Consider the following 56,622-nt stretch of genomic DNA (forward strand, 5'->3'; position numbering starts at 1 on the left):
GAAATGGTGAGTTGGGTAACTGGCTCACCATTTTTATTTATGGGATAAGCTATGTCAAAAATTACCTTTGCTTCTTTAAATTTTAATCAATCAAATACCCCTGTTTCAGCACAGTTTGATGATATTTATTTTTCTACGCAAGATGGGCTGGCGGAGAGCCATTATGTCTTTCAAGAGGGTAATCAACTGTGGGAAAAATGGCAACGACACACCCGATCTTTCTTTGTGATTGCCGAAACAGGCTTTGGAACAGGACTGAATTTTTTTGCAGTGGCAGAAAAGTTTAAGGCATTTTTAGCGGAATATCCGACTTCACCACTTAAACGGCTCTATTTTATCTCTTTTGAAAAATTTCCGATAAAAGCCGAACAATTACAGCAAATTCACCAACATTATCCGCAATTTGCAGATTTTTCCACGAAACTTATCGCTTGTTGGCAACCTAGACAGGTTGGGTGTCAGCGTTACCATTTTGAACAAATTTACCTTGATATTTGGTTTGGCAACCTATTAGAGAATTTGCCACAACTGGGCGATTATTATAACAACCTGATCGATTGCTGGTTTTTAGATGGCTTTTCGCCCGACAAAAACCCTGAAATGTGGAACGAAAGCCTTTATCAGCAAATGTTCCGCCTAACACAAGCGGGCGGATCTTTTGCGACTTTTACCGCATCAAGCAATGTCCGCCGTGGATTGCAAGCGGTCGGTTTTGAAGTGAAAAAACACAAAGGCTTCGGCAAAAAACGAGAAATGCTGTGGGGCGAGAAGCCTGACAATCAAACAGAAAACCGCATTCGCTTTCCTTATTTTTATCAATCTAACCAAACAGAGAGCGATGATGTGGCGATTGTCGGTGGTGGTATTGCAAGCCTTGCCGTTGCCTTGTCTTTGCTAGAACGTGGCAAACAGGTCACACTTTATTGTAAAGATGAACAGTTAGCAAAAAATGCGTCTGGCAATTTACAGGGGGCGATTTACCCACAACTCAGCGACGATGATGAGCGAAATGTGCGTTTTTATGTGCATAGCTTCGATTATGCGTTGCAACGTTTTAAGCAGTTGGCTCAAGCGGTCACATTTGAACACGATTTTTCAGGGGTGGCATTGTATGCTTATAACGATAAAACCGCACACAAACTGCAAAAAATGGCGGAGCAAGGTTGGGATAGCGAACTTTATCAACTCTGTTCAGCTCAAGATTTGAGTGAAAAAATAGGCTTAACGGTACAAAATGGTGGTGCTTTTATTGCTCAGGGCGGTTGGCTTTCACCTGTGCAGTTTGTACAAAATGCTTTTACCTTATTGCAACAACGAGGTTTGAAAGTGGTGTTAAACCATCAGGTGGAAAACCCTGAGTGGTTTGCAGGAAAATGGCAATGGCAACATCAAGGGCGAACCTTCGCCCATCAAACCTTAGTGTTGGCAAACGGGCATTTATTAACTGACTTTACTCAAAGTCAAGGCATTCCCCTTTATCCTGTGCGCGGGCAGGTCAGCCAAATCCCAACGACAGAAGCCTTGTCGAAGTTAAAATGTGTGGTTTGTTATGATGGCTATTTAACGCCGAGCTCAGCTCAACAGACCCATTGTATCGGGGCAAGCCATTTAAGAGACAATGCCGATGAGCAGTTCAGTTTAGTTGAACACGAGCAAAATATTGCAAAACTTCAGCAGAATTTGACCGCTTGTGAATGGACGCAACAGATTGATTTTTCAGGAAATCTTGCCAAAGTCGGCATTCGAGCGGCATTTCGAGATCGTGTGCCGATGGTGGGGGCTGTGCCAGATTTTGAAGCACAAAAAACACAATATGCCAACTTGTATAATCAACTTCGCCGTCGAGAACCGATTGAAACTGCCAACTGCTATCCAAATCTCTATTTAGTGGCAGGGCTTGGCTCACGAGGTTTAACCACCGCCTTTTTATTGGGCGAGTTGTTAGCCAGCCAAATTTGCGGTGAACCGCTTCCCCTTAGCCAAGATATTTTGCAAGGGTTAAGTACAAATCGAACGTGGATACGGAATTTGTTGAGGGGAAGACAGATAACATAAAGGGCCAAATATATAGGCATAATAGACAAAATAGTTGCTATGCCCCCAATGAAAACAACTTTATTTGTTCAGGCCCCTATCAAAAGTGCTTTTGGGTTTCAAGAGAAAGTAACTTTATGGGGCTTATCAGGCGGGATTATCAATATCAATAAATTCGACCTCTAATCCATACTCTTTTGCCAGCCATTCACCTAAGGCTTTCACGCCATCTCTTTCGGTTGCGTGGTGTCCGCAAGCAAAATAGTAAATGCCTTGTTCTCGTGCCGAATGGGTCGTTTGCTCTGAAATCTCACCGCTAATAAAGGCATCGATCTGTTTATTTGCGGCTAAATCAATATAACCTTGTCCACCGCCGGTACAGATAGCAACAGTCTTAATTAATTTTTGTGGAAAATCTGCAATAAATTCGTCACATAAAATCGGTTTACGCTTAAGAGCTTTTTCTAGTCTGTTCGCTAACTCTTGTGCTGAAATCGCTTCATCTAATTCACCATAGACGGGAATAGAGAGAGCTTTATCTTCCAAACCTTGTAAGTTTTTTACCCCAATATGTTTTGCAAGTTGAGCGTTGTTGCCTAATTCCGCGTGCATATCAAGGGGAAGATGATAGCCAAACAGATTGATGTCGTTGACTAGCAGTTGTTTGATCCGCTTTCCTTTCATACCACGAATACAAGGGTTTTCGCTTTTCCAAAAATAGCCGTGATGAACAAGGATTGCATCGGCTCTTTTCGCAATAGCCTGTTCAATTAAGGGTAAACTAGCGGTGACACCTGTGATAATTTTGCGAATTTCACGACGACCTTCGACCTGTAAGCCATTTGGAGCATAATCTGCAATGGCTTTACTGTTGAGTTTTTCATCAAGAATTTGTTCAAGTTGTAGATTAATGAGCATTGTCACTCCTCTAGGGTGATCTTTTATCTAGGATATAGATGCATACGCCATACATTTAGCGAAATAATTTATTGCTTAAAAGTCAATACGTTATAAGTAATTATAAATTTAGATATGGAGGCGTGTACCGGAATCGAACCGATCTACATGGATTTGCAATCCAGTGCATAACCGCTTTGCTAACACGCCCTAAGAAAATATATTGGAGCGGGAAACGAGGCTCGAACTCGCGACCCCGACCTTGGCAAGGTCGTGCTCTACCAACTGAGCTATTCCCGCATTTGAATTGTTCTTGGAAACGGTGTGCATTCTACCTATTTCTAAATAAGTGTCAAATATTTATTTTATAAAACAAAATTAATTGATGAAAAAAAGGGCATTGATTGTGTTTATCTCAATAAATGGTTAAACGGTTGAATAGTCACTTGCTCACCTACGGCAACATTGCCACGTTCTTGCTCAAGCACAATAAAACAGTTGCTTTCATTAAACGCACTAAAAATATGCGAGCCTTGTGTTCCAACGGTTTTTACTTCAAGTTGCCCATTTTCATTCGCATAGAAAAAGCCCCGTTGGAAATCTTGGCGACCAACAGCTTTCTTAAGTGTAACAGCGGTACAAGCGGTCAGATTTGGTGAAAAGTTTGCAATATGTTCATCGGATCTACCCGCTAGTTTCAATAATGCAGGCTGAACAAGTTGATAGAAAGTGACTAAAGCAGACACAGGATTACCCGGTAAACCAAAGAACCACGCTTTTTCCAATTTACCAAATGCAAAAGGTTTACCCGGTTTCATCGCAATTTTCCAAAAACCGATTTCCCCGAGTTTTTCCAAGACATCTTTGGTGAAATCCGCTTCACCAACGGACACACCACCACTTGTGATTAATACATCGGCGTTTTGTTGTGCTTCGGTAAAGGTCTTTTCAAACAGACTAGGATCATCAGGCAAAATGCCGTAATCGACAATTTCACAATGCATTTTTTCCAGTAAAAGGCGGACGGTAAAACGGTTGGTGTCGTAAATCTGTCCTTCTTGTAACGGATTTCCAACAGACACTAATTCATCACCTGTTGAAAGAATAGCGACTTTCAAACGTGGATAAACAGCAACTTTATCAATCCCTAGCGAAGCCAATAGTGGTAGGCTTGCTACATTTAATAGGCTACCTTTAGCGAGAACCAATTCCCCTTGCTTCATATCTTCACCAATACGACGGATATTATCCCCCAATTTCTTCGGTAAGCGATTAATGGTGACAGTACCATCGGCATTCAGCGTCGTATCTTCCTGCATCACTACGGCATCAGCTTCCACTGGCACTTTTGCCCCCGTCATAATTCGTACACAGCTTCCTTGTGGCATTTCAGCCAGAAACGGATTACCTGCAAAGGCTTTACCTGCGATTTGTAGCGTAGTGGAATGTTCTAGATCTGCCATTCGTACCGCATAGCCGTCCATTGCAGAGTTATCAAAATTCGGCACGTTAATCGGTGAGAAAATGTCATCAGCACAAATTCGGTTTACCGCTTGATCAAGCGGAATAATCTCTTGTGATGTTGGACGTGGTAGTTGGTTTAGCATCGTGTCGAGTGCTTGAGAAAGTGGAAGTAAAGACATTGGGTGTTCCTTAATATAAGTAGTAGGGGCACACTGCGTGTGTCCGCCAAATTGTGAGGGGCAGTCTTTTTTAAATGGACACACGCAGTGTGTCCCTACATCTATTTATGACATAATTTTGTTGTAAGTAATACATCACCCCATCTGCGCCTGTGTAATAAAATCTTTCAACCCGAGCAAAATATTATTAATAGCAACCGCAGAAAGAATTAAACCCATTACACGACTAATAATCGCCGCCCCTGCGTGTCCGATAAAATGTTGAATACGGTTTGCCACTAAAAAGAGAATATAGGTAATTAACAGTACAGATAACATAATCCCCGTGGTAATCACCTGATCACCAAAACTGTAGCGATGGTTATCGGTCAATAACACCACCGCCATCATTGCCCCTGGTGATGCAATTGACGGCACTGCCAACGGATATACCGCTAATTCGTGTAGATTACTTTTCATTTTGATCTCTTGATCTGGCTTACTTTCACCAAAAATCATTGTTAATGCAAAAAGCAATAATACCAAGCCTCCAGCAATTTGGAATGCCGATAATGGAATTTGCATTGCATCAAGTAGCCATTGTCCCAACACCAAGAAAAAGAGTAAAATCCCTGCTGCAATTAAAATCGCATTACGGGCAATCTTACGGCGATCTTCTGGTGATAAACCAACGGTTTTTGCCAAATAAACTGGAATGGAGCCAATAGGGTCGATGACCGCCCAAAGAACAACGAATTGGACAACTAACGAATCAAACATTTACTTTTCCTCATAAAACAAAATCTTCGTTATTGTGCAATAAATTTACCCTAAAACCAAACAACTTATTTAATTTTCAATGATTTTTTTTACAGATTTAACCTTAAAACGTGGTCAAACCATCTTACTTGAACAAGCAAATGCAACTATTCATACAGGGCAGAAAGTCGGCTTAATCGGCAAAAATGGCTGTGGTAAATCGTCACTGTTTGCCTTATTAAAAAATGAACTACAAGCAGAAGGCGGTGATGCCAGCTATCCGAAAAACTGGTCGATTGCGTGGGTAAACCAAGAAACACCCGCATTAGATATCTCTGCGTTGGATTATGTAATCCAAGGTGATCGGGAATATACCCAACTCACTGCCCAACTTGAGCAAGCCAACCTTGAGAATAACGGCAATTTGATTGCCACCTTACACGCCCAACTGGATACCATTGACGCTTGGACAATTCAATCTAGAGCTTCAACTCTACTTAATGGCTTAGGTTTTAGTACCGAACAGCTTCAACTGCCAGTAAAATCCTTTTCAGGTGGTTGGCGAATGCGGTTAAATTTGGCTCAAGCTTTAATTTGTCGTTCCGATTTGTTGCTACTTGACGAGCCAACCAACCACTTAGATTTAGATGCTGTGATCTGGCTTGAACGCTGGTTAAGCAACTATCGTGGCACCTTATTGCTCATTTCCCACGACCGAGATTTTCTCGATCCGATTATCGACCGTGTCTTGCATATTGAACAGCAAAAACTGTTTGATTACACGGGCAATTACAGTTCGTTTGAAATCCAGCGAGCAACGAAACTCGCTCAACAAAATGCGGCTTACCAACAACAGCAGCAAAAAATCGCCCATTTGCAGAAATTTATCGACCGCTTTAAAGCCAAAGCCACCAAAGCAAAACAGGCTCAAAGCCGTGTCAAAGCCCTTGAAAAAATGGAACTGATTGCCCCAGCTTATGCGGATAGTCCATTTTCCTTTGAATTTAGAGAGCCACTTTCACTGCCTAACCCTTTATTAATGATGGAAAAAGTCAGTGCAGGCTATGGGGAAAGAACCGTGTTGCAATCAGTCAAACTCAACCTAGTACCTGGTTCTCGCATTGGTTTATTAGGGCGAAACGGTGCAGGGAAATCCACCTTGATTAAGCTACTGGCAGGGGAAATTCAAGCACAATCAGGGCATACGCAACTGGCAAAAGGCGTTCAACTTGGCTACTTCGCTCAACATCAATTAGACACCTTAAGAGCAGATGAAAGTGCCTTGTGGCATTTAGCTCGCCTTGCCCCTGAAAAAACCGAACAGGAACTACGCAACTATTTGGGCGGTTTTGCGTTTCACGGCGATAAAGTCAAACAAGCGGTCAATTCTTTCTCTGGCGGTGAAAAAGCTCGCCTTGTGCTTGCGCTTATCGTATGGCAACGCCCGAACTTACTGCTACTCGACGAACCGACCAACCACCTAGATCTCGATATGCGTCAAGCATTAACAGAGGCGCTGACACAATATGAAGGATCGTTGGTGATCGTATCCCACGACCGTCATTTATTACGCAGTACCGTCAATGAATTTTATTTAGTTCACGACGGCAAAGTGGAAGAATTTAACGGCGATTTAGAAGACTATCAAAAATGGCTAAATGAGCTAAATGCTCAGTTGGAATTTGCAAAAAAAGCAGACAATCCGACCGCTTGTAACAATGAAAACAGTGCGGTAAACCGCAAAGAGCAAAAACGCCAAGAAGCCGAATTACGCCAACAAGCCGCCCCACTTCGTAAAAAGCTAACGCAGTTGGAAAAAGAGTTAGAGAAACTTACCGCTAGTTTAACAACCCTGGAAGAAACCTTGGCTTCCCCCGAAATTTACGACGTGGAAAATAAAGCCAAATTGACAGACACTTTGGCAAAGCAAGTGGCAACCAAAAAACAGTTGGAAGAAGTTGAAATGGAATGGCTGGTAGTTCAAGAGCAGTTGGAAGTATTGATGAACGGATAATTTAAAATATTAGCATAGTAGACAAAAGTGCTGGTTTTAATTATTTCCTTTAATTATCACCAACATTTTGGTCTATTATGCCAAATGTTTTCGTAGCAACTGTGTTCACACACAAAAAAGTTATTCAACATCCAACTGGGTTTCGTGGCTTTGTTGCAAACGATTTAGCTCTGCTACTCGCATATCGACAAGCTGACGACGGCGAACCACAAGGGCTTTTTTAAAGGGCATAGTTTTTACTGAACCAGCAACGATTTTGTCTACTATGCCGAAAGATAATACAATTTGAGAATAATAAAGGCAGAAGATACCCTCTGCCTTTATTAGAAAACTACAGTTTGCCTTCTGCTTCTCGGCTTGCAACTGCATCGCCTAAATCCTGATTATCCACAGATTTTTCTTCAGGTTTATCATCTTGAACCGTTGATGCTTTATCTTCATCATCGTTCCCCGAATTGCTCCAGCCTGATGGTTCACCAACAGGTCTGCGGTTCATTAAATCATCAATTTGCTTGCGATCAAGCGTTTCATATTTTAATAACGCATCTTTCATTGCGTGTAAGATGTCGATATTATCCAACAATGTTTGTTTCGCTCGCTCATAATTACGATCAATGATTTTACGCATCTCTTGGTCAATCAATTTTTGCGACGCTTCGGAAACGCCCTTAATTGCCCCCATTCCATCTTCATTTTGATAGAACAATGGCCCTAGCTCTTTTGAAAAGCCCCATTGCGTTACCATTGCTCTTGCAATTTGTGTCGCACGGTGAATATCTGATGAAGCTCCTGTGGTAATTTTATCTTCACCAAAAATAATGCCCTCAGCGATACGCCCTGCAAATAAGGTAGAAAGTTGGCTTTCTAATTTAGTAAAGGTTTCACTAACACGATCTCCCTCAGGTAAAAACTGTGCAAAACCTAATGCTTGCCCACGAGGTACAATGGTCACTTTATTCAGTGGATCGTGTTCTGGCATTAAATAACCTACAATCACGTGTCCCGCTTCGTGATAAGCCGTATTGATAATCTCTTTTTCCGTCATTGTATTTGAACGACGTTCTGGCCCCATATTGATTTTATCTCGAGCTTTCTCAAAATCGTCCATTGTTACAACACGTTTATTTTGACGAGCTGCAAATAACGCAGCTTCATTCACAAGGTTAGCAAGCTGAGCACCTGAATAACCAGGGGTACCACGAGCAACAACCATCGGATCTACATCTGCTGCAAGCGGTACTTTTTTCATATGTACTTTCAAAATCTGCTCACGCCCTTTCACATTCGGTAGATCTACCGTCACTTGGCGGTCAAAACGACCTGGACGAGTTAAGGCGTTATCAAGCACATCTGCACGGTTAGTCGCAGCGATAATAATAATACCTTCACTACCCTCAAAACCGTCCATTTCTACAAGCATTTGGTTTAGGGTCTGTTCACGCTCATCGTGACCACCACTAAAACCAGCACCGCCACGCTTACGACCGACCGCATCAATCTCATCAATAAAGATAATACAAGGGGCATTTTTCTTCGCTTGATCGAAGAGATCACGCACACGAGAAGCACCTACACCAACAAACATTTCAACGAAATCTGAACCAGCCATTGTAAAGAACGGCACATTTGCTTCCCCTGCAATCGCTTTAGCTAACAAGGTTTTACCCGTACCAGGAGGACCTACCATCAAAATCCCTTTTGGAATACGTCCGCCTAATTTTTGGAATTTTGTTGGATCACGCAAGAAGTCCACAACCTCAGCGACTTCCTCTTTTGCTTCATCACAACCTGCCACATCAGTAAGACGTGTTTTGATTTGATCAGGGGCAATCATTTTTGCCTTGCTCTTACCAAAGCCCATCGCACCACGACCGCCACCGCCTTGCATCTGACGCATATAGAACACCCAGAAGCCAATGAGCATAATCATCGGAAACCAAGAAATCAAAATTTGCGATAACAATCCACGACGTTCTGCAGGTTCACCAATTACCTTGACGTTTTTATTTAAGAGATCATTTAACAAATCACGGTCATACATCGGCATTACCGTTTGATATTCTGAACCATCAACCTTTGCCACAGTAATCGTTTCATTGTTACTCTTAAAATTCACTTCTCTGAGGCGATTTTGTTTCAGATCGTCAATAAAAGTCGAATATTCCACCGTATTCGCACTATTAAAATTGCTTTCAAAGCCTTGGAAAGCCGTCATCAACGTAATACCAATTACCGCCCAAAGCAAAATATTTTTAAACATATCGTTCAAGGTTTGTACCCCTTTTTAATCAAAAACTTGTTAAGATTACTATAATTTTACAGGATAAGCTACATTATCCTTTATAACCAGTCGCCACAATATAAACTTCACGAGAACGATCACGAGAAGCCTCAGGTTTACGCACTTTTACTACGTTAAATAATGAACGAATTTCACGCAAATAATCATCAAACCCTTCCCCTTGAAACACTTTGACAACAAAACTGCCTTTTGGTGCTAACACTTGACGGCACATATCTAACGCTAATTCAACCAAATACATCGCACGAGGAATATCCACAGAAGGCATACCGCTAAAGTTTGGAGCCATATCTGACATCACCACATCAACTTTTCCTTCCCCTACTCGCTCTAACAACGCATTTAGAACGCTTTCCTCACGGAAATCGCCCTGCAAAAAATCGACCCCGACAATCGGGTTCATATCCAAAATATCACAAGCTATCACACGCCCTTTATCACCAATTTTCGTGACAACGTATTGAGACCATCCACCTGGCGCAGCCCCTAAATCCACTACTGTCATACCGTGTTTAAACAAGCGGTCAGTTTGTTGAATTTCATCTAATTTAAAATAGGCACGGGAACGAAGTTTTTGCTTGTGTGCCTTTTGAACGAATTGATCTTTGAAATGTTCTGCAAGCCAACGAGATGAACTTGCACTGCGTTTTCTACCCATTCTCTACTCTAATATTCAATTAAACAACAAAATGTAAATCTATAAAAAATTTCCCTCTATAATAAGGGTGAAATGGCTGATTTCAAGGGAAAAGTTAAAATTTTGTGGCGAAATGATGGAATTTGCAAAAAACAGCTCGGATCTGACCGCTTATATTTGCTCGCCCCCCTAATTTTTCGTTATAATCACCACAATTTTTGCCGTTTTGGCATCATATTTTTATTTAAACAGAGGACAGATTTATGGGCTTTTTAGCTGGAAAACGTATTTTAGTAACAGGTTTAGCAAGCAACCGTTCGATTGCTTACGGTATTGCAAAAGCAATGAAAGCACAAGGTGCAGAATTAGCCTTTACCTATTTAAACGACAAACTTCAACCACGCGTTGAAGAGTTTGCCAAAGAGTTTGGTTCAGACATCGTATTACCGTTAGATGTAGCAACCGATGAAAGTATCACAAACTGCTTTGCAGAATTAAGCAAAAAATGGGAAAAATTTGACGGTTTTGTTCACGCAATCGCCTTTGCACCAGGTGATCAATTAGATGGCGACTATGTAAATGCGGCAACCCGTGAAGGTTACCGCATTGCTCACGACATCAGTGCATATAGCTTTGTAGCGATGGCACAAGCCGCACGTCCATTCTTAAACAAAGATGCTGCATTATTAACCCTTTCTTACTTAGGTGCAGAACGTGCGATCCCTAACTACAACGTTATGTGTTTAGCCAAAGCATCACTTGAAGCCGCAACTCGCGTAATGGCAGCGGATTTAGGTAAAGAAGGTATCCGTGTTAATGCGATCTCTGCAGGTCCAATTCGTACGCTTGCTGCATCAGGCATCAAAAACTTCAAGAAAATGCTTGCAGCATTCGAACAAACCGCAGCATTACGTCGTACTGTAACAATTGAAGATGTAGGCAACTCAGCCGCATTCTTATGTTCTGATCTTGCTTCAGGCGTAACCGGTGAAGTGTTACACGTTGATGCAGGCTTTAGCATTACTGCAATGGGTGAGTTGGGCGAAGAGTAATAATTCATCAAAAGACTATTTTCATCTACGAATAAGGGCGGGGTTTTCCTGCCTTTTTACCTTTAAGAGACGATTTGGAATGACAAACGAACAAAAAAAAGCCTTATTCAGTTCAACAAGAATGCACTCTGAACTGGTTTATAATATGACTAAATTGGAGGGTAATCCTTATACTTATAGCGAAGTGAAAACATTGCTAGACGGTATCACCGTAGGCGGTCGTAAACTCTCCGATCAAGAACAAGTTCTACGAGTTTCTCATGCTTGGGAAGAGTTGCGTTCACAAATCGCTCAAAATACCTTTACACTGACCAAAGAAAATTTCATTCATTTCAATCAAATTGTGGCAGAAAATGAAGCCTTAATGGTCGGTAGTTTCCGAACAGGGCAAGTTTATATCGCAGGGGTTGAAAAATATACGCCACCGAAAGCGGAATATTTAGATGATATTTTTACTCAAATGTTCAATGATTTTCATCAGCTTGATTTAAACACTCACGACAAAGCCTTTTGGCTTTTCTTGCAATGTGCCAGACATCAATTTTTCTATGACGGAAATAAGCGTACTGCGCAATTGATGATGAACGGTTTCTTACTCACAAACGGCTTAGCTGTTGTAAGTATCCCAGCTCGTTTAAAGCGCAGCTATGATCGTAAAATGACTAGATTTTACGATACCAATAAAATGGAACCTATGATGAACTTCTTACGCAAACTGGCAGCGAGCGGACGATATGAATAAGATGTCGTTAGCAAACCACTTGCAAAAAAATCATCAAATCTCACCGCTTACAAAGTATTATAAATTCTGAAGTACAGGGACAAGATTAGGCTGTTGCTCAATAATCGCAAGCAATTTCCGTGCCGCACCATTTGGCGTTCGTCTGCCGATTTCCCACGACTGCACAAGGTTTTGGCTTACCCCTAAAAGGGAAGCAAATTCTGCTTGTTTCATCTGATGCAGGGTTCTAATCGCTTTAACATTCGGGATTTTATGGATATGAATACGATGTGGTGGTACTTCTATCTCGCCTTTTTCAATGGCGACCATTTCTTCTAAACCTTGAATAAGGCGATCAAATAATTTCTTTTCCATTATTTTCTCCTGTTAATTTAGCTACAACGGTACGCATTATCGCTTTTTCTTTTTCATTCAAATTATCTTTTTCACTTTTGCTATACATCGTAATAAGGTAAATTCTACCCTTAGTACTCCATACATAATAAATAACACGAACACCGCCACTCTTGCCCTTATTATTGCTTTCTAGTTTCCAGCGAATTTTTTTGCAACCACCCGTATTCTGAATAAAATCGCCTAATTCGTGAGATTCCAATAAATAAGCCTGAAATTTCTGATATTCATCATCAGACATCAATGCTTTTCGGTCTTCTTCAAAGATTTTGGTTTCAATAAAAGTAAGACATTCTTCTGTTTCCATTCAAACAACCTTAGTATAACGTACACAGTACAACTTTTCAGCTCTTTTATAGACTAAGGCATAAAAATATTTTGGCTAGCTTGCTTTGTTATTTTTTCGATAGCGATCCAGGGCAACCGCATATGTTGTCCATTTTTCAACCTACACGCCGAGCAACAGCTCATCTCGAAATTCATCTGACCAACCGGCAGCGGTCAATTTCCCTTTCATACTCTGCTTTTTCGGGTGTAATCGAGCCAAGTTCAACGCTAATCGACGCAAAATTGCCAGATTTTCCGCACCCCATTCATCGGTCACAGCACATTCGTCTTCTTTATAGACCACATCTAGCACCCAATGGGCTTTGTTTTCCACTTCCCAATGCCCTCGCACGCACTTCGCCAATATTTGAATATCAACATCCAAACTACTGATATAAAAGACTTTTTCTTGTGATTCTTTGCCATTATCTGACCGCTTGCGACACACCTCCAACACCGATTTTATCCCCTTCCATTCCTCCGCTTTGCTCAGCCAATCACTCACTTTCAGCTTACGGTAGTAACGCTCATCAATTCGACTACGTTCCGCATTTACCTCCTCATACGTCTCAAGCATTTCAGGGCAATCTCGGCTGATTTTGTGAAAATACACCTCCACTTCCGACTGAAATTGACGGTGATTTTTCTTCAACGGCATCACATAATCCCCTTTCTTTTCGATGATTTTCTCGGCAATTTTCTTCTGTGTATTCATCGCATCCACCGTTATAACGGCATTTTTTAAGCAAAAACTATCGATAATTTCCATCACTGCCTGCTGCTCATTTTGCTTACCCGAGGATTTTTTCTGCGATAAAATCAAACCACGAGACTGGCTCCACACCGTCACACTGTGCAAAGCACTTTGGGTTTCCGGATTGAAACTATGACGAAGTGTCTTGCCATCAATCGCAATCACCTCACGTCCTTGTTGTGTGCGTATCTCATTGATAAAATTAAGAAAAACCTCATTAAACGCTTGTGGCTCAATGCGTTTTATTACACGAGCGATAGTATCATCGACAGGAATGCCACACTCAAAAGGACGATATTTTCGCAACCAATCCAAATGTAATTCGCCAAAAAGTTTGATTTCAGTCCAGCTGTTTGCCCCCGAAATCACGGCACTGACGACGAGAAAAACGATGTCTAAAAAGTGGTGTTTTTGATTATAGGCTCGTGGGTCGGATAAATTTTCAAAAAAACGAAAAACGCTCATTTTACAACCTGATTTGATATGGATAATTAAGGTGTATTAGATCATAAATTTGAGAAAGATGCGATCTTGCCCTGGATAGCGATCGAAAAAATCATAAATTTCTCAGACAGCCTGCCTGAAATCCGCTATAATTTTCCAATTATATCGGTGCATTACGCACCGCTTTTTATTTTTATCAACACGAGAAACTATGTTCCAAAATAACCCCCTATTAGCTCAATTAAAACAACAGATTGAAGCAAGCAAAGAATATGTTGAAGGCGTTGTAAAAACGTCAGATAAAAGTTATGGCTTTTTAGAATGTGAGAAAAATAGCTATTTCATTCCTCCTGCAGAAATGAAAAAAGTGATGCACGGCGACAAAGTCAAAGCCGTTGTAAAGCGTGACAGAGATAAAGAGCAAGTTGAAATTGACTCGTTATTAGAGCCAATGTTAGAACGTTTTATCGCTCAAGTGCGTTTTAACAAAGACGGGAAATTGCAATTAGCCGTTGATCACCCAAGTATCAATAACTTTATTCCAGCCAATACGCAGAAAAAAGTCACAGAAACCCTTGAAAATGGCGACTGGGTGGTGGCACAGTTGAAAACACACCCTCTTCGTGATGATCGCTTTTTCTTTGCTCAAGTCACGCAATTTATCTGTAAAGCGGACGATAATTTCGCGCCGTGGTGGGTAACTTTAGCTCGCCACGAACAGCCTCGTGAACCTGTTGCGAATGAAAAAAGCTATGCGCTACACGATCAGATTGAGCGAGAAGATCTCACTCATCTCTATTTTACAACCATTGACAGTGCCAGCACTAAAGATATGGACGATGCGTTATATGTTGAGCCGATTAGCGAAAACGGTACGCAAACAGGCTGGCGTTTAGTCGTTGCAATTGCCGATCCGACCGCTTACATTCCTGAGCAATCCGCGATTGAAAAAGCGGCTCGCCAACGCTGTTTCACCAACTACCTCCCTGGTTTTAACATTCCGATGTTGCCACGGGAGCTGTCCGATGATCTTTGCTCTCTCGTGCCGAATGAAAAACGCCCTGCGTTAGTCGGCTATATTGAAACAGATTTAAGCGGTAATGTGGTAGGTGAAGCTCGCTTTGTGTCAGCTTGGGTTCAATCTAAAGCTCGTTTGGTCTATGACGAAGTGTCTGATTATCTCGAAAAAGTCGAAAATCACTGGACACCAGACTATGCAGAAACCGCACAGCAAATCGACTGGTTGTATCAATTTACCCTTGCTCGTATCGACTGGCGTAGCAAAAATGCATTGCTATTTAAAGAGCAAGGCGATTACAGCTTTGAGTTAGCTGAAGACGGCGCAGTCAAAGCAATTCACATTGAATATCGCCGTATCGCTAACCAAATGATCGAAGAGGCAATGATTATTGCCAACATCTGTGCCGCACAGTTTTTAGATAAATATGCACACACAGGCGTATTTAATACCCACTCAGGTTTTGATAGCAAAAACCTAGAGCCTGCTCGCAAATTCTTACTGGATACGCTTTCCAATGATGAAAATAGAGAGAGTTTATCTGAACGCTACTCCCCTGAGCGTTTAAGTACCCTTGAAGGCTATTGCGAAATGCGTCGTGATATTGAGCAATTCCCTGAAAATTTCTTAGAAATGCGGTTACGTCGCTATTTAACTTTTGCTGAATTTAAAGCAACATCAGCTCCGCATTTAGGTTTAGGTATCAGCCATTATGCAACTTGGACATCGCCAATTCGTAAATACGGCGATATGGTCAATCATCGTTTAATTAAACAAGTTCTTGCAAATCAAACAGCAAAACCTGTCGAAGAAACCGTTTTAACTCGCTTACAAGAAGCTCGTAAGCAAAATCGTATGGTTGAACGTGATATTGCCGACTGGCTCTATGCCCGTTATCTTGCGCCAATGGTAGAACAAAACGTAGAATTTGACGGCGAAATTCAAGATGTTTCTCGTGGTGGCTTGCGTGTTAAAGTCATTGAGAATGGAGCTTCGGTTTTTGTTCCATTCTCAACTCTGCATAATAACAAAGAAGAAATGTTATTTAGCCCAGAAGAGATTGCACTCTACATCAAAGGCGAGAAGGCTTACCAAATCGGGCAAGCGGTGAAAGTGAAACTTAAAGAAGTTCGTGTAGAAACAAGATCGGTTGTGGGTGACGTTTTAATCTAAATAAGATTCAAAACTATTTCCATGATTACTCTCCTCTGTCTTTTATGACACTTTTATGAACATCAGGTAAGAAAAAGTTTTACCTGATATATATTTTTAAGGGAACAAATATGTTTTATAAAACTTATTTAAAAATAATTTTACTTAGCACCCTAACATTATTTACTGCTTGTTCTACAAAAATATCCGAGCAGCCTAATACAGAAATAACAAAATTAGGAGCTAAATTTCACCAACGTAAATTTATTCCATCTAATGTACCATTAGTGAATATATCGGATATTCAGATAAATAATAACATTGTTAATCAAAAGGATTTTTTACAACAACTTGCTCATATTCAAAACCATTCAACTAACCTAATGAAGCATCATGTAAAAACATATAATAAGCTCTTTACTTGGTTATCCCATGGAGGAAAAATTAAAGATTTAAAACATTACGGAGTCCAAATTCAACAAATGCGAGGGCAGGATGGGTACCAAAATGTACTGATGACAGGCTATTATATCCCTGTAATCCCAGCAAGAATACGTCCAGAAGGTGAATTTCATCATCCTCTTTATGCAATTCCTAAAGGGAATAAGAAATACTCAAGGGCTCAAATTTACCGCGGTGCGCTGGCTGGCAAAGGTTTAGAATTGGCTTATACTAATTCAATGCTGGAAAACTTTTTGATGGAAGTACAAGGTAGTGGCTTTGTTGATATCGGTGGTGGTAGGCTACATCATTTAGCCTACGGTGATAAAAATGGCTATGCTTACACCAGTATCGGTCGTTTGTTAGTAGAAGATGGAGAAATAGCGAAAGAGAATATCTCTATTCAAGCAATTCGTAAATGGAGTAAAGAAAATCCTCACAGATTGCAGTCACTACTGGAAAGAAATAATTCTTTTGTGTACTTCCGCCGAGATCCAACACTAGAAGTAAAAGGATCAGCAAGAGTCCCATTAGTTCCTTTAGCATCAGTTGCATCAGATAAGCGCCTCATTCCAACAGGAAGTGTATTATTAATTGAGATGCCTATCCTTGATCACAATGGTAACTGGAATGGTCGCCATGAATTCCGCCTAATGGTAGCATTAGATGTTGGGGGCGCAGTGAAGGGACAACATTTCGACCTTTATCAAGGAATTGGACATCAAGCAGGACAAAAAGCAGGTCATATGAAACATTATGGCAGAGCTTGGCTACTAAATTAGGAACATAAAATTTGATTTTTATCATAAAAATAAAAAAATTATGTTTTTATGCAAATAAAATTTGGCATAGTAGACAAAAGTGTTGGTAAAAAGTGGGCTAAAGCCTTATAGTACAAGGCTTTAACTCACTTTTTGAAATATGAACAAAAAACTGTCCTTTTTGCCTTAAGAACAATATCCAAAAGTATGGAAAGAAAAATAATAGAGATACTTTTGTTCGTCCTGTCATAAAACTTTTTCTTTCACAAAGAAATTAAATCCAATAGATATTTGGACTGATTACACAATAGGAAAACAAACCTATAAAAAGTCGTTTATCATCGTGTCGTAAAAACAGAAAAAGACCTCTATTATAAGCTCGCATTGAACATACTTCGAGAAAAAGGCTATAGGATTCAATCCATTACAAATGATGGGCGTAGAGGGCTGTTAAAGGATTTATTCAATCCCCCAATTCAAATGTGCCACTTCCATATGGTCGCCATTGTGATGAGAAAATTAAGAAAAAAACATCAATCACAAGCGGGTAAAGAATTAAAGATTATTGTAAAAACGCTAAAAGAAAGCCACAAAAATGAATTTTATTTGAGATTACATCAATGGTATTTAAAACATAAAGCGTTTTTAAATGAACGGTCTGAATATCCCAATGAGAAAGGCTATTTTCCTTATAAACACCGTAATGTAAGAGGGGCTTATGCTAGTTTAAAATACTATATGAAATATTTATTCACCTTTGAAGAATATTCTCACTTAAATATAGAAAAAACAACAAATCGGTTGGAAGGGTTATTTAAAGAACTGAAGCAGAAATTATCGGTTCATAGCGGATTAACGAAAAAGCATAAGATTATGTTTATAAAGGATTTTTTAAATAAAAAGAGTTGGTGATAATTAGGGAAAATAATTAAAACCAACACTTTTGTCTACTATGCCAAACAATGCCATTGTTAAAATAACAATGGCATTGAGCATGAAATTCTAATTTATAGGTGCTAGATTACCACACAAAACCTACCCCTCCTCCAATCATAGTATCCCGCTGAGTATTACTGCTAACAGACGCTCGAATAAGCCATTTGCCATTATCAGAAATTCTGGAATAACCTATAGCATAGGCAGATTGCCCGCGATATTGTGCATTAGAAACAGAAATAGCACTTTTACCTGGTAAAGAAATTTGTGGCAAATTAGCCATCGCCCCAGCAGAAGCAATACCCGCTCTTGCATTAACATCAACACGACCAATATCTCTTGATAATTGATTAAATCCTGTATTCACAGAAGAAACCACTTTGTTGAGCTGACGCACATTCACAATATCGCCCTCAGCACTACCATCTCCAACGTTGGTAATTCTGGCACCATTCATATTTACAACTGGATTTCCTTGCTTATCTTTACCTAAAGATACTTTGGTATCGCCATTACTAATTGAAGTAATGTCGCTTAAATCTCCAGACACGCTCACATTGTAAATATTCTGACCATTTGCCCCCGTTTTTGAAGTCACTTTCACATTTTTACCCGCTTCAACCTCAGTTCTTGCGGCTGCTGCCTTAGTATTTAACTGGCTCACATTTACCGCATCAGTATCTGCTGTACCAGCCGCCACATTGGTAATTTTCGCATCATTAACATTAACTGTTTTATCTGTAGAACCTGCAGACAAGGTAATCTTAGCCCCATTCGCCTGGGTGGCGTCGTTACCATTGGCAATCGACGTAATGCCTTTTAATTCCGAATTTCCAGTTGGACCCGCAGGGTCTTGTGATCCCGTTGGACCCGTAGGTCCTTGTGGTCCCGTTGGACCCGCAGGGCCTTGTGGTCCTGCTGGACCCGTATCACCTTTGTCACCCTTAGGTCCCGTTGGACCCGCAGGTCCTGGAATACCTTGTTCACCTTTAGGACCCGGTTCACCCTTAGGTCCCGCTGGACCCGCAGGGCCAGTTTCACCTTTCTGACCTGTATCTCCTTTTGGACCCGCTTGTCCTGGATCGCCTTTTGGACCAGCAGGCCCCGTTGGACCTGTTGAACCAGCTTCGCCTTTTGGTCCTGGATCACCTTTCTCACCCTTAGGTCCAGCTGCTCCTGCCTCTCCTTTTGGTCCTGCAGGACCAGGTGTACCTCGTGGTCCAGTTGGACCTACTGGACCCGCAGGACCTACTGGACCTTGAGCACCTGCTGGACCCGCTGGACCCGCAGGGCCAGTTTCACCTTTCTGACCTGTATCTCCTTTTGGACCCGCTTGTCCTGGATCGCCTTTTGGACCAGCAGGCCCCGTTGGACCTGTTGAACCAGCTTCGCCTTTTGGTCCTGGATCACCTTTCTCACCCTTAGGTCCAGCTGCTCCTGCCTCTCCTTTTGGTCCTGCAGGACCAGGTGTACCTCGTGGTCCAGTTGGACCTACTGGACCCGCAGGACCTACTGGACCTTGAGCACCTGCTGGACCCGCTGGACCCGCAGAGCCAGTTTCTCCTCTATCGCCTTTTGGACCTTTTTCGCCACGATCTCCTTTTTCACCTTTCTTGATAATGTCATGCGAATTATCTGTATAAGTAATTTTCAAACCACCATCTGCTAGGCTTTCAGTCTTTGTAATTAACTTACCAATAATCGTAGAAATCGTAATATTTCCGTCCTTTTGTTCTAATTTAATATTATTTCCAGCGGTAAAGGTTACGGTCTTGTCCATTTTGATAAGATGTTCCGCAGGTGGATTTATTGCTTCACCCCCCATTCCCTGAGCAATTTTAAGTTTCCAACCTAAATCGTCAATCTTATCAATTTTTTTCTTCAACATATCATCTAATTTCAATGTGATGGTATCACCGCTTGCGGAAGTCTTAATCTCACCGCTTGTACCCACTACTTTCAGCGTACCACCCCAAATGCCTACCTTGCCACTACCGCCGTTATCGCTTCCTATTTGCATGGTGAGCGATTTAAGCTGTGCCACGTTTACCGCATCGGTTAATTCTTTACCAGCCGCCACATTGACGATTTGGCGTTTGATGTTGTCATTACCCACAGAAACCGCACCAATAGGAATAGGATTAGGATTGTTATCAACACTTTCTGTAGATTTAAAGCCGTTATTAGCAGTGTTTTCTCCCTTTGTCACAGAATAAGTTTGTTTTGCTCCTTCAATACCCCCTTGCGTTTCTGCTCTTGATCCATAACCCAATGCCACACCGCCACCCACGGTGACAACGGTATTATTACCAAGTGCGGTTGCTCTAGCAGCAGCATCATTTATCATGGCACTTTCACCCACAGCAACAGAGTGCGTACCACCGGCAGAGGCTTTATAACCCAAGGCAGTAGAATGACTTTTAGCACTTGCTTGGTATCCAATTGCCACTAATTGTCCATCTGTCACATTGATATTGGCACCCACAACAACAGAGTCTGCCCCTGTTGTTTTCGCAGAATTACCTATCGCAATGGAATCTGTCCCACCACCGTTCGACTCCCTACCAACAGCAACGGCGTTTTTTCCAGCAGTTGCACCACCACCAACCGCAATACCGTACTCATTGGTAGACTTACTTCTCGCACCGATAGCAATGCCTTCAACATCACTTGCAGATGCTAAAGGACCTAAAACAGTAGAACCGTCGCCCGTAGCCAAAGACAGACCCCCAATAGCAACAGAGGCTTTACCTTTCGCAGTTGTTGTGCGGCGGGAGCTTCCATTATTAGCATTATTAGCGTGATAATCCGTTTGATCTAAATCATCTCCACCGATTGATATGGAGCCATACCCCTCCGCTTTGGCATCTGCCCCAATAGCAATAGATTGTGACGCACTTGCTTTAGCAAGGTTACCTATTACAACTGTTTGAGTAGTTGTCCCTTCGGCTTGTCCGCCTAAGACAACAGATCTCCCTCCCGCTTTTGAGCTAGTCCCGATGACAACTACATTCTCCCCATTTCCTACAGTATTGTTGCCTATCGTAATAGAGTTGTTGTGTGTTCCTGTATTTGCATCATAACCTATCGCAATATTATGCCTACCTTCAGCTTTTGAATACTGACCGATAGCAATAGCACCATGCGAAGCCTTACTCCCTTGACCAATACCAATAGTACCATCGTCAGATCCATTAACCGATGCACTAGCACCACCTTGAAAATATGCAGCTGAACCTGCCGGTGGACTAAAAAATATACCTAGTAATACTAGACTTAAAAGACTTAATTTAAATTTATCTTGCTGTTTATCTAAAAAATAATCTGAGGTGCATACTTGAGCTCTTTTATCCGTGCAAGCGGATGTTTTGGTATGAGACTTTACTAACTCAGATACAACCACCCAAGCCTGTTGAGCATGACTCCAAATAACTCTAAATATTTTATTCATAATAATCTTCTCTACTGTTTTTCCTAATAAAACATCGTAAACCTTTATTTACATTTTCAGGATGCACAAATGTCCCCGCACGCTATTGTAAAAAAAAAAAAAAAAAAACAAGAGTTACACAAAACTAAGAATAAAATAACAAGAATTTTTCAACGTTTATCAATAAAAGTTAGAAATAATAGGCGGAAATCTAATGAAAGCGGTGATTTAGATAAGGTATCTATTAAAACTAATACACCAAATTCACGACCAAAGAAGGTCACGTCTGCAATAATATTGAGATAGGTTTGTTGTAAAGGAATTAATTTAGCTTTGGGGGATTTTTCAATATAACGTTGAATAGTTCTAATGGAACAGTGATATTTTTGGATATTGTTCTTAAGGCAAAAAGGACAGTTTTTTGTTCATATTTCAAAAAGTGAGCTTAAAGCCTTGTGCTATAAGGCTTTAGCCCACTTTTTACCAACACTTTTGTCTACTATGCCTAAAATTTGAAAAACTCAAAAAATTGATGTAATCTTACAGCAACAAAAATAAGTGTTATGTCCAATAACCCAAATCACAAATTTGCTTTCCGAGTAGCCCCTGTTATAGGGGCTTTTTTTATGTTTTTCAATTTACTTTATGAGACTTTTTCCATTTCCAAAATACAATGGCTACGCCAATCAATAACATAAGCCAAATTGCCATCTGTCCTTTTTGAATTTGTTGATGTAGCCAGTCTAGGTTCTTTGCACCGAAGTCCCCTAAATAGACCCAAATTGGTACAGAAATAATGGCAGCAAAGAAATCCACTAACACAAAGCGAGTAAAGGTTACTCGGCGTGTGATACCCGAAACCAGATACACCACAGCACGAAGACCAGGTAAAAAACGTGCTACAAAAAGCAATTTCCAGCCCTGTTTTTCAAAGCGTTCCTGTACTGTTGCGAAGCGTTCTGGGGTTGCAATACGGCGAATAAGAGGAAATTGCAAAATCTTCTCGCCGTAAATACGACCCAACCAGTACATGGTACTGTCGCCCACTAATACGCCCAGCATACTGACAAACAACATCCAATGAACATTGGTGTATCCTAAACCAGAAATCACCCCACCAGACACTAATGTGATATCTTCAGGAATAGGCAAACCAAAGCCACAGGCGAGTAAGACTAGAAATACTGCCCAATAACCATAGCTACTGAAAAACTCAATTAATAGTTCCATTTTAACGTCCTTATTGATTTAGGTTGCGAACCGAACTACGCACCACTAATTCTGGATAAAATTCCAATACTTTAGGAGTAACAGGCTCAGACGGTTGCTCATTATGCTGTTGAATACGCTCTAATAAGGTATCAATTGCCATTTGCCCTAAGCGTGTTTTAGATTGATGAATGGTTGTCAAAGGCGGTGCATAGAAACGTGAACTATGGATATTGTCATAGCCAATCACGGAAATATCCTGCGGAACAGAAAGCCCTTTTTCTGTAATGGCTGAAATCACACCTAACGCCATTGCGTCACAACCACAGATCACAGCGGTGGGTAACTTATCCTGATTGAGCAAATTATTCATACTTTCGTAACCGCCTTCAGGCTGAAAGTCATTTTCAAAAATCCACTCTTTGCGGATCAATAGACCTGCTTCCGTCATTGCTTTGACAAAACCATCATAACGGGCTTTGGCGGTTGTTTTATAAAGATAACCCGCAATAATCGCAATATCACGATGTCCGTTGTCAATTAAATGTTTGGTTGCCATATAACCACCATCAAGGCAGTGGTCTATAATACGGTCACTCTTACCATCATTCGGGCCCCAATCCATAACCACCATCGGCACATTCGTACCATTAAATAACGCCAAGGAATTTTCCGTATATTCGGAACACATTACCAAAATGCCATCAACCCGTTTTTTAATTAACATATCTAAATGGTTTTGCACTTTTTCCGCATCATTTTGAGTATTACATAAAAAGAGTGAATAACCTTGACGATAGCAGTATTCCTCAACGGCAAGCACAATTTCCGCAAAGTACGGGGCTTCGCTCGTTGTAATAATCATACCGATTGATTTTGTTGTATTCACTTTTAAGCTTCGAGCAACGGCACTAGGCGAGTAATTTAGGCTGGCAATCGCTTCCCACACAGCTTTTGTTGTATCTTCTGCAACAAAGCGAGTTTTATTAATAACGTGAGAAACAGTAGTAGTTGAAACCCCAACCAATTTAGCAACATCTTTGATGGTAGCCATGGATATTCCTCCTAATAAAAATTGGGTTCTATTATAACGAAAATTTTCTAAAAATTACTGAATTTAATCTTTATATACGTACTAAAATACAGGAAATATAACAACCCGATGAGTTAAAAGAATAAATGTCTATTCGCCACTAACTGCTCACGGGTCAAACTAAACACCCCTAATCCGCCATTTTTAAATTCAAGCCAGTGGAATGGCACGCTTGGGAATTGTTCAATTAAATGTACCATACTGTTACCCACTTCGCAGACTAATACACCGTTATCGGATAAGAAATCTGCCGCTTGAGCTAAAATGCGTTTGGTAATATCCAAGCCATCCGCCCCCGAACCTAATGCCATTTCGGGTTCGTGGTGAAATTCTTCTGGCATATCGTCTAAGTCTTCTTGATCAACATAAGGCGGATTGGTCACGATTAAATCATAGCGATCTTGTGGTAGATCGTCGAACAGATCTGATTGGAATGGGAATACCCGATGAGCCATATTGTGTCGTTCAATATTGATTTCAGCTACATTTAACGCATCAACAGAGAGATCAACTGCATCAATTTCCGCATTCGGAAATTTGTCGGCACAAGCAATCGCAATACAGCCACTTCCTGTACACATATCTAAAATACGTTTTGGTTCAGCTCGTAAGATCCCCGTAAAACCCTGTTGAATTAATTCACCAATAGGGGAACGTGGCACTATCACTCGTTCATCAACGTAAAACTCTAAGCCAGAGAACCACGCAGAATTTGTTAAGTAAGCAACGGGTTTGCGTAAGCCTAAACGTTGCTCGACCATTTCAACAATACGTTCTTTTTCTACACGGGTTAAGCGTGAAGCATAGAGTGTTTCTGGCACGTCCATTGGCAATGCAAGGGCGGTTAAAACCAGTTGATTGGCTTCGTCCCACGCATTGTCGTGTCCGTGTCCGTAATAGAGATCAGAGGCGTTAAAATAGCTGTATGCCCAACGCATCATATCTAAAATAGTAGCGAGATCGTCAGCGACAGGCGATGAAGCGATTTCATCAAGAAGTTCAAGGTTATGTTCGTACATATTTAATACCTATTTTGAAAAATTGCCGTTTTATACCATATTTCCCTTTGTGTTAGAATGGGCTGATTAATTTAAAAGGAAAGATTATGTTAGAAAATGATGAATTGGCTTTGTTTCGAGAAGCGATTAAGGGAACAAAGAAAATCAAACAAGATACTTTTGTTCCTAAAGTTGAGCCGCGTAAAAAAATCAATGAGATCCGAGAATTAAAAGAAAAAGCGGATACATTGTTCTATTTTTCCGATGAATATGAGCCGTTATTAACTGAAGAAAATGATAAAGTGAAATACCGTCGGGAAGATGTTGATCCTTATATTTTAAAACAGCTTCGTCGTGGTGACTTTCACCCTGAACTCTTTTTAGATTTACACGGTTTAACCAAAGAAAATGCCAAAAAAGAGCTGGCGAGTTTAATTTTAGCTTGTGAGCGAGAAGGGATTTATTGTGCCAGCATTATGACAGGCTATGGCACAAGGGCGTTGAAATACCAAATCCCCCGTTGGCTTGTTCAACACCCGAAAGTGATTGCGTTACATCAAGCGCCAAGAGAATGGGGCGGTAACTCCGCCATTCTAATTTTAATTGAGCAACCAGAAAAATTAGATAAAAAACGATAAGAAGCTGTCTTTTTACCCTAAGAATATTCCAATAAAGGCATAGAGACAAAATTAAAGGAACCTGATATGGATCTGCACCCCAAAGAGGTTTGGCTTTACCAATTAACTAAGGTGCAGAATAGAAACCTAAGCAATATACCTCTAACCAGCAACAGTAGGTAAAATACCGTTTTGCATTAGGAATGGGATAACAATAATCACAATACCCATAATGAAAGCCAAAATTAAACCGATCGAACCGCCTGCTACACGGTAAGGTAAGTTAGGGTGTGCTTGGCGAGCTTTCCACACTAAACCGATAGGTAAAATTAATCCGTAGAAAGCAAAGAGTAAACCTGCATAACCTAAGGCTGCAATAAAGCCATTTGGATAGAATAAGGCAAATGCAAGCGGTGGGATAAAGGTTAAAGGTGTTAAAATCGCTCGATTTGCTGGCAAGTTTACACGTTTTAGTAAATCGCCAACCCCTTCAAAAATACCCATTGCTCCCCCTAAGAAGGAGGTGATTAAAGCCAACGCTGAGAAAATACGCACCATCTCGCCTAAAATGGTACTGCCTGTAATTTGACTTGTTGCTTTAACTAAGCCATTTAGGGTTGGATCTTGGTTTAATAAGGTGACAAATTCGCCTTGGCTTAATACGCCGTGTGTTGCTAATTGCCATAGTAAATAAGCACCGAGAGGGATCACTGTACCGATAATCACCGCAATTCTAATTTTACGAATATCCGCATCAAGGTAGCTATTGATACTACCCATAATAACGTGGAAGCCGTAAGAGGTGAAGAAAATCGGGATCGCTGAAATAACTAATAAGTTATCTAGTGGCACTGCTGTTAAGTTTTCTAATTTTGCTTTTGGAAACATCATTAACAGCACAAATACAAATGCAACGATTTTACCGATAAAAAGGACACGAGTTAAACCGTCTACCCCTTTAATGCCTACGACAACAAACGCACCTAAAATAAAGGTGAAAAGCAAAATGCCGACTTTTAAGGTGGTATCACCTTCTCCCATTTCAGGTAATAATCCTGAAACAAGAGAGCCACCGCCTGTAATGTAGGCAGCTAAAAGTGCATAAAGTAGCACAAGTAGGCTCACTGTCGCTAATACGCGACCAGGCATTCCAAAATACTGTTCAGCAAGGGTTGCTACCCCAACGTCTTGCTGTGCAGCGGTCTGATAGACTTCCATAAACAGTAATCCAGTGTAGGTGAGAAGCAACCATAATCCCACTAACAATACCAACGTCATTCCAAAGCCCATTCCTGCGGAAGTTAATGGCATTGCTAACATTCCTGCCCCAATGGTTGTGCCTGCAATCATTAAGGCACTGCCTAAAATTTTATTTTTCATAAAAACTCCTGAAATAAAAATCCTAGGCATTCTAGCAAAACAAAATCAAAACGTAACGAAAAATTCTCAATGTAAAAAAATAATTACACTCAGTGTATTTTTTCATAATGCAAAATGACTTAATTTTTGTACTTGCTATTCAACAAATTATCCAACCACTTTTGGTAGCCATCCACTTTCAATCAAAAATGGTACCATCACGATAAATACCCCAATAACTAAAGCGAGTAATAGGGAAATAGAACCACCTTTTACTTGATATGGTAAATTTAGATTTTGACGACGTAATTTCCAAACCATTGCAATTGGTAACACAATCGCATAGAAAGCAAACATTTGCCCAGCATAGCCTAGAGCTGCAATAAAGCCTTGTGGATAGAAGAAGGCAAATAACATTGGCGGAATAAAGGTTAATGCACCTAAACTCACTCTTCCTGCATTTATATTTACACGTTTTAAAAGATCTTCTAATGCTTCAAATAGACCAAGTGCCACACCTAAGAATGAAGTGATCAAAGCTAATACCGAGAAAATTCGCACCATTGCACCAATAATTGAACTACCTGTAATTTGTCTAGCCGCTTCAGCCAAACCGTTTAATGTCGGATCTTTTTCTAAAATTTGTAAAAATTCTGTTTGAGTTAATACGCCGTGCGTTGCCAATTGCCATAAAATGTAGGCAACTAACGGAATGGATGTACCCACAACAATAGAAATACGCAACGCTTTCACATTGCCTTCTAAATATTTGTTCAAACTTGGAATTGAACCGTGGAAACCAAATGCGGTAAAGAAAATTGGACTTGCTGAAATTAACAGTGCATTATCAATAGGCATTGCCATTAAGTTATCAATAGACACTTTTGGCAACAGTAAGAATAACACCAAGATAAAAGCGAGGATTTTCGTGGTAAATAATAAACGATTTACCGCATCAACACTGGTCGTACCTAAAATAATAAATATCCCAAATACCACGGTAAAAATTACACCTGAAATACGTGTAGTAGTTTCGGCATCAATAATTGTCGGTAAAAAGGCGGCAAGAATCGAGCTTCCGCCTGATACATAAGCGGATAAAATAGCGTAAAGAAATACAATTAAAACGGTTGTTGAAACTATACGCCCGAAAGGGCCATAATATTTTTCTGCCAAAGTACCAAGCCCTGCGTCACTGTCCACAGTTTGATACACTTCAACGAATAATAAGGCACTAAAGCAAAGTAACAACCAAAGTGCAACCAAAAGTAAAAATGTAAAACCAAAGCCGATACCTGCCGATGTCAAAGGCATAGCAAGCATTCCAGCCCCGATTGTCGTACCTGCAACAATTAAGGTACTTCCTAATGTTTTGTTTTTCATACAATTACCTGTCAATAAAAATGAACACGCATATTTTAATTAAAATACAGAATTTAGCTAGAAAAATCACACGGAATAGAAAAATATTTCTAAATAGTAAACTTTCTTTTACAAAAAACATGCTATCTCAAAACAGTACTACTGACTCTTCATCAAAAGAGAAAAAGTAATATCTCAAATTATAGGTACTTTTTATTAGAAAAAATCAATTTACTAAATTATCGCTTAGCATTATTTATACTCTTAGTAAAGAGATAGCATAATGTGTGTAAAATATCTTAGGGCTGTCCTAGATAACGACTAAAAGCTCTATAATGGCAGGCAAAATACCCGCTTGTGGCGAAAGGCTGGGAAGATAACTGGGCAAATATTGCCACATTTTTTGATTATCCGGCTGATATTCGTAAAGCGATTTATACCACGAATGCTGTGGAATCGCTTAATAGCGTGATTCGTCGCGTGATTAAAAAACGAAATGTATTCCCGACGGATGATTCAGTTTTCAAAGTGATTTGGCTTGCGATTAAAGATGCATCAAAAAAAATGGACAATGCCGATTCAGAACTGGAAACTGGCGATGAATCGATTTATGATTGATTTTGGTGATCGCTTAGACGATCACCGTTAAGTTGAAATGGGTGTTTACACAGAATTTGGGATAGGGTCTAAACGGGAAACTCTCATTTTTATAATGATTTGTCAGATCAAGTCTGATCTTCTACAACTTAGCTTATAAAAAAATAAACCTAACCTAACGGTTCATTTTATATTTGATCGTTAGATTAGGTTTTATTTTTTATTTTGAGTTAATACTTTCAGTAATTTGTGTCGTTGATAAATGCCCTGGTACAACTTTTTTAACGTTTAATTCAGAATCTAAAAAAACATTGGAAGGGTAACCTCTGACTTTGGCTCTTTTCAGCACTTCACCTTGTTCATCTAATAGTACAACGACATTTTTATAGTCCAGTCCTTTATACCATTCAATAAATTTTTCAGTTGATTTTTCCCCTTTTTTATCTGGAGAAACAATAGTAATAACTTCAAAATTTTTATTTTGATCAGCGCTTAAATCATCAATTTCAGCCAAGCCAGCCAAACAAATCGGACACCAAGATGCCCACATTTTTACATAGACATTTTTTCCTTTATATTTTTCTAAAGAAACGATATTGTTATCGAGATCTTTAAATTGAATGTCTGCCAAATTTTTATTTTCTTCAGCAAAAGCATTAAAGCTAAATAGCATGAGAAGTAAGCCCATTATTTTTTTCATCTTATATTTCTCCTATATTACATAAAACTATGTAAGTTATTAGTGATTAACAATAATCCCATTAAAATAATTAGTATTCCACCAATGATTTTAAATTTATCTAAGTGCTTGTTAAGTGATTTAGCTCTTTTTAATAATTCATCAGAAAAGAATGAAAAGATAATAAAAGGTAGGGCTAAACCTAATACATAAACAAACATCATTGCACCACCGTATAGAGCAGAACCTTCATCGCCTGATAATGCTAGCACTGAAGCTAAAATTGGTCCGATACAAGGCGTCCAGCCAAGACTAAAAGTTAAACCCAATACAAAAGCTTCTACAGAAGCACTTTTACCATTTGTTTTAATTTCAACTAATTTAGTTTGTTCTAAGAAATTGATTTTTATGATACCAAGTTGATGAATACCAAGAATAATAACAATAATTCCAGCAATAACACGCGTAGTATCATTTAATAATAAATCACCTAAAAAGCCAAAACTAAAACCAAGGCTAACAAATGTGAGTGATAATCCCATAATAAATAGGAGTGTATTTAATACCTTTTTACCACCTTTACTTAATATGCCAAAATAGATGGGCACAATTGGGAAAATGCAAGGAGATAAAAAAGAGGCTAATCCAGCTAAAAATACACTGCTGATGAGTAAATTCTGGTCGAACATTTTATTTTCCTTTGATTAAGTTAATTAAATATCCATAATTTTCTTTTTCCATTTGCTCAAGAGGAATAAATTTAATAGCAGCGCTGTTGATGCAATAACGCAATCCACCTTTATCTTTAGGACCGTCATCAAATACGTGACCTAAATGAGCTTTACCGCTGCGACTTAAGACTTCCGTTCTAATCATATTAAAACTGGTATCTTTTTGATAAGTCACCACATTTTTGTCAATTGGTTTTGTGAAACTTGGCCAACCGCAGCCCGAATCATATTTATCTCTAGAAGAAAATAGCGGCTCCCCTGTGGTAATATCCACATAAAGTCCATCTTTTTTGTTATCCCAATATTCATTACTGAATGAACGTTCGGTATTCTTTTTCTGTGTCACACTGTATTGTAAAGGTGTTAATTTAGCTTTTAATTCTTCATCACTTGGCTTTGGATAATCTTTAGGATCAATAATAATATTATTTGCTTGTTCTAAATCAATGTGACAATAACCGTTTGGATTTTTCTTTAAGTAATCTTGGTGATACTCTTCTGCTAAGATGTAATGTTTAAGTGGTTCAACTTCCACTTGAATTTTGTCTTTATATTTCGTTTGTAGCGCTTCAATTTCTTTTAGAATAATAGCTTTATCTTGCTCATTTTGATAATAAATTCCCGTGCGGTATTGTCTACCACGATCATTTCCCTGTTTATTCAGGCTAGTCGGGTCTATGACCTGAAAATAATATTTAAGTAATTTTTCTAATGAAATTTTATTAGCATCGTAAGTTATATGCACGGTTTCTGCATGATCGGTTTTTCCGATAATATGATAATGCGTTTTATCGGTTTTACCATTGGCATAGCCTGACGTAGCATTTTTTACGCCATAAATACGTTCCATATAGGCTTCAATTCCCCAGAAACAGCCACCAGCTAAATAAATTTCACGAATATTCTCATTTTGAGTTTGTGTCATTTTACTCATTTCCTTACTTGAATTATTAGTATGATTTATTGCTAGAGAATTATTAGATATAGCAGACATAATAAGGGTAAATAATACGGTTTTATGAGATTTCATATATTCTCCTTCGAATTTTCTCTAATTCTGAAATAAGCAGTAGAGGTATTAGTGTGTAAATATACTACTGCTCGATTTATTAGAATTATTTTTAGATGGTAAATTACATCTTTTCTTTTTTCATTTTGTCAGATTTCATCATATGATCTTTTTTCATATCATCAGATTTCATCATTCCATCCTTTTTCATATCATCAGATTTCATCATATGATCTTTTTTCATATCATCAGATTTCATCATATGATCTTTTTTCATATCATCAGATTTCATCATATGATCTTTTTTCATATCATCAGATTTCATCATTCCATCCTTTTTCATATCATCAGACTTCATCATATGATTTTTTTTCATTTCAGAATGTTTCATATTTTCCATAGTTTGGCAATCTGCACTCATTTTATTTTTGCAATCATCCATCATTTCTGCATTTGCTGTATTGATTGTAGCAATAGAAACTAAAGAAGTTGTCATTAATACTTTAAGTAAAGTTTTCATAAATTTTTCCTCTTGTAAAAAGATTTGTTAAGGTTAAGATAGGTTAGTTTTTACGAAAAGTTTCCCTTTCACCTTATTAGTCGGTGTAAGAGGGAAATCCTTACAAAAATTTTTCATTTTTTTAGAAAAATATATAACACTATGATTTTAAAAGAAATTAATTCATCTCAAATGGCAGCAATTAGAGAACAAATGCTAAAATTTGCTCATCTTCAGCTACGAGACAGTCAGTTAGCAGAAGATATGGTGCAAGAAGCATTGCTCAACGCACTTAAAAATTTAGATAGTTTTAAACGTGATGCCGCATTTAAAACTTGGGTATTTGCTATTTTGAAAAATAAAATTATTGACTATCTGCGTCAAAAAGATCGTTTAGTTCTTGAAAGTGATTTGCGAGATGATGAAAACGATAGCAATGTATTTTTTGATCAAGATGGGTATTGGCGAGAGGAGTGTTATCCACAAGAATGGCAACAGCCCGAAAATGCCGTTTATTCCGATGAATTTTGGATTATTTTTGAACTGTGTCTCACTAAACTTCCAGCAAAACAAGCGCACGTGTTTATGATGCGAGAGTATTTAGAACTCTCTGCTAATGAAATTTGCCATACAGCAGAAATTAGTCAAGCCAATCTACATACTTTGTTGTATCGTTCACGCTTACAATTGCAACAATGTTTATCCAGTAAATCTATTTTTGGGGGCAAAAAATGAAATGTCAAGAAGTGACGAAATTGGTCTCTGAAGCTCAAGAAAGACCGTTATTGCTTAAAGAAAAAATAGGGGTAAGAATCCATTTATTGTATTGCCCACATTGTCGTAAATTTGAAAAACATTGCCAGCAAATGAGCCAATTAATGAAGAAATTTGCAGACGATCAAAATAATGCTGATTGATGTTTTGTGTAATAAAGTAGAAAAACAAAAACAGCTTGTTATTTTTATGTTAGAATTTCTTTCAATCTAAAAACAGGAGTTCAAAATGGGTACATTTGGTTATGCAATGATGGCCGTTATTGCTTCTTTAGCTGTAGAAGATCAAACCTAATCTGACAGTCCCCGCTTAAAATTACCGTGTCTGTCAGATTAATTTGAGCTTAAATTCTTTTCTGCCCAAATCCCTTTTCCATCAAGTAATGTTGCCATCGGAGTTCTGCCACAGCACATTTTTCCTTGATGTGTTCGATGGTGATTATAATACATTAACCACTCATCTAAATCAGCTTGTAATGTCGCTAAATCCGTATATATTTTCTTCCTAAATGCGACTTGGTAAAATTCTTGTAAGATAGTCTTATGGAAACGTTCACAGATACCATTCGTCTGTGGATGCTTCACTTTCGTTTTAGTATGCTCTATGTCATTTATCGCTAAATAAAGCTCATAATCGTGATTTTCCACTTTGCCACAATATTCACTGCCACGGTCGGTGAGAATACGCAACATCGGTAATCCTTGGGCTTCAAAGAACGGTAGGACTTTATCATTGAGCATATCTGCAGCGGCAATTGCGGTTTTTATTGTGTAGAGCTTTGCAAAAGCAACCTTGCTATAAGTATCAACAAATGTTTGCTGATAAGTAAGCTGGAAAATCTAAGGCAAATTTTACAACAGCTTGCTCAATGTGCTCGTCTACTCGATTTTTGATATTCGGTACCCGACGAGTTTGATTAAGTAATGCTTCAACACCGCCTTGCTCTACGGCTTGTTGATAGCGATAGAATGTATCTCGGCTCATTCCCATCGCTTTACAAGCTTGAGAAATGTTTCCGAGCTCTTCTGCTAAATTGAGTAAACCAGTCTTGTGTTTAATGAGCGGATTGTAAGTAATAAAACATGAGAGTTTCCTTTTTTGTTTAGATTGAATTTTAGACACTCATATTCTAAACGGGAAACTCTCATTTTTATAATGATTTGTCAGATCAAGTCTGATCTTCTACAGAACATTTGAGCTTGATGTTTGTGCAAGCTCGCACAATGCAAAATGCAAGAGGTACATTACCGCCCAGCAGGAAAGGTATCCGTATGCAACACACGATAATCACCGCCTTCTACTCTCGGCGGTGCATTAAAAAATCCAACTCTTTAAAATCGTACCCTGTTTTAACGTCCTTTTGCAACAGCAACATATAACGGTTCTCAATATTACCGCTCACACGTTCAAACAAAGGTGCTTCGTCCCATTTTTCCCGTTTCTTCCAGCTGGCGATAGTGGACACGGGAATGTTAAGCATTTTGGCAATTTCCGTGAGTGAATAGCCTGCCCAATACTTTAATTGGGCTTCACGGTGGGTATTCATATTAATTAAAGCGGTCTGTTCCGCTTGGTTCGTTGCAATATCCGTCATTGTTTTTCATCATCGTTGGAAATATGGCTATTGTTATGAAACGGACAGCGTTTGTAGAACAGTCCCATTTGTTAAATTTCGCTTAACAACCGCAACGCTTTGCACCTGTTTGAAAATCCAATCACCATATCGGCAATTTTGAACATTCTCACTTTGAGGAAGCATTTATGTCGAAAAAATCTAACTGGTTTGTGGTAGCCACAGAAGGGGCAACGGTGGACGGTCGTCAGATCGAACGCCAGTGGCTTTCTGATATTGCCGAAACGTACGACCCGAAAACCTACGGGGCTCGTATCAACCTTGAACATTTTCATATGTCTTGGTTCGACCCTGAATTTGCCCATTCAAAATGCTACGGTGATGTGTTAGCCGTTAAGGCAGAAGAGAATGATGAAGGCAAATTACAGCTTTATGCACAAATTGAGCCGACAGATGAATTAGTCGAGTTAGTGAAAAGCAAGCAGAAGGTTTATACCTCTATTGAAGTTCGCACCAATTTTGCCAAAACAGGCAAAGCCTATTTGACAGGTTTAGCCGTGACTGACACGCCAGCCAGCTTAGGCACACAATATCTTTCTTTCACAACGAAAGACGGTGCAAAGCAAGGCGAAATCTTTACCACTGAAGCGGTGGAATGTTCGCTTACCTTTGCAGAAGAGCCAGTGTCATTCTTTGAAAAAATGAAAGCGATGTTTAGTAAAGAAAAAGCTGACACAGCCCAACATAAAGCCGACGTTGAAGCTCGTTTTGCTGAACACGAACAGGCACAGTTGCTTTTAGCAGAAAAATTTACAGAGCTAGAAGATAAGCTAAAACAAACCGAAGCGGAAAAAATGGCATTGTGTGCAGATTTTGAAAAATTATCCGCCGATCTCACCGCTTTACAAAGCCGTGTTGATGTTATCGGCAGTGAGCCAGAACACGGCTACACGCCACGCCCTGAAATTACGGGTGGTGAATTAAATAATGAACGTTTTTTCTAAAAAGGACAGAATATGAGAAAAGAAACAGCGACCAAATTTAACACTTACCTTGCAGGTGTAGCACAAGACAACGGTGTGGATTACAACCACATTTTTACGGGTAAAAATTTCGTTTCTTCTAACGATGATTTCGTTGTCGAAAATTATGCACAAGTCGCATTGTTGAAAAACATTAGTATGCTCGCTTCACCTGATACTACTGGAGTAGGCGGTTAATGCGACCAACTCAAGCCCACTATTTGCGAGTAACTGCGGAGCTTGCTCAATCTTCTGAGCAAGCTCAACTAGAAAACCTCGACGAATACGAAAAAATGCTTTATTTGCTGGCTCGTCATAAAAAAGACCTGAAAGCCATTGCCTCAATGGAACAGCGAGCCAGTTATAAGAAAAGCATTCTTCACCACTATTTGCCGTGGATTGAAGGGGCATTGAGTGCTGGCAACGGCAAACAGGACAATGTACTGATGACGTGGCAAGTATGGTCGGTGGATTGTGGCGAGTATCACCTTGCTTTACAAATTGCCGATTACGCCATTCATCAAGACCTAACATTGCCTGACGGCTTTAGTCGTTCGCTTTGCTCAATGCTGGCTGAAGAGTTTGCTGACGCTGCGAAAAAAGCCCAGAAGGTGCAAAAGCCGTTTGAAGTGAGCTACTTGTTACGAGTGGACGAACTCACCAAAGAGAAAGATATGCCAGACGAAAGTCGAGCAAGGCTCTACCGTGAAATCGGCTTGCTACTTGAAACGACACAGCCTGAAACGGCACTCAGCTACTTAGAACGGGCATTAGAACTGAATTTAAACATCGGTGTGCAAGGCAGTGTTAAAAAACTTCGGAAGCAGTTAAACCAAGCCGACACCGAATAAACAGAGCAAACCACGCAGCCGACGGGGCGTAATAATGGGGATTTTATTCGGCTTGTTTACCCTATTGATGAATTGGTACTACAAAGACCGAGAAATCAAACTGAAAGAAAAAGCCCTTGAGCGTTATAAAATCAACTTAAAGGACATTTTAGACGATGAACAAAAATCTTAAATTCGGCGGAGCGATGGTCTGCGGTATCGGTGCAATTATCGGCTTAGTACAGCTTAATCACCTTGAAATCCGCACCAGTCCAAAAGGCTTAGACATTATCGGCAACACTGAAGGGTGCAGACGAGATCCTTATGTTTGCCCTGCGAATGTACTCACCGTCGGCATTGGTTCAACCGAAGCCACAAGCGGTAAGATTGAACGCAAAATTTACAGCGACAAAGAAATTGCTGACCGCTGGGCGAAAGATTTAGCCGAGGCGGAACGGTGCGTAAACCGCTACGCCAACGGCAAAAAAATGCCACAAGGGGCGTTTGACGCATTGACATCAATTACCTTCAATGCAGGTTGTGGAACAATGCGACATTCGACCTTGTTCAAACTCGCCAATCAAGGTTACAGCCCTGCAATGTGTGAACAGTTTGGCCGTTGGGTCTATGCCAATGGCAAAAAACTGCGTGGTTTAGAAATCCGACGTGAAAAGGAAAAAGCATTATGTTTAGCATTATAAGCGGTATGATTGAGAAAAGTTTTGGCAAAGCGATGATTATCGCCTTGCTGATTGGTGTCTGCATTAATGCCTTTCTCTGTTATGAACGCAAAACACTGCAGGCGGACAACCAATCCAAACAAGAAGAAATTGCTTTAGTGCGAGCGGATAACCAAAGCCTAGCCAACCAGCTAGAACAGGCAAACCAACATATTCTGCAGTATCAAAAGCAGGTGGATAAATTACATCAACAAATTTTAACTAAGCTCACCCAAGCGGAGAAACGCACCAATGAAATTTTACTTGAATTGGAAAACAATCAATCTTGGAGTTATCAGCCTGTGCCTACTGGCGTTAGTCGGTTGCTCAACCAAAGAAGCGATACAGTATCGAACAGTAAAGCCAATTCCGCTCCTTTGTCCCCAAATAAAACAGTGCCACAGCCCCAGGTTCGAGATAAAGACCAACGCTGATCTTGCAAAATCGCTGGACCAAAGTTTGACGACGATTGAGCTTTGCCAGGTGGAAATTCAAGGCTGGGAAGCGTGTGTGGAAGGTTACAATAAGCGTATTGCGGAATAATCACTTCATTGACAGACAGAGAGCTTTGTCTTAGGATTGCCTGAGTTTTTAAACAGCAGAATATTACAGATAAATGCTCTCTTATCATTTTACCAAAACACAAGACAACGATAGTGGGATTATTTATATCTCTACCGAATTTCAAATTGTCAATGTCACTTATATGGCGATTTTTTCTGATGATAAAGATACTCTATTATTTTTAGAACAAGATCCGACTATTGCAGAAATCATTCAGCATAAAAAAACACATTCAATTAAATTTGCTGTTAAGGAATATATTGAAACAGGCAATGAAGATTTATATGCGTCACCGTTGAATCATCAATTTGGTAAAACGGAAATTAAAGCTCTGAAATCACACCTTGAAAAATTAGTGTATGAACACTACCTTTTATTCAAGCCTGATTGCTATGTTTTCGTTGCAGATCGCCCATCACTAGCAAGAATGTACAGTAAAATGTGTTGCAATCCGAGTTCCTTTATGTCAGACTTTGAAACAGTATCAAATTTAGGCGATCAACAAGATTGCTTTATTATTAAAACACCGACCTATACAGGAGGGAATAATGAAAAAAATGACCGCCGTTGAACTTAAACGCCAAAAATTAAAAGAGTTCCGTCAAGCCTATCAAAAAGCAAAAGCGGAAGGAACTCTTAAACCTGTTACAAAAAACTAACTCCACAGCCCCGACCCATCGGGGCTTTTTGTTACCCCCAAATCCACACCCACAACCATTCGCCCCGCCTTTGCTACTTACTCACAATATCGCTATTTAACCCAACGAGAAAAAGCGATGAAAGACCAAATTGACCGAGCCAATGAGCTTGCCGAAAAAGAAAGAGAATTTGCCCTTGCAAAACTTCGCAACAAACCGACCGCTTACAGCCTGATCCATTGCGAAGATTGCGACGAACCAATTCCCGAAGCCCGTCGCCAAAACGTGCAAGGTTGCACCCGTTGCATTGACTGCCAACAAATTTATGAATACAAACAAAAAGGCTATCGCAAATGATTAAACCAGACAAATTGCGTGAGCTGCTCACCAAAACCATTCCTTATTTTGCCAAAAATCCTGAGCAGTTACAGATTTACTATGCCAACGGCAAAATCTGGACGACAGGGGCAACATCACTTAGCTACCAGTATCACTACGACTTAGAAATTGTGGTGGAAGATTTCCCTGAACACCCTGATTTACTGTTTGTGCCTGTGATGGAATTTGTCCGCTTGCAACAATCGGAGCTGATGACCAATCCCAACAAACAGGACAGTATCACCTTTGAAATTGACCCAAACAACAACGCCACCCACGACATTTACATCAAAATCCCACTGACCGAGCGTGTTATTGTCAAACAAGAAGGCGATCATTACCAAGTTCACCACGCCGAAGAGCCACAGCCGACCGAATGGCAACCTCTGGAACGGCTGACTATTTTGTGAAAGGGGAACAGGTGTATGAGCGAATGGGAGCGATAGAATAATGGCGACAGACGACATTATCAAGGTTAAATCAGCGTTTAATGCGTTGCTCAAAAATATCAGCAAACCACGGCGACGGTTGCTATATCAACAAATCGGGCGTGAATTGGCTCGTAGCCAACGCAGACGTATTACCGCACAGCAAAATCCTGACGGCTCGTCGTACACGCCACGCAAAGTACAACGTAAGAAACGCAAGGGAAAGATTAAACAAAATGCAATGTTCTTAAAATTGAAGTCGGCCCGATTTATGAAGTTAAGAACAGCTGGGGATAATATCGAGTTGGGTTACAGTGGCAGTGACGCACATATTGCACAAATTCACCAATACGGGTTAAAAGGTCGAGTGGTGAGAAGTGCAAATTGGAAGGTGAAATACGATCAGCGTGAGTTGTTAGGCTTTACCGATGAAGATATTGAAATGATTGAAAATTTTGTGATTAAGGCGTTGGCAGGACAGTAAAAAGGCGGTTAGACCGCCTTTAAAAAAGGTTTCTGAAGAAATCAATAGAATCTGCAATGAGAGTAAAGATACAAGCAATAATAAAAAACCAACCAAAAATTTCAATTAATAAGGCAAGCATATTCTACTCCTCTTAAAATTTTTCTATGAGATAACTATATGAGCAATTCATTAAAACTTCAAGTATTACTTTCAGCAGTCGATAAAATTTCGACTCCGTTAAAATCTGTTGCAACTCAGGCAAACAAAATGTCTGAAGCATTATTGAAAACCAAGGCAAATTTAAAATCTTTGGAACAACAGCAAAAGCTGATTGATCAATTTAGACAGACAAAAATGGCTGTTTTCGAAAGTAATAAGGCAATTCAAGAAGCGAAAAATAAGGCTAAAGCATTAGCACAGCAACTTAATGCCACCGCACAACCAACACAAAAAATGCAAAAAGCCTTTGAAAAAGCTCGTAATGCGGTAAAAAAACTCGAAATTGAACAAACTAAACAGAATCAAAAATTGCGTGAAACCCGTGCAGATTTAGAACGTAGTGGTATTAATACCCGACGTTTATCACAAGCACAGCAAGAGCTTAGCCATAAAATGAAGCTGGCTAATCAGCAAATTACAACCCAAGAAAGCAAACTTGTAGCCTTAAATAAACGAGCTAAAGAACATTCTACTTATCGTCAAAATGTACAAGCTCTTAAAGAACAAAGTGTTCAAATGGGGGAAATTGGTCAGCGTGCGATGTTACAAAGCTATATTATCGGCACGCAGTTAACAAAACCTGTCGCATTTTTCATGGAATTTGAAGATGCAATGGCAGGTGTTGCACGCCAAGTACAAGGGCTAAAAGATGCAAACGGTAAATTCACCCCAGAATATGATATTTGGAAAGAGAAAATCCAAGCATTATCAAAAGAATTGCCTTTGACGACCACTCAAATTGCAGAAATGATTACTGCTGCAGCAAGAATGGACACGCCAAAAGAGTTGTTGGAAGATTTTGTCCGTTTAAATACGCAAATGGCAACTGCCTTTGATGCCACAAATCCTGATGAATTAGTTGAACAATTCGGAAAAGTAGCCAAAAACTTCCGATTATCAGCAAATGCAGGAAGAGATTTAGCAGATGTTATTAACTATTTAGATGATAACGCTATATCAAAAGGCACGAATATTATTGGTTTTATGAACAGAGTTTCGGGGATCGCAGGTATTGCTAAAATTAGCGAAAAAAATATGGCTGCACTCGGATCTACATTACAAACTGCTGGAGCAACTGAAGAGCAATCGGCAACTGCAGTTAATGCTATTTTTACGAGATTGTCATCTGCAAGCAAAAAAAAACCAGTAACAAATGCGTTATCTAGTATTGGTATGAGTGCAAGTTCTGTTGAGCTTGGAATGGCAAAAGATGCACAGAAAACGATACTTAACATTGTTGGTGCTATCCAAAAGATACCCGAACATAAACGACTTGGTGTCATTGCTGATCTTGTCGGGACCGAACATTCTAAAACGCTTGCTTTGCTCGTATCCAACACAGAAGAATGGAAGCGACAAATTGCCCTTGCCAATAGCGTTGAAGCAAAAGGCAGTATGACTCGTGAATTTGAAACACGTTTGACTACGCTTTCGGCTAAATGGCAGATTTTCAAAAATCAACTTTTTAATACTAACAGTGAAATTGGTAATAAACTAAAAGAGACTCTGGTGGAGGCGATGTCATACATTGGAGGTGTTCTTGATGTGATTAATAGTTGGATTAAAGCAAATCCCGAATTAACAGTCACTATTGCTAAATGGACTGTTGGTATTATTGCTGCAATGGGCACATTTGGATTACTTACTGCTACATTAAGTTTGATTTATTACCCATTCGGGCGATTTATTTTGCTGTTAGACAAACTCAATGGAGTATGGGGCATAGGTAAAGCCTTATTATTTGGTAAAACTTTAGATGATGGCTCAACGAAAGCAGGTTTGCTTGTGCGTGCAGGTGGTGCGTTGGCGAAAGTATGGAATGCAATGCCCGCTGTTTTTGGTTCGGTGTTACTCTACGGAAAATTGTTATTTTCTGGCTTAATCACTGGCATTCGTGCTGTTGCTATTGCCTTTGCATCTAACCCAATCGGGCTAGCCATTACTGCAATTATTGGTATTCTTGCCTTACTCTATTTCAATTGGGAAAAAGTCAAAAACGTCATTGGCACAGCGTGGGATTGGCTCAAAACGAAATTTGCGGATAGCTGGTTTGTAAACGCCATTAACGGGATTATTTTTGCCGTAAACAACTGGAGTGTCGTTGTCGATACAGTGACTAAATCCATTGGCAATAAATTTGAAAGCCTGAAAAATACCGTGATGGGATTATGGAATGGCATTACATCATCTATCACCAATGCTTTTAATAAGGCAATGGAATTTTTAGGGCTTGAAACTCGCATTAATAGTGTCAGCGATGGTGTGGGTAAAGTGGCAAGTAAAATTGTTCCGCCTGAACACGCCAAACAAATTGAAAATACTGCCAATATGGCAAATATGATGTACGACCCGAATTATGATCCAAGCACTAACAATGTGCCAAATAAACCAAAATGGTCAGGTGGTTATGCTGGTAACGGTGGTAAGTTTGAACCAAAAGGGATTTATCACGGCGGCAAGTACATTATGACCAAAGAAGCCACAAGCCGAATTGGTGTGGCGAATCTCAACCGCTTAAATTACGGCGGTGTTGCAGGTATGGCTGCTTTAGCTTCTACGGTAGCACTGGCACAACCTATGCCTGTGGTAAAAGTGGATAACCGTCCGCTGATTGCCCCAACGCAAATCCAACGGCAAGCCCCACCGCCTGTTAATCAGTCGGTCAATATCACCGTCAATGCAACCGCAGGGCAGAGTGCTGAAGAGATTGCTCGCCTTGTCGCACGAGAGCTTGAAAAGCAACAACGCAACGCCCAAGCGAAAGCACGCAGTCGATATTGGGATAAGTGACCCAGTACCCAGTTTGTGACCCAGTACCCAGTTTGTGACCCAGTTGAAAAGCCCCGAACAATCGGGGTTTTTACTTGCAGAATACAGCAAGTTAAACTATGATCCGCCTGAAATAACGAGGTGGCTATGAAAAAATCATTTACAGAAAAGGCAAAATCATTGAAGGACGTAAGTCTTGCAATGGGCATTTTTACGTCTTTTTTTAGTCAAGAAATTGAAGCATATCCAAAACAGAGCGATGTTTTGCAGGTCATTAATCAAGTAAAAAAGGCTTCAACCTTACTTACACAACAATCAGAAAGCCAAACAGAATTATTTTTTGCGGGATTAAAAGAATTGACGCAAGGTGTTTCATTATTAAACGCTGTCGTTCGTTCAATGAAAACGCCTGAGAAAGTCATAGACGATCTGATTTTCATTGATTTAATGCTCAATAAATTAGTGAAAGATATTCGCCAAAATTATTATCATCATTTCCAAGAACAGTTAAATGACAGAGCGACCTTTAAAGACTATATGAACGAAGTCGCTTCTTTTAACCTTTTTACAATCACCTTACGTCAAGAATTAGGGCACTATATGGTTGTACCTAGTACAAGCAATTTCACCCAAGCCGATTTAGACGAGCTTATCGTAGACAGTAACAGACGGTACGGCATCAATGGCTAAAGTCTTTGTTCACCCTAGACTTACATTGCTTGAACCACTTCGCCCATTGGCAGAAGGATTGCTGACATTTGAAGCGAGTTATCGTCAAATTTACCCATCAACTATCGGCAATTATGGACGTTTTGAAGAAAATCCACGTTCACTTTTAGCAGGTATTCACAAACTACATGTTGCCGTATCAGAAGCGGATTTTACTAAATGGCAAGGAAAAGCAGGGCAATCACGAAAAAGTGACAACTATCTTGTTTATGCCAAACACGACTTTGAAGATGACGTTTACTTAATCCTTGATTTTATATCCCCTGATGCACATCAACGTATTAAAAGTGTAATTGCCGATTTAGTGTTAATTGCTGAAGAATTTCAAGAAACCTTTCCAGAACGTTTTCCTGAAAAATATCAACAACTCATTTAACGCCCCGACCCATCGGGGCTTTTTGTTACCCCCAAATCCACACCCACAACCATTCGCCCTTTGTTCTTACCTTTCGCACAATATCCCCATTTTTAACTGACGGATTTTTATTGTGCATCACGATCTATCCCTTGTGTATCAAGCACGCACCGATATTGTGAATGTGTGCAGTTGATGTGTGCAGTTGATGTGTGCAAATGTGTGCAATTAATTTTAGAACAGATCAAAATCGATCAGGAAATGACTGTTTTTTATAAAAAACAGGGGGTAGAAAACGTGGTTTTTAGTGTGTAATTAGTTATCAAATACTATGTAAGCATTTGTTTTTATGGGGATTTTATAAAATAAAAGCAGAAATGGGAAATTTCTGCTTTAGGGAAAATGGTGCAACAGTCCAACTTCGAGCCTCTCCCACAATTTGTGTAAATACCTGTTTCTGAGATAATACATTCAGACACAGGTATTTTATTATGAACGAAAAACAACTTCACGCCTTGGCAGCGGAATTTGCCAAAAACCTAAAAACACCGGAAGACCTCAATCAATTTTCACGGATGCTCAAGAAAATCACCGTCGAGGCTGCGTTAAATGATGAACTGACCGACCATCTTGGTTATCTAAAACGAAGATTCAGCTTTGCATTGTGCATTTAGTGCGTAACAGCTTGAAATTCGTTTCGTGGAAAGATTACAAAGCCGTCACCGCAGATTTAAAGCAGGTTTATCAGGCCCCGACGGAAGCACAAGCTCGCGAAAATCTGACCGCACTTTCGCAAAAGTGGCAGGCAAAATACCCGCTTGTGGCGAAAGGCTGGGAAGATAACTGGGCAAATATTGCCACATTTTTTGATTATCCGGCTGATATTCGTAAAGCGATTTATACCACGAATGCCGTGGAATCGCTTAATAGCGTGATTCGTCGCGTGATTAAAAAACGAAATGTATTCCCGACGGATGATTCAGTTTTCAAAGTGATTTGGCTTGCGATTAAAGATGCATCAAAAAAATGGACAATGCCGATTCAGAACTGGAAACTGGCGATGAATCGATTTATGATTGATTTTGGTGATCGCTTAGACGATCACCGTTAAGTTGAAATGGGTGTTTACACAGAATTTGGGATAGGGTCATTACTCACCGATTTAAACAAACCAAATACGCCATTTATAACTCTAGGTTGTGCTTACTGGTTATTCAAAGATAATCGAGAGCTATCAAGATCCTACCTAGAATTTACCTTCAAAAACATTAACGTAGCCAATAATCTTACTTTTTTACAACAAATTGATGAAGAGTTCGAAAAATATCTTTCAACTCATAAAAATGAACTTTCTCAAATATATTCCGTTCCCCCAGAAGCATTTAACTTAGTTGTTCAGAATTACTACTGGCAAATGGATAAATTTTCCTATTTTGGAAGTGAGGAACGCAGTCTGATATACGTCGAGATGGCCAGCCAGCGGCATAGTGACATTGAGATTTTTCTTGAACTACTTCACCGTTTTTTAACAGAATATCTTGTTGTTCCATCCTAACCCCCAACAAAAAGCCCCAAGCATTTCTGCTCAGGGCTACAAAATCATTTTGCTTTATCTCGCTTGTACGAGTTGCAAGCATAGCTGAAATATACAACTTTCTTCGCCACCAGTCAATCACTTTTTGAGCAATTAAACCCCATATAGTTTCTTAAATATTAAATGCTTGATTGTGTGTATTTATGTGTATATAATTATTATTGATTAAGACAAAGGAGGAAGCATGCACTCAAGCGACTTAATCAAGGAACTAAAAGAGGCGGGTTGTTTCTTTGTTAGGCACGGAAAAGGCGATCACCAAATATGGCAATCGCCGATTACAGGAAAGCGATTTCCTATACCACACCCTAAACAAGATTTACCTATTGGCACTTCACGTTCCATCAAAAAATCGGCAGGGCTTTTATAGCTCTGCCGAGCTTAGCAAAGGAGAGAATTATGTTATTTACCGTTGGGGTAGAAACTCCACATAATGAGAACGAAGCATTTGGACTTTGTGTACCTGCACTATTTACTGATGAATATAGTTGCTTTAGTGCGGCCGATGCAATTGATGAAATTATCCCTAACGTAAAAGATGCCATTCATACAATGTTAGAAATGATGGTAGAAGATGAGTTTGATATTAGTACGCTTCAAGATAAGGGATTTGTCCACTACAAACAACAAGAAGATTTTTCCCACTGTGATAGTTGGTTGCTTGTTGATATAGATATTTCTGCATTCTTAGGTAAAAAGCAACGGGTAAACATTGTGTTACCACAATATCTATTAGACAGAATTGACAATCGTGTCTCACATAGTAATTTTTATCGAGATAGAAGCCATTTTTTAGCAGTTGCTTCTCAACGTGAATTAACCGCTCAACAGGTTTAATGGATAGGCGTAGCAATACGCCTAAAACTTCAATCTAATCAACCCCGAACCAAACACCGCCCCTTCCATAAAATCTCGTGCGGTGCGTAGTCGTCTGTCAAACGTTCTCGGTGAAATATGCATCTCAAGACAAATATTCTTCTTGTCTTGCCCCTGTAAAAACACCGCCATTAACACCTGATAGGCTTCTAAGTTCAAATCGTGTAACGTCATCACGGCTTCATCTAGCTTAAGATAATGTTCCTCTGACAGTTCATCAATACTATACTTGGTAATTTTAACAGTCGCCTCAGGCATAAAGGATTGTAATGATGGATAACCACGGCACCCACGATGAGATGCCCAACGACGAACCCAAACATTCAAAATATCGTCAATGCTGATATGCAATCTAATCATTTCAACTCCTTAATCTTCGCCCTATACGTCTTAATAATTTCCTTGCAATCTTCAATCGACCACTTCACAGGAGGGTGATAGCTTTCCAATGCTTCTACTCGCTCTGCCCCGATTTTACGCACAAGGTTGATGCGATATTCTGTGATATTTCCGCTCAAATGATTGTTACAAGCACTGCATTGTTTATGAACATTGTCCTCATTAAATCTCAGCTCTGGCATTGCTTTTACCGTGCGATAATGCCCTGCGTGATATCGCCCTTGATGAAAACGCCGACACGAAATACAAGGCTCATCTTTATCTCTTAACCGAATGTATTCATTAAAAACAGCTTGAGCATCTCTAAGCCACTCAGCACGAGATTTTAAGCGTTCTCTCGTTGCTTTAATCTTTGCCCTTTCTTCTCGATTTCGCTTTTCTATGGCTTTCTGACGTGATTTTTCTTGGGCTATTTTGGCAAGTTTTACACCACATTCAGCACTACACCATTTTCTAAAGCTATCCGCAGACTTAAACTCACCACCACAGCATTTGCATTTACGCTTTTTCACTTTCGGCTTTATCATTAAATGCCTCCAATTCTTTCTCACTCCAACGCTTACCGCACTTCAACCCAGTACATTCAAACGGTTTCTCCTTATTAATCTCTGACTTTTCAGAAAACCTACGCCAGTATTTAAGAATTGATTGGCAGTTTGGGCAGAAGTAACTCATTTCACCCCCCAAAAATTCCATCTGTCATTAAAATGCACCCCGTGAGAAACACCCCAAGCGGTTGTATATTCAATTAAACTTGCCTTTCGTTTTACGCTCATTTCAGCAGTGCTTTCACGAATATTCACTAATTCACCCTCTAAACCTATTACCAAACGAGAGCCTTCTTTCGTTGCTTCTGCGTGAGCAGAAATTAAAAGAACCTTCCACGCTTCAAGCGGTAGCCATTCGCCGTTAAATTGCACCTGTCGGGCAATATCGCCGCACATTGCGTGAAATTTGGCATTTTGTTCAAGGTTGCGAGTGGCTGGCTTCACATCAACCACTAACGGCTTTTTCTCGTCCACTGGCAACGCTTTCACAAATTCAAGGGCATTGTTTTTGATTTGCTCAGTGCGTAGAAAGTATTTTTGCTTATGCTCCATACCTACCAACCTTTGCTCCATACCTACCAACCTGCTCTTTTCTAAAATACCCACCTACCTTCTTAATAAAATCCAAACTCATCTTCTCCCCCTAACCTGTTTCAGTAAGCCACCCCAGAAAGCCCTCACCTTTTCACTATTGACTGCTTTCACTTCTTGAGGTAATGCCAGTTTGGGTTTTGGTAAAACCTCCCCTGTTTTTAACCGCTTGCTCATTTTGACAAGCGATTTTTTAATCTCATCTTTGAGTTGCTTATCGCTCCATTCACCAGCCCGATTACGCACATACAAACCGGTAATCAAGTAATACTCCGCAGTAGAAGCAAACTTAAACTTCTGGACTTCTTCCATACCAAACCTCATAAACGCTTGTAACCGCTTGTAAAGTCTATCTTCATCAGGCAAACCTAACGCTTCATAGTCCACCGCTTTGCACCACTCCACAAACTGGCCTACGCTTGGCCAGAATGGATTTTTAGATTTTTTCGCTCGCTCAATCCCGTTTTGCAGTTGCTCAATCGTCGTAATTTTTTCATTCACCAACGTTTCAAGCCAAATCCGTTTTGCTTCACGGTAACTGTCTGCATCAGGAAATGAATTTTTCCACGCAGGAAAAATCGCCCGAAGCTGAATGAATAATTGATTAACGGCTCTAATCGCACCGTCTGGAATTGCCGTTGTCTTGGCTGGCACTTGGTAATTTGGCTCTTGCCCGACAAGGCTTTTCAAGTTCATTGATGCCACGTTTTGCATTAACTTCCCCTTAGCGTGATAGACATACCTTCCGCCCAGTTGCCTTCGTCATCAGGGATAAACGGCTTGGAAGTATTACGAGCGGACGGATTTTGTGGATTTTTTGCAGAAACTCCGTCATTTTGCCAATCCCAACCAGCATTAAACCCACGCCAACCACGCTCAATCGAAATTGCAATGGCTTGTTGAATAGGAATTTTGGCTTTATCCGCCTCACGCTGAAAACCTTTCAACGCAGTTTCGGTGATCGGAGCTTTGAAAGATTTCCGATGGACGATGAAATCTTTTGCCAGTTGTTCGGTAATCCCAAAACTTTCCAACAAAATCAAATCTGCGGATTTTTTCTCGCGCGCGTTTATACTTCCCGTCAGGGAAGTATTATTGTTAGTATTCTCTGAAGTATTCTCTGTATTAACGAATGGCGGTTTTGCTTCTTCCCGAATGTCGCTTTCCGCCATTGGGGAATGTTCATTAGTGGCATTGGGTAATGGCGGTTTTGCTTCTTCCCGAATGTCGCTTTCCGCCATTGGGGAATGTTCATTAGTGGCATTGGGTAATGGCGGTTTTGCTTCTTCCCGAATGTCATCCATTAATGCATCAAATTTAACTAAATCCAGTTTGAAATAAATGCGGTGCTCTAAGCGTTTGTGAGTTTCAACCAAGATGCCTAGCTCAACTAATTTTTTGCGAGCCGTTTCTTGCTCACGGCGACTTAATCCCGTTTCCTGCTCAAGCTCAGCTTGTGTTTTATATACGCCTAATGGGTTTGAGGTCTTATCCTGCCAAAAGAATAATTGCCCAAATAAAATTGCCGCTGTCACACCGCCTAACGGTTTTGCTAATTGTGGATAGTACGCAATAGGTTGTCCCAGTTGGCGTAATTTTTGGCTAAAACTCATAACCCCACCACCTTATCTTGTGTAAATACGCCATTCCAATTTGCTTTCATCGGTAATTCTCGCTTTGTGTACCACTCATAGAGCTTTGCAGCTCCTTTCTTGAGTAAAACAGGTTTATATGCCACAAACGGATCTTTGCCGTGTTGCGAAATCTCCGTCGTTTCTTCCGTCAAATACTGATCACGAGCGTACGACTTCACACGTTTATGATTACCATCTTGATAGAGCCAGTTTTTATCCACTAAAAACGCCCCAATTTTCAAAGCGTTCACTCCATTCAAGCCTTTCACAAACTCAAACGGTGAAATCCCATTACGGAAATAACTTTCCATTGAGGCAATTTGAAGGGATTTTTGCTCACTCTCTTCGATTTTATCGGCGAGTTGGCGTAATGCTTCTGAATAGCTAGGGAGTTGTTGCACTTGCTTTTGCTCTAACTCTTGCCAACGATCAACTAAACGAGCAGTAAATTCAGGAGAGAATTGAGCCACAATCACATAAGTATCACGTTTATTAATATGATACTCGTAATAGACTTGCCCATTTTGCTCATGGGTGTACGGACTTTCCGCATACCCCCCAATTACCCCTTTATTCATCAGGTTTCTAATAGATAAGCACACATCACGGTGTCTGCTTTCTGTGATTCGTGCAATCTCCCGACTACTCATCGTTAGGGTTGCATTTTCTTTCTGATTAGTAGATAATAACTCTGTTTTCATAAACATTATTTCCCCATTACCCACGTTGCCGCGTGGGTTTTTATTTTCAATAACATGAACGCCCTTCTCTGCTAATAGCTTAAGTGCGTCTAGTTCACTGTCTGTCAAACGATTTAAACCTTTCTCTGATACTTCCAATTCTAAAAAATCAAGGTAAGCACAGAATTTGTCTAAATGTTCTGCCTTAAAACGACAAATCGTTGATGCATCTACACCAACATATTCTGCCGCTTGAGCATCTTTCGTCTATGATGCCTTCTGTCTGATTAAGTCCGCAATCTTCATTGCAGACTTGCTTAATTCATTGCGTGCCATTGCACACTCCTTTGGGTAAATTAACCTTCAGTAACAGACTGAAGGATTTCATCTACTGAAATTTTCCCGTTTGTTGCATCTGAGATTAATTTGATGTGTTTAGCTTTAATACCAAACCCACGAACCCAATTGCTAACAGTCATTACGCTAACGCCACAAGCTGTTGCTAATTTATCTCTACTGCCACACTCGGAAATTGCTTTATCAATAACTTTATTCATAAAGTTTCTCCTAGTTAAAACATAAAGCAATGATAAAGCAATCTTTATTTTATGTAAAGTTTTCTTTTGTTGATATATTTAAAGATAACTTTAATAATTGTATAATTGATAATCTGGAGATTTAAAATGAGTACATTAGGCGAACGAATTGAACAGGCAATGAACTTGAAGGGATTAAAGCGAAAAGAACTCGCAGAAATGCTAAATATTTCCACAATGGCTGTTGGTGATTTAATAAACAACAAAACCAAAAAACCTCGCTATCTTGTTGAAATTGCAGAAGCACTTAACGTCGATGTGAAATGGCTACAAACCGGTGAAGGAGAAATGCGTAGCCACGTTAATGATGTAGATGTCATTGACAAAGATAAAGACTATAGCAACACACACATTAACATTGATATGTACGACATTAAGTTATCAGCAGGTAATGGAAAACCTGTAATTGAATGGGTTCCTAGAAAATCAGATGAACCACTTTTATTTCGTGAAGCTTGGTTCAAAGTAAAACGCTTATCTCCTAAAAACTGCAAGGCAATGTATGTTCGTGGACATAGTATGGCTCCTGTATTAGAAGATTGGGATACTGTTATTGTTGATATTTCTGATACAGAAATTGCGGATGGTGAGGTTTATGCGGTTGTTTACAATAAGCATTTCTACATTAAACAAATTATTAGAACAGGCAAAGGCATTCAGCTTGTAAGTTTTAATCCTGAGTACTATCCTATTGACGTAATGGATGATGATCTAAACAACTTACAAATTATTGGCAGAAAAGTTTGGCGTGGCGGTTGAGCATAGGAGTTATTTGTAGCAACTGTTGAATTTTATTGAGTAAATAGGCGAGTTCGCCATAATTAAAATGGGAGAATGGTATGGTTCCTAATGATGTAATAATCGTACAAGAGACAGAAATTCGGGTTACAGAACGAAATGGCGAAGACTATATCAGCCTAACAGATATGTGCAAAGCCTTTGGTGATGGTGATCAACTGATAAAAAACTGGCTACAAAACAAAAACACCATTGAATTTTTGCAAGTTTGGGAAGAGATTAACAACCCAAATTTTAATTTGGTGGAATTACACCAAATTAAAAATAATATCGGCTTAAACCGCTTTGTAATGTCTGTCAAAAAGTGGTCAGCGACGAATGCTATCGGCTTAATCGCTAAAACGGGGCGTTATGGCAGCGGTACTTATGCTCATAAGGATATTGCCCTTGAATTTGGCTCTTGGCTCAGTCCAGAGTTTAAACTCTACCTCATCAAAGAGTTCCAACGTCTCAAACAAAAAGAAGCCCAAGAAAACAAAACGGAATGGAATGTTAAACGTATTCTAAGCAAAGCTAATTACCGCATTCATACCGATGCTATTCAAGCACATCTTATTCCCAGATTACTGAACAGCACACAACCAATATTTGTGTATTCTGCGGAAGCCGATATTCTAAACCAAGCTATGTTCGGTTTAACCGCCAAACAATGGCGTGAGCAAAATCCGACATTAAAAGGCAACATTCGAGATTATGCCAGCGTTGAGCAACTTACGGTATTAGCCGCTCTAGAAAGCCAAAATGCACTACTCATAGAGCAAGGTGTCTCACAAAAAGAGCGACTTACCATTTTAAACCGCCTGGCCATTCAACAAATGCAATCCTTATTAAAATCAAAATCACTTGAACCATTAAAAGATAAGCCGTTGTTGATTGAAGATAGAGAATAGTTGAGCATAGGAGTTATTTGTAGGCTAAGTTGAATTAATTTGGTAAAACATCGCATTTATCATAGAAGAGATAAGAATATCTGTGTATCAGCCAGATAGAGTGATATTGATTGATTTAATAGGGAATGAAAGTATGATTACAAATCTTAATATTATACACTATCGAAAATTAAAAAATTTATCATTAGCGTTTAAACCTGGAATTAACCTAATTTCAGGTACGAATGGTACCTGCAAAAGTTCAATACTACATATTATTGGCAATGCATTTCAACGCTTCAAACGGACTAGTGATGGTGTTGATTCTTCCTCTTTAAGCGTTATTAATGCCATCAATAAATATACAAATCCCAAAGTGGAAAATTTGACGAAAGGAGATAAGACTTATAACGATCCTGCAAAAGGAACAGAGGGCGAATTATTTAACATTCAACTTGATAATGAAACTTATGCTTTTCGTCGCCACAATTCACAAGACGAATTAGAAGATGGTGAATTTAAAAATAGATTTAGACTTATTTTAAAATACCCTAGAGGGGAAAAACAAAGCTTGCCATTTGGAATGGTGATTTATCTAGGGTTATCACGTATAGTTCCTGTCGGTGAGCTTGAGGATTATACAGAGGAAATTAAGAAAAATTTGCCTGCAAAATACCAAGATGAATTGATTTCGCTTTATCAAAAAATGACAGATATTTCAATTACTGAGCCTTGTATTGAAAATAGTAATGAAATAAAGCATAGAATTAGTTTTAAATCAGAAGTTGATGGTATTGATTCAGATACTATTTCTGCTGGCGAAGATAACATAATGATTATACTGACGGCATTAGTAAGTTTGAAATATCATTTTGAATCTTGCAGTAACGAAGAATATAAAAAAAGTTACTTATTGATTGATGAATTTGATGCAACTCTGCATCCATCATTACAATTTAAATTACTAAGTCTATTAAGAGAGTTTTCTAGAGATTTTAATATACAAATTATATTCACAACACATAGCTTATACCTGATTGATAAGGCATTGAAGGCTGAAGATAACATTATTTACTTAATGAAATTAGCTAATAATTCAGTTGCTATAATGCAAAATCCTGATATTTTCAAAATCGAAATGCATTTAAATAGTGAAACAAGACAGGATTTATATAGGGACAAAAAACTTCCTATATTTTCAGAAGATAATGAAGCAAGAATTATGATCAATTTTATATTTGATATATTGAGTGAAAAAGATCAGAAATTTGCGTCTATTCGTCATTATTTCCATTTAGTTCAAATGAAGTCTGGTTGTGACAATCTAAAAACCTTATTTAAAGACAAAGTCCTCACGGCAAATACACTAAAAGCCATGTGTATTTTAGATGGCGATAATAGGACTCACGAATTAACACATAATATCATTAGTTTACCTGGACAAGCTAGCCCTGAAAAACTCACATTCCAACATTTGAGTGAGTTGATTTCTAAAGAAATTTATAATGATTTCTGGTTCAATGAATATCTTCAACAAGAAGGCTACTCTTTTGAGTGGGTCAAAAGTAATGTTTTCCCTAGAGCATCAGGTTTAGTCTCTGCCTACGATAGGGACAAAGCTAAGTCATTATTTAATGAACAGAGTTATCATCATTTTTTTACAATTGTGATGAAGGATTGGCTTCTTCGCCATTGGGAAGATAGAGAAATGAAAGGTTTTATTAAAGATTTAAATATACTCTTTCATAATTTGGCTGATTATTATGGTATTCATACAGCGTACTGGCCACGTCTCTAATTTTAGTATAGAATGGCTCGATACGAAATCATTAGAGAGGAAAAATGTTACATACTCCCCTACGTTATCCTGGTGGCAAAGCCAAATTTGCTCCTATAATTAAACAGATTATTGAACAGAATAACCTCAAAGGACACTATGTAGAACCCTACGCTGGTGGGGCTGGTGTTGCTCTGGACTTACTTTTCAGTGGGTATTGCAGTGATATTCATATCAATGATTTAGACTTGGCCATCTTTAATTTTTGGAAATCTATTACAGAACGAACAGATGATTTTATTCGTTTAGTCAATGATACTCCTATCACGATTGAAGAATGGCATAAACAAAAAATTTTACTAAGAAGAGAAGATATTTCTCCACTAGAACACGGTTTTGCAGCTTTCTTTCTTAATCGAACTAATCGCTCGGGTATTTTAAAAGCTGGGGTAATTGGTGGTTTAAAACAGTCTGGGGATTATAAGTTGGATTGCCGATTCAATAAAACAGATTTGATTAAACGCATAGAGAAAATAGGTAATGTGGCCAAGAAAATTCATGTAACAAATTTTGATACAGAAAATTGGCTGCCAATAATTAATAAATTGGTGCCTTCTAATTCATTGATTTATCTTGATCCTCCTTATTATGAGAAAGGGCAAGGCTTGTATCGCAATTTTTATCAACATAAAGATCATGTGGAAGTTAAGAATCAGTTGGCCAATATAAAAACACCTTGGATTGTTTCTTATGATAATAACCCAAATATCAAGGAGATATACAATAAATATCGCCAGCAAGAATATATGTTAAACTATTCAGCCAACAAAAAAATGAAAGCCACAGAAATCGTTATTTATAGCAATAATCTTATTATCTAAACCGCCCACCGTGGCGGTTTTCTTTTATCTAAGTATGAACCGCTTGTTTTACTTCAAAGGTAAGATTTAAAGCACGCATGACTTTAAGCACCGTAGAAAATGTCGGATTACCTTTACCCGAAAAAGCCTTATATAACCCCTCACGGCTTACACCAGCTTCTCTTGCGATCTGACTCATATTACGAGCCTTCGCAATATCGCCTAAAGCGGATAAAATCAAATCTACATCATCTTCTTTTAGCACCTCATTTAAGTAAAGCTGAATTTCCTCTTCACTTCTTAAATGTTCCGCCATATCAAAATCTTGTAGTTCTACCATATTAAACTCCTAATTCTTTGCTAGAATATATTCCAAATAACTTAGTGAAAATACAATCTATGCCATTATACGAAAATGCAAAAGCACTTATTAGACAAAATCTAACCGAAATAAGCCAAGGAAAGAAAGCGAAATTACAAGTAATAGGCTCATTCACAGATAAACAATTTCTTGATATAAATCAACATAGAAAAAAGGCAGAATTGCCACCACTTGAATGTAATGAAATTGTCTATATTGGTCGCCATCATTATCAAAGCCGAAGCAAAGACGGTTACAATATTAACGATATGGTAAAGCAAGCAGAAAGCGCATTATCCGTTCATTCTTGCCTTGTACCATCAAACCGAGCTACCGCCCTAGAAAACCCACACCAACGTCACGATGGCTACGGTAATTTAGTGAATGATCGTGCTATTTTAGAGTTAACATCAAAGAAACCCCGTGCTGAGTTGTTTTCTGTCATTCCTAAAGGCGACAGCATAAAACCCAATGATGACCAATAAACAAAAACCCCGAACTCATCAGCTCGGGGTTTATATTAAGTGGTCTTGGGTAACTCAGATTTCCAACGCCCCCACTTAATAAAATCGACCTTGGGTAACTTAGATTTCCAACGCCTTCGATTTGTTTAAATTATAAATCTAACAATTCATTGCGTCAAATTTTTCCGAAATATTCCTTTATTCTCACTAATTTTTCCCCCTTTCTCATATCTCAACCCTTTCATTGCTCAAAAAACAATCAATCAAACACACATTACAAAATCCCTTCTCTTTATAAATCAATCGCTTATAAAGATATCTTTATTTTCATTAAAATATTTTTTAAATTTTACTTTACATAAAATAAAGAAAACTTTATTATACACCCATCAAAACGAGCTACGGCTCAATGCTCTTTAAAAATCGAGATGAAATAAAAGCCCTGTAGAAAACAGGGCTTGAACACTAAACTTCATACACAGGTGTTTTTTGCGTGGTATCCATCACTAAACCTATGCAGTGCAAGCAGTTTTGTTTAGTTGTATATCCTTCGCTAGAAGCAATGGTTTCGTGATTGGCGGATTTTAATCGCCAATACCACTGACCATTAACACCTTGGAAAATTTGAAAATACATAGAGGTAACTTCTTATGCACGAAAAAATGAAATGCTATGCTGTTTCTTATAGCTTCGGCGGAAAGAAGTGGGCAACAGAAGTTTATGCCAACTCATTTGAAGAGGCGCAAGAAAAAGTCAAAGCAATGTCCCAAGCGACCGTTGATGGCGAGATACATCTTTCAGTATATATCCCTGAAAACCCGCTTTCAAAAATAGCAAGGTTAATGCGTAGATTACTCCAAAAAGGCGGCTAATTCCATTATTTCATCTCGACACAATTTAGACAAAAACGCACCGCTTGCCAAAGGTGAGATGGTATCAACAAGCTATGTGAAAGCCATAGCTCAAGCGGTGTGATTACTTGTGGAAAGGTTAAGCACTGGCAGTGAATCAGGTAGCACAAACGCAAGTAATAAATTTAACCATTTCGTGCATACCCACGAGATGGCTATCGAGGCTTAGCGTTGAGCCAGTGTAGCAAACAACGCACCACCGACCGCATAGTTCAATCGGATAGAGCAACTGCCTTCTAAGTAGTATGTTGTGGGTTCGAATCCCACTGCGGTCGCCATTCAAAACCGTTCTCTTGCTAACACTAGACAATTTTCTCCTTGATTGTCTTGGA

Annotated in this window: 60 protein-coding genes, 3 tRNA genes and 5 pseudogenes; 37 read left to right on the plus strand and 31 right to left on the minus strand. The window is 39.4% G+C overall.

Annotation, left to right across the window (positions count from 1 at the left end):
- The first annotated feature begins 51 nt into the window (after window positions 1-51).
- The gene (gene mnmC, locus J1G47_RS06595) at window positions 52-2,055 is read left to right on the plus strand and encodes a bifunctional tRNA (5-methylaminomethyl-2-thiouridine)(34)-methyltransferase MnmD/FAD-dependent 5-carboxymethylaminomethyl-2-thiouridine(34) oxidoreductase MnmC (RefSeq protein ID WP_207326522.1); all 2,004 of its coding nucleotides are present in this window, start codon (window positions 52-54) and stop codon (window positions 2,053-2,055) included.
- Window positions 2,056-2,181: 126 nt separating this feature from the next.
- Here the strand turns inward: mnmC and J1G47_RS06600 are convergent, their stop codons facing one another.
- The 5 genes from J1G47_RS06600 to J1G47_RS06620 all read right to left on the minus strand — a co-directional run bounded on the left by J1G47_RS06600 (window position 2,182) and on the right by J1G47_RS06620 (window position 5,333).
- Window positions 2,182-2,952 carry a Nif3-like dinuclear metal center hexameric protein gene (locus J1G47_RS06600; RefSeq protein ID WP_021114907.1) on the minus strand — a complete coding sequence of 257 codons (771 nt, stop codon included), beginning with the start codon at window positions 2,950-2,952 and terminating at the stop codon, window positions 2,182-2,184.
- Window positions 2,953-3,067: 115 nt separating this feature from the next.
- A tRNA-Cys gene (locus tag J1G47_RS06605) sits at window positions 3,068-3,141 on the minus strand.
- Window positions 3,142-3,155: 14 nt separating this feature from the next.
- A tRNA-Gly gene (locus J1G47_RS06610) sits at window positions 3,156-3,231 on the minus strand.
- A gap of 110 nt (window positions 3,232-3,341) precedes the next feature.
- Complete coding sequence (gene moeA, locus J1G47_RS06615; protein WP_075630457.1) at window positions 3,342-4,574, minus strand: molybdopterin molybdotransferase MoeA; 1,233 nt, start codon at window positions 4,572-4,574, stop codon at window positions 3,342-3,344.
- Between the two features lie 135 nt (window positions 4,575-4,709).
- The gene (locus J1G47_RS06620; RefSeq protein ID WP_012621765.1) at window positions 4,710-5,333 is read right to left on the minus strand and encodes a MarC family protein; all 624 of its coding nucleotides are present in this window, start codon (window positions 5,331-5,333) and stop codon (window positions 4,710-4,712) included.
- 79 nt (window positions 5,334-5,412) lie between these two features.
- Here J1G47_RS06620 and J1G47_RS06625 point away from each other — a divergent pair, with 79 nt between their 5' ends.
- Complete coding sequence (locus tag J1G47_RS06625) at window positions 5,413-7,326, plus strand: ABC transporter ATP-binding protein (RefSeq protein WP_207326523.1); 1,914 nt, start codon at window positions 5,413-5,415, stop codon at window positions 7,324-7,326.
- Between the two features lie 331 nt (window positions 7,327-7,657).
- Here J1G47_RS06625 and ftsH read toward each other — a convergent pair whose 3' ends face one another.
- A complete protein-coding gene (ftsH, locus tag J1G47_RS06635) occupies window positions 7,658-9,586 on the minus strand; it encodes an ATP-dependent zinc metalloprotease FtsH (RefSeq protein ID WP_021119093.1) in 1,929 nt (642 codons plus the stop codon).
- A 73-nt stretch (window positions 9,587-9,659) separates the two neighbouring features.
- Entirely contained in the window at window positions 9,660-10,286 is a 627-nt protein-coding gene (gene rlmE, locus J1G47_RS06640) for a 23S rRNA (uridine(2552)-2'-O)-methyltransferase RlmE (protein ID WP_160427610.1), read from the minus strand.
- 242 nt (window positions 10,287-10,528) lie between these two features.
- Between rlmE and J1G47_RS06645 the strand changes: the two genes are divergently transcribed.
- Together J1G47_RS06645 and J1G47_RS06650 are read left to right on the plus strand one after the other, a co-directional pair.
- Window positions 10,529-11,317, plus strand: a complete 789-nt coding sequence (locus J1G47_RS06645; protein ID WP_005714049.1) for an enoyl-ACP reductase FabI — start codon at window positions 10,529-10,531, stop codon at window positions 11,315-11,317.
- 79 nt (window positions 11,318-11,396) lie between these two features.
- Window positions 11,397-12,059 carry a Fic family protein gene (locus J1G47_RS06650; protein ID WP_160415330.1) on the plus strand — a complete coding sequence of 221 codons (663 nt, stop codon included), beginning with the start codon at window positions 11,397-11,399 and terminating at the stop codon, window positions 12,057-12,059.
- Between the two features lie 57 nt (window positions 12,060-12,116).
- Here J1G47_RS06650 and nadS read toward each other — a convergent pair whose 3' ends face one another.
- From nadS to J1G47_RS06665, 3 genes are all read right to left on the minus strand, one after another.
- Window positions 12,117-12,413: a NadS family protein gene (nadS, locus tag J1G47_RS06655; protein ID WP_021115782.1), complete on the minus strand. Its 297-nt coding sequence runs from the start codon at window positions 12,411-12,413 to the stop codon at window positions 12,117-12,119.
- Entirely contained in the window at window positions 12,394-12,759 is a 366-nt protein-coding gene (locus tag J1G47_RS06660) for a type II toxin-antitoxin system RelE/ParE family toxin (RefSeq protein ID WP_207326524.1), read from the minus strand. Before J1G47_RS06660 ends, nadS begins: the two co-directional genes overlap by 20 nt.
- 141 nt (window positions 12,760-12,900) lie before the next feature.
- Window positions 12,901-13,998: an ISAs1 family transposase gene (locus tag J1G47_RS06665; protein ID WP_207326525.1), complete on the minus strand. Its 1,098-nt coding sequence runs from the start codon at window positions 13,996-13,998 to the stop codon at window positions 12,901-12,903.
- Window positions 13,999-14,188: 190 nt separating this feature from the next.
- On the opposite strand from J1G47_RS06665, the gene J1G47_RS06670 reads away from it, so the two are divergent.
- The 3 genes from J1G47_RS06670 to J1G47_RS06680 all read left to right on the plus strand — a co-directional run bounded on the left by J1G47_RS06670 (window position 14,189) and on the right by J1G47_RS06680 (window position 18,261).
- Entirely contained in the window at window positions 14,189-16,168 is a 1,980-nt protein-coding gene (locus J1G47_RS06670) for an exoribonuclease II (RefSeq protein ID WP_207326526.1), read from the plus strand.
- Window positions 16,169-16,278: 110 nt separating this feature from the next.
- Window positions 16,279-17,370, plus strand: coding sequence for a murein transglycosylase A (gene mltA / locus J1G47_RS06675; RefSeq protein WP_207326527.1), 1,092 nt, complete (start codon window positions 16,279-16,281; stop codon window positions 17,368-17,370).
- 363 nt (window positions 17,371-17,733) lie between these two features.
- Window positions 17,734-18,261 (plus strand): IS256 family transposase, variant Zn-binding type, encoded by a 528-nt coding sequence (locus J1G47_RS06680; protein WP_234924149.1) that lies wholly within the window; start codon window positions 17,734-17,736, stop codon window positions 18,259-18,261.
- A gap of 109 nt (window positions 18,262-18,370) precedes the next feature.
- On the opposite strand, the gene J1G47_RS06685 is transcribed toward J1G47_RS06680, so the two are convergent.
- The 4 genes from J1G47_RS06685 to prmB all read right to left on the minus strand — a co-directional run bounded on the left by J1G47_RS06685 (window position 18,371) and on the right by prmB (window position 25,036).
- Complete coding sequence (locus J1G47_RS06685) at window positions 18,371-21,736, minus strand: ESPR-type extended signal peptide-containing protein (protein ID WP_207326528.1); 3,366 nt, start codon at window positions 21,734-21,736, stop codon at window positions 18,371-18,373.
- A gap of 612 nt (window positions 21,737-22,348) precedes the next feature.
- Window positions 22,349-22,945 carry a DedA family protein gene (locus tag J1G47_RS06690; RefSeq protein WP_005714340.1) on the minus strand — a complete coding sequence of 199 codons (597 nt, stop codon included), beginning with the start codon at window positions 22,943-22,945 and terminating at the stop codon, window positions 22,349-22,351.
- A 10-nt stretch (window positions 22,946-22,955) separates the two neighbouring features.
- Window positions 22,956-23,978 carry an HTH-type transcriptional repressor PurR gene (purR, locus tag J1G47_RS06695; RefSeq protein WP_005714341.1) on the minus strand — a complete coding sequence of 341 codons (1,023 nt, stop codon included), beginning with the start codon at window positions 23,976-23,978 and terminating at the stop codon, window positions 22,956-22,958.
- 113 nt (window positions 23,979-24,091) lie between these two features.
- The gene (prmB, locus tag J1G47_RS06700) at window positions 24,092-25,036 is read right to left on the minus strand and encodes a 50S ribosomal protein L3 N(5)-glutamine methyltransferase (protein WP_010786764.1); all 945 of its coding nucleotides are present in this window, start codon (window positions 25,034-25,036) and stop codon (window positions 24,092-24,094) included.
- A gap of 86 nt (window positions 25,037-25,122) precedes the next feature.
- Here prmB and smrB point away from each other — a divergent pair, with 86 nt between their 5' ends.
- Window positions 25,123-25,653, plus strand: a complete 531-nt coding sequence (smrB, locus tag J1G47_RS06705; protein ID WP_005714346.1) for an endonuclease SmrB — start codon at window positions 25,123-25,125, stop codon at window positions 25,651-25,653.
- 141 nt (window positions 25,654-25,794) lie between these two features.
- Here smrB and J1G47_RS06710 read toward each other — a convergent pair whose 3' ends face one another.
- Both J1G47_RS06710 and J1G47_RS06715 read right to left on the minus strand, forming a co-directional pair.
- Complete coding sequence (locus J1G47_RS06710; RefSeq protein WP_010786763.1) at window positions 25,795-27,012, minus strand: aromatic amino acid transport family protein; 1,218 nt, start codon at window positions 27,010-27,012, stop codon at window positions 25,795-25,797.
- A 147-nt stretch (window positions 27,013-27,159) separates the two neighbouring features.
- The gene (locus tag J1G47_RS06715; RefSeq protein WP_010786762.1) at window positions 27,160-28,374 is read right to left on the minus strand and encodes an aromatic amino acid transport family protein; all 1,215 of its coding nucleotides are present in this window, start codon (window positions 28,372-28,374) and stop codon (window positions 27,160-27,162) included.
- Window positions 28,375-28,689: 315 nt separating this feature from the next.
- Between J1G47_RS06715 and J1G47_RS06720 the strand changes: the two are divergent.
- Window positions 28,690-29,002 (plus strand): annotated as a pseudogene (locus J1G47_RS06720) (IS256 family transposase); the annotation flags it as partial.
- A 168-nt stretch (window positions 29,003-29,170) separates the two neighbouring features.
- Here the strand turns inward: J1G47_RS06720 and J1G47_RS06725 are convergent.
- The 4 genes and pseudogenes from J1G47_RS06725 to J1G47_RS06740 form a co-directional block, all read right to left on the minus strand.
- A complete protein-coding gene (locus J1G47_RS06725) occupies window positions 29,171-29,650 on the minus strand; it encodes a redoxin family protein (protein ID WP_010786761.1) in 480 nt (159 codons plus the stop codon).
- A gap of 17 nt (window positions 29,651-29,667) precedes the next feature.
- On the minus strand, window positions 29,668-30,318 hold the full coding sequence (locus tag J1G47_RS06730) for a cytochrome c biogenesis CcdA family protein (RefSeq protein ID WP_010786760.1): 651 nt from the start codon (window positions 30,316-30,318) through the stop codon (window positions 29,668-29,670).
- A gap of 1 nt (window position 30,319) precedes the next feature.
- Window positions 30,320-31,258: pseudogene (gene msrB / locus J1G47_RS06735) on the minus strand (peptide-methionine (R)-S-oxide reductase MsrB); the annotation flags it as partial.
- Between the two features lie 235 nt (window positions 31,259-31,493).
- The gene (locus tag J1G47_RS06740) at window positions 31,494-31,889 is read right to left on the minus strand and encodes a hypothetical protein (RefSeq protein WP_160436819.1); all 396 of its coding nucleotides are present in this window, start codon (window positions 31,887-31,889) and stop codon (window positions 31,494-31,496) included.
- 141 nt (window positions 31,890-32,030) lie between these two features.
- On the opposite strand from J1G47_RS06740, the gene J1G47_RS06745 reads away from it, so the two are divergent.
- Both J1G47_RS06745 and J1G47_RS06750 read left to right on the plus strand, forming a co-directional pair.
- A complete protein-coding gene (locus J1G47_RS06745) occupies window positions 32,031-32,603 on the plus strand; it encodes a sigma-70 family RNA polymerase sigma factor (protein ID WP_005713976.1) in 573 nt (190 codons plus the stop codon).
- Complete coding sequence (locus J1G47_RS06750; RefSeq protein WP_005713975.1) at window positions 32,600-32,785, plus strand: zf-HC2 domain-containing protein; 186 nt, start codon at window positions 32,600-32,602, stop codon at window positions 32,783-32,785. Before J1G47_RS06745 ends, J1G47_RS06750 begins: the two co-directional genes overlap by 4 nt.
- Window positions 32,786-32,974: 189 nt before the next feature.
- On the opposite strand, the pseudogene J1G47_RS06755 reads toward J1G47_RS06750, so the two are convergent.
- Both J1G47_RS06755 and J1G47_RS06760 read right to left on the minus strand, forming a co-directional pair.
- Window positions 32,975-33,719: pseudogene (locus J1G47_RS06755) on the minus strand (helix-turn-helix domain-containing protein).
- Between the two features lie 220 nt (window positions 33,720-33,939).
- Entirely contained in the window at window positions 33,940-34,236 is a 297-nt protein-coding gene (locus tag J1G47_RS06760; protein ID WP_051453330.1) for a terminase gpP N-terminus-related DNA-binding protein, read from the minus strand.
- A 167-nt stretch (window positions 34,237-34,403) separates the two neighbouring features.
- Between J1G47_RS06760 and J1G47_RS06765 the strand changes: the two genes are divergently transcribed.
- The 19 genes and pseudogenes from J1G47_RS06765 (at window position 34,404) to J1G47_RS06845 (ending at window position 45,763) form a co-directional block, all read left to right on the plus strand.
- Window positions 34,404-35,219 (plus strand): GPO family capsid scaffolding protein, encoded by an 816-nt coding sequence (locus tag J1G47_RS06765; RefSeq protein ID WP_207326529.1) that lies wholly within the window; start codon window positions 34,404-34,406, stop codon window positions 35,217-35,219.
- A 12-nt stretch (window positions 35,220-35,231) separates the two neighbouring features.
- Window positions 35,232-35,435 (plus strand): hypothetical protein, encoded by a 204-nt coding sequence (locus J1G47_RS06770; RefSeq protein ID WP_005713968.1) that lies wholly within the window; start codon window positions 35,232-35,234, stop codon window positions 35,433-35,435.
- Window positions 35,435-36,088 carry a phage terminase small subunit gene (locus tag J1G47_RS06775; RefSeq protein ID WP_112062902.1) on the plus strand — a complete coding sequence of 218 codons (654 nt, stop codon included), beginning with the start codon at window positions 35,435-35,437 and terminating at the stop codon, window positions 36,086-36,088. Before J1G47_RS06770 ends, J1G47_RS06775 begins: the two co-directional genes overlap by 1 nt.
- Window positions 36,089-36,122: 34 nt before the next feature.
- Entirely contained in the window at window positions 36,123-36,260 is a 138-nt protein-coding gene (locus J1G47_RS06780; protein ID WP_010786754.1) for an HP1 family phage holin, read from the plus strand.
- A complete protein-coding gene (locus J1G47_RS06785; RefSeq protein ID WP_010786753.1) occupies window positions 36,244-36,768 on the plus strand; it encodes a lysozyme in 525 nt (174 codons plus the stop codon). The genes J1G47_RS06780 and J1G47_RS06785 overlap by 17 nt, the downstream gene beginning before the upstream one ends.
- On the plus strand, window positions 36,753-37,220 hold the full coding sequence (locus J1G47_RS06790) for a hypothetical protein (RefSeq protein ID WP_112062901.1): 468 nt from the start codon (window positions 36,753-36,755) through the stop codon (window positions 37,218-37,220). The genes J1G47_RS06785 and J1G47_RS06790 overlap by 16 nt, the downstream gene beginning before the upstream one ends.
- Window positions 37,123-37,329: pseudogene (lysC, locus tag J1G47_RS12210) on the plus strand (Rz1-like lysis system protein LysC); the annotation flags it as partial. The gene J1G47_RS06790 and the pseudogene lysC, both read left to right, overlap by 98 nt.
- Window positions 37,330-37,402: 73 nt before the next feature.
- Window positions 37,403-37,921 (plus strand): hypothetical protein, encoded by a 519-nt coding sequence (locus J1G47_RS06795; RefSeq protein WP_012621781.1) that lies wholly within the window; start codon window positions 37,403-37,405, stop codon window positions 37,919-37,921.
- A 205-nt stretch (window positions 37,922-38,126) separates the two neighbouring features.
- Complete coding sequence (locus J1G47_RS06800; protein ID WP_075592614.1) at window positions 38,127-38,345, plus strand: TraR/DksA family transcriptional regulator; 219 nt, start codon at window positions 38,127-38,129, stop codon at window positions 38,343-38,345.
- A complete protein-coding gene (locus tag J1G47_RS06805) occupies window positions 38,342-38,776 on the plus strand; it encodes a phage tail protein (protein WP_021113050.1) in 435 nt (144 codons plus the stop codon). Before J1G47_RS06800 ends, J1G47_RS06805 begins: the two co-directional genes overlap by 4 nt.
- 40 nt (window positions 38,777-38,816) lie before the next feature.
- Entirely contained in the window at window positions 38,817-39,278 is a 462-nt protein-coding gene (locus J1G47_RS06810; RefSeq protein ID WP_005713954.1) for a phage virion morphogenesis protein, read from the plus strand.
- 159 nt (window positions 39,279-39,437) lie between these two features.
- Window positions 39,438-42,269, plus strand: a complete 2,832-nt coding sequence (locus J1G47_RS06815; RefSeq protein ID WP_041603121.1) for a phage tail tape measure protein — start codon at window positions 39,438-39,440, stop codon at window positions 42,267-42,269.
- Window positions 42,270-42,395: 126 nt separating this feature from the next.
- A complete protein-coding gene (locus tag J1G47_RS06820; protein ID WP_075592613.1) occupies window positions 42,396-42,938 on the plus strand; it encodes a hypothetical protein in 543 nt (180 codons plus the stop codon).
- Window positions 42,931-43,353, plus strand: a complete 423-nt coding sequence (locus J1G47_RS06825) for a type II toxin-antitoxin system YafO family toxin (protein ID WP_075592612.1) — start codon at window positions 42,931-42,933, stop codon at window positions 43,351-43,353. Before J1G47_RS06820 ends, J1G47_RS06825 begins: the two co-directional genes overlap by 8 nt.
- Window positions 43,354-43,823: 470 nt before the next feature.
- Window positions 43,824-44,006, plus strand: coding sequence for a hypothetical protein (locus J1G47_RS11855; RefSeq protein ID WP_016528517.1), 183 nt, complete (start codon window positions 43,824-43,826; stop codon window positions 44,004-44,006).
- Window positions 43,973-44,443: pseudogene (locus tag J1G47_RS06830) on the plus strand (IS256 family transposase); the annotation flags it as partial. The gene J1G47_RS11855 and the pseudogene J1G47_RS06830, both read left to right, overlap by 34 nt.
- 6 nt (window positions 44,444-44,449) lie before the next feature.
- On the plus strand, window positions 44,450-44,887 hold the full coding sequence (locus tag J1G47_RS06835; protein ID WP_173655637.1) for a hypothetical protein: 438 nt from the start codon (window positions 44,450-44,452) through the stop codon (window positions 44,885-44,887).
- 223 nt (window positions 44,888-45,110) lie between these two features.
- Complete coding sequence (locus J1G47_RS06840; RefSeq protein WP_075605985.1) at window positions 45,111-45,296, plus strand: type II toxin-antitoxin system HicA family toxin; 186 nt, start codon at window positions 45,111-45,113, stop codon at window positions 45,294-45,296.
- 29 nt (window positions 45,297-45,325) lie between these two features.
- Entirely contained in the window at window positions 45,326-45,763 is a 438-nt protein-coding gene (locus tag J1G47_RS06845) for a type II toxin-antitoxin system HicB family antitoxin (protein ID WP_005714900.1), read from the plus strand.
- Window positions 45,764-45,784: 21 nt separating this feature from the next.
- Here the strand turns inward: J1G47_RS06845 and J1G47_RS06850 are convergent, their stop codons facing one another.
- The 7 genes from J1G47_RS06850 to J1G47_RS06880 form a co-directional block, all read right to left on the minus strand.
- Window positions 45,785-46,162 carry an ECF-type sigma factor gene (locus J1G47_RS06850; protein WP_021109621.1) on the minus strand — a complete coding sequence of 126 codons (378 nt, stop codon included), beginning with the start codon at window positions 46,160-46,162 and terminating at the stop codon, window positions 45,785-45,787.
- Complete coding sequence (locus tag J1G47_RS06855) at window positions 46,159-46,728, minus strand: recombination protein NinG (RefSeq protein WP_207326530.1); 570 nt, start codon at window positions 46,726-46,728, stop codon at window positions 46,159-46,161. Before J1G47_RS06855 ends, J1G47_RS06850 begins: the two co-directional genes overlap by 4 nt.
- A 144-nt stretch (window positions 46,729-46,872) precedes the next feature.
- Window positions 46,873-47,301 (minus strand): recombination protein NinB, encoded by a 429-nt coding sequence (locus J1G47_RS06860; protein ID WP_234924150.1) that lies wholly within the window; start codon window positions 47,299-47,301, stop codon window positions 46,873-46,875.
- 78 nt (window positions 47,302-47,379) lie between these two features.
- Window positions 47,380-48,054 (minus strand): replication protein P, encoded by a 675-nt coding sequence (locus J1G47_RS06865; protein WP_112062881.1) that lies wholly within the window; start codon window positions 48,052-48,054, stop codon window positions 47,380-47,382.
- On the minus strand, window positions 48,054-48,953 hold the full coding sequence (locus J1G47_RS06870) for a DNA replication protein (protein WP_207326532.1): 900 nt from the start codon (window positions 48,951-48,953) through the stop codon (window positions 48,054-48,056). The genes J1G47_RS06865 and J1G47_RS06870 overlap by 1 nt, the downstream gene beginning before the upstream one ends.
- Window positions 48,950-49,675 (minus strand): Rha family transcriptional regulator, encoded by a 726-nt coding sequence (locus tag J1G47_RS06875; RefSeq protein WP_021118901.1) that lies wholly within the window; start codon window positions 49,673-49,675, stop codon window positions 48,950-48,952. The genes J1G47_RS06870 and J1G47_RS06875 overlap by 4 nt, the downstream gene beginning before the upstream one ends.
- A gap of 335 nt (window positions 49,676-50,010) precedes the next feature.
- Entirely contained in the window at window positions 50,011-50,211 is a 201-nt protein-coding gene (locus J1G47_RS06880; RefSeq protein ID WP_010786732.1) for a YdaS family helix-turn-helix protein, read from the minus strand.
- A 126-nt stretch (window positions 50,212-50,337) separates the two neighbouring features.
- Here J1G47_RS06880 and J1G47_RS06885 point away from each other — a divergent pair, with 126 nt between their 5' ends.
- The 4 genes from J1G47_RS06885 (at window position 50,338) to J1G47_RS06900 (ending at window position 54,575) form a co-directional block, all read left to right on the plus strand.
- A complete protein-coding gene (locus tag J1G47_RS06885) occupies window positions 50,338-51,009 on the plus strand; it encodes an XRE family transcriptional regulator (protein ID WP_010786731.1) in 672 nt (223 codons plus the stop codon).
- A gap of 80 nt (window positions 51,010-51,089) precedes the next feature.
- Window positions 51,090-51,938 carry a KilA-N domain-containing protein gene (locus tag J1G47_RS06890; RefSeq protein WP_005714534.1) on the plus strand — a complete coding sequence of 283 codons (849 nt, stop codon included), beginning with the start codon at window positions 51,090-51,092 and terminating at the stop codon, window positions 51,936-51,938.
- Window positions 51,939-52,071: 133 nt separating this feature from the next.
- A complete protein-coding gene (locus J1G47_RS06895) occupies window positions 52,072-53,715 on the plus strand; it encodes an ATP-dependent nuclease (protein ID WP_010786730.1) in 1,644 nt (547 codons plus the stop codon).
- Between the two features lie 44 nt (window positions 53,716-53,759).
- Window positions 53,760-54,575, plus strand: coding sequence for a DNA adenine methylase (locus J1G47_RS06900; protein ID WP_010786729.1), 816 nt, complete (start codon window positions 53,760-53,762; stop codon window positions 54,573-54,575).
- Between the two features lie 28 nt (window positions 54,576-54,603).
- Here J1G47_RS06900 and J1G47_RS06905 read toward each other — a convergent pair whose 3' ends face one another.
- The gene (locus tag J1G47_RS06905; RefSeq protein WP_005714537.1) at window positions 54,604-54,894 is read right to left on the minus strand and encodes an addiction module antidote protein; all 291 of its coding nucleotides are present in this window, start codon (window positions 54,892-54,894) and stop codon (window positions 54,604-54,606) included.
- Window positions 54,895-54,938: 44 nt separating this feature from the next.
- Here J1G47_RS06905 and J1G47_RS06910 point away from each other — a divergent pair, with 44 nt between their 5' ends.
- A complete protein-coding gene (locus J1G47_RS06910) occupies window positions 54,939-55,400 on the plus strand; it encodes a hypothetical protein (RefSeq protein ID WP_234924151.1) in 462 nt (153 codons plus the stop codon).
- A 444-nt stretch (window positions 55,401-55,844) separates the two neighbouring features.
- On the opposite strand, the gene J1G47_RS06915 is transcribed toward J1G47_RS06910, so the two are convergent.
- Window positions 55,845-56,015 (minus strand): YegP family protein, encoded by a 171-nt coding sequence (locus J1G47_RS06915; RefSeq protein ID WP_010786728.1) that lies wholly within the window; start codon window positions 56,013-56,015, stop codon window positions 55,845-55,847.
- A gap of 14 nt (window positions 56,016-56,029) precedes the next feature.
- Between J1G47_RS06915 and J1G47_RS06920 the strand changes: the two genes are divergently transcribed.
- Together J1G47_RS06920 and J1G47_RS06925 are read left to right on the plus strand one after the other, a co-directional pair.
- Window positions 56,030-56,251, plus strand: a complete 222-nt coding sequence (locus J1G47_RS06920) for a hypothetical protein (RefSeq protein ID WP_016527867.1) — start codon at window positions 56,030-56,032, stop codon at window positions 56,249-56,251.
- Window positions 56,252-56,491: 240 nt separating this feature from the next.
- Window positions 56,492-56,568: transfer RNA gene (locus J1G47_RS06925), tRNA-Arg, on the plus strand.
- The last annotated feature ends 54 nt before the right edge of the window (window positions 56,569-56,622 follow it).

It is taken from the genome of Glaesserella parasuis, from assembly GCF_017352235.1.
GTDB lineage: Bacteria > Pseudomonadota > Gammaproteobacteria > Enterobacterales > Pasteurellaceae > Glaesserella > Glaesserella parasuis.

Coding starts and splice junctions, on each gene's coding strand:
- mnmC (WP_207326522.1), top strand. CDS start 52: ATGTCAAAAATTACCTTTGCTTCTTTAAATTTTAATCAATCAAATACC.
- J1G47_RS06600 (WP_021114907.1), bottom strand. CDS start 2,952: ATGCTCATTAATCTACAACTTGAACAAATTCTTGATGAAAAACTCAAC.
- moeA (WP_075630457.1), bottom strand. CDS start 4,574: ATGTCTTTACTTCCACTTTCTCAAGCACTCGACACGATGCTAAACCAA.
- J1G47_RS06620 (WP_012621765.1), bottom strand. CDS start 5,333: ATGTTTGATTCGTTAGTTGTCCAATTCGTTGTTCTTTGGGCGGTCATC.
- J1G47_RS06625 (WP_207326523.1), top strand. CDS start 5,413: ATGATTTTTTTTACAGATTTAACCTTAAAACGTGGTCAAACCATCTTA.
- ftsH (WP_021119093.1), bottom strand. CDS start 9,586: ATGTTTAAAAATATTTTGCTTTGGGCGGTAATTGGTATTACGTTGATG.
- rlmE (WP_160427610.1), bottom strand. CDS start 10,286: ATGGGTAGAAAACGCAGTGCAAGTTCATCTCGTTGGCTTGCAGAACAT.
- J1G47_RS06645 (WP_005714049.1), top strand. CDS start 10,529: ATGGGCTTTTTAGCTGGAAAACGTATTTTAGTAACAGGTTTAGCAAGC.
- J1G47_RS06650 (WP_160415330.1), top strand. CDS start 11,397: ATGACAAACGAACAAAAAAAAGCCTTATTCAGTTCAACAAGAATGCAC.
- nadS (WP_021115782.1), bottom strand. CDS start 12,413: ATGGAAAAGAAATTATTTGATCGCCTTATTCAAGGTTTAGAAGAAATG.
- J1G47_RS06660 (WP_207326524.1), bottom strand. CDS start 12,759: ATGGAAACAGAAGAATGTCTTACTTTTATTGAAACCAAAATCTTTGAA.
- J1G47_RS06665 (WP_207326525.1), bottom strand. CDS start 13,998: ATGAGCGTTTTTCGTTTTTTTGAAAATTTATCCGACCCACGAGCCTAT.
- J1G47_RS06670 (WP_207326526.1), top strand. CDS start 14,189: ATGTTCCAAAATAACCCCCTATTAGCTCAATTAAAACAACAGATTGAA.
- mltA (WP_207326527.1), top strand. CDS start 16,279: ATGTTTTATAAAACTTATTTAAAAATAATTTTACTTAGCACCCTAACA.
- J1G47_RS06685 (WP_207326528.1), bottom strand. CDS start 21,736: ATGAATAAAATATTTAGAGTTATTTGGAGTCATGCTCAACAGGCTTGG.
- J1G47_RS06690 (WP_005714340.1), bottom strand. CDS start 22,945: ATGGAACTATTAATTGAGTTTTTCAGTAGCTATGGTTATTGGGCAGTA.
- purR (WP_005714341.1), bottom strand. CDS start 23,978: ATGGCTACCATCAAAGATGTTGCTAAATTGGTTGGGGTTTCAACTACT.
- prmB (WP_010786764.1), bottom strand. CDS start 25,036: ATGTACGAACATAACCTTGAACTTCTTGATGAAATCGCTTCATCGCCT.
- smrB (WP_005714346.1), top strand. CDS start 25,123: ATGTTAGAAAATGATGAATTGGCTTTGTTTCGAGAAGCGATTAAGGGA.
- J1G47_RS06710 (WP_010786763.1), bottom strand. CDS start 27,012: ATGAAAAATAAAATTTTAGGCAGTGCCTTAATGATTGCAGGCACAACC.
- J1G47_RS06715 (WP_010786762.1), bottom strand. CDS start 28,374: ATGAAAAACAAAACATTAGGAAGTACCTTAATTGTTGCAGGTACGACA.
- J1G47_RS06725 (WP_010786761.1), bottom strand. CDS start 29,650: ATGAAAAAAATAATGGGCTTACTTCTCATGCTATTTAGCTTTAATGCT.
- J1G47_RS06730 (WP_010786760.1), bottom strand. CDS start 30,318: ATGTTCGACCAGAATTTACTCATCAGCAGTGTATTTTTAGCTGGATTA.
- J1G47_RS06740 (WP_160436819.1), bottom strand. CDS start 31,889: ATGAAAACTTTACTTAAAGTATTAATGACAACTTCTTTAGTTTCTATT.
- J1G47_RS06745 (WP_005713976.1), top strand. CDS start 32,031: ATGATTTTAAAAGAAATTAATTCATCTCAAATGGCAGCAATTAGAGAA.
- J1G47_RS06750 (WP_005713975.1), top strand. CDS start 32,600: ATGAAATGTCAAGAAGTGACGAAATTGGTCTCTGAAGCTCAAGAAAGA.
- J1G47_RS06760 (WP_051453330.1), bottom strand. CDS start 34,236: ATGACGGATATTGCAACGAACCAAGCGGAACAGACCGCTTTAATTAAT.
- J1G47_RS06765 (WP_207326529.1), top strand. CDS start 34,404: ATGTCGAAAAAATCTAACTGGTTTGTGGTAGCCACAGAAGGGGCAACG.
- J1G47_RS06770 (WP_005713968.1), top strand. CDS start 35,232: ATGAGAAAAGAAACAGCGACCAAATTTAACACTTACCTTGCAGGTGTA.
- J1G47_RS06775 (WP_112062902.1), top strand. CDS start 35,435: ATGCGACCAACTCAAGCCCACTATTTGCGAGTAACTGCGGAGCTTGCT.
- J1G47_RS06780 (WP_010786754.1), top strand. CDS start 36,123: ATGGGGATTTTATTCGGCTTGTTTACCCTATTGATGAATTGGTACTAC.
- J1G47_RS06785 (WP_010786753.1), top strand. CDS start 36,244: ATGAACAAAAATCTTAAATTCGGCGGAGCGATGGTCTGCGGTATCGGT.
- J1G47_RS06790 (WP_112062901.1), top strand. CDS start 36,753: ATGTTTAGCATTATAAGCGGTATGATTGAGAAAAGTTTTGGCAAAGCG.
- J1G47_RS06795 (WP_012621781.1), top strand. CDS start 37,403: ATGCTCTCTTATCATTTTACCAAAACACAAGACAACGATAGTGGGATT.
- J1G47_RS06800 (WP_075592614.1), top strand. CDS start 38,127: ATGAAAGACCAAATTGACCGAGCCAATGAGCTTGCCGAAAAAGAAAGA.
- J1G47_RS06805 (WP_021113050.1), top strand. CDS start 38,342: ATGATTAAACCAGACAAATTGCGTGAGCTGCTCACCAAAACCATTCCT.
- J1G47_RS06810 (WP_005713954.1), top strand. CDS start 38,817: ATGGCGACAGACGACATTATCAAGGTTAAATCAGCGTTTAATGCGTTG.
- J1G47_RS06815 (WP_041603121.1), top strand. CDS start 39,438: ATGAGCAATTCATTAAAACTTCAAGTATTACTTTCAGCAGTCGATAAA.
- J1G47_RS06820 (WP_075592613.1), top strand. CDS start 42,396: ATGAAAAAATCATTTACAGAAAAGGCAAAATCATTGAAGGACGTAAGT.
- J1G47_RS06825 (WP_075592612.1), top strand. CDS start 42,931: ATGGCTAAAGTCTTTGTTCACCCTAGACTTACATTGCTTGAACCACTT.
- J1G47_RS11855 (WP_016528517.1), top strand. CDS start 43,824: ATGAACGAAAAACAACTTCACGCCTTGGCAGCGGAATTTGCCAAAAAC.
- J1G47_RS06835 (WP_173655637.1), top strand. CDS start 44,450: ATGGGTGTTTACACAGAATTTGGGATAGGGTCATTACTCACCGATTTA.
- J1G47_RS06840 (WP_075605985.1), top strand. CDS start 45,111: ATGCACTCAAGCGACTTAATCAAGGAACTAAAAGAGGCGGGTTGTTTC.
- J1G47_RS06845 (WP_005714900.1), top strand. CDS start 45,326: ATGTTATTTACCGTTGGGGTAGAAACTCCACATAATGAGAACGAAGCA.
- J1G47_RS06850 (WP_021109621.1), bottom strand. CDS start 46,162: ATGATTAGATTGCATATCAGCATTGACGATATTTTGAATGTTTGGGTT.
- J1G47_RS06855 (WP_207326530.1), bottom strand. CDS start 46,728: ATGATAAAGCCGAAAGTGAAAAAGCGTAAATGCAAATGCTGTGGTGGT.
- J1G47_RS06860 (WP_234924150.1), bottom strand. CDS start 47,301: ATGGAGCATAAGCAAAAATACTTTCTACGCACTGAGCAAATCAAAAAC.
- J1G47_RS06865 (WP_112062881.1), bottom strand. CDS start 48,054: ATGCAAAACGTGGCATCAATGAACTTGAAAAGCCTTGTCGGGCAAGAG.
- J1G47_RS06870 (WP_207326532.1), bottom strand. CDS start 48,953: ATGAGTTTTAGCCAAAAATTACGCCAACTGGGACAACCTATTGCGTAC.
- J1G47_RS06875 (WP_021118901.1), bottom strand. CDS start 49,675: ATGAAAACAGAGTTATTATCTACTAATCAGAAAGAAAATGCAACCCTA.
- J1G47_RS06880 (WP_010786732.1), bottom strand. CDS start 50,211: ATGAATAAAGTTATTGATAAAGCAATTTCCGAGTGTGGCAGTAGAGAT.
- J1G47_RS06885 (WP_010786731.1), top strand. CDS start 50,338: ATGAGTACATTAGGCGAACGAATTGAACAGGCAATGAACTTGAAGGGA.
- J1G47_RS06890 (WP_005714534.1), top strand. CDS start 51,090: ATGGTTCCTAATGATGTAATAATCGTACAAGAGACAGAAATTCGGGTT.
- J1G47_RS06895 (WP_010786730.1), top strand. CDS start 52,072: ATGATTACAAATCTTAATATTATACACTATCGAAAATTAAAAAATTTA.
- J1G47_RS06900 (WP_010786729.1), top strand. CDS start 53,760: ATGTTACATACTCCCCTACGTTATCCTGGTGGCAAAGCCAAATTTGCT.
- J1G47_RS06905 (WP_005714537.1), bottom strand. CDS start 54,894: ATGGTAGAACTACAAGATTTTGATATGGCGGAACATTTAAGAAGTGAA.
- J1G47_RS06915 (WP_010786728.1), bottom strand. CDS start 56,015: ATGTATTTTCAAATTTTCCAAGGTGTTAATGGTCAGTGGTATTGGCGA.
- J1G47_RS06920 (WP_016527867.1), top strand. CDS start 56,030: ATGCACGAAAAAATGAAATGCTATGCTGTTTCTTATAGCTTCGGCGGA.